General features: G+C 29.9%; 50 protein-coding genes, 1 pseudogene and 1 other annotated feature (1 of these 52 running past the window's edge). Of the genes and pseudogenes, 11 read left to right on the top strand and 40 right to left on the bottom strand.

What is annotated here, in order from left to right:
- Positions 1 to 125: 125 nt before the first annotated feature.
- The 33 genes from B8978_RS06470 to B8978_RS06310 form a co-directional block, all read right to left on the bottom strand.
- The gene (locus B8978_RS06470; RefSeq protein ID WP_084114828.1) at positions 126 to 1400 is read right to left on the bottom strand and encodes a glycosyltransferase family 2 protein; all 1275 of its coding nucleotides are present in this window, start codon (positions 1398 to 1400) and stop codon (positions 126 to 128) included.
- Positions 1401 to 1611: 211 nt separating this feature from the next.
- Positions 1612 to 2667, bottom strand: coding sequence for a type IV pilus twitching motility protein PilT (locus B8978_RS06465; protein ID WP_084114827.1), 1056 nt, complete (start codon positions 2665 to 2667; stop codon positions 1612 to 1614).
- 158 nt (positions 2668 to 2825) lie between these two features.
- A complete protein-coding gene (locus tag B8978_RS06460) occupies positions 2826 to 3503 on the bottom strand; it encodes a DUF3298 and DUF4163 domain-containing protein (protein ID WP_084114826.1) in 678 nt (225 codons plus the stop codon).
- Positions 3504 to 3570: 67 nt separating this feature from the next.
- A complete protein-coding gene (locus B8978_RS06455; protein ID WP_084114825.1) occupies positions 3571 to 4107 on the bottom strand; it encodes a hypothetical protein in 537 nt (178 codons plus the stop codon).
- Between the two features lie 49 nt (positions 4108 to 4156).
- The gene (locus B8978_RS06450; RefSeq protein WP_084114824.1) at positions 4157 to 4639 is read right to left on the bottom strand and encodes a DUF2127 domain-containing protein; all 483 of its coding nucleotides are present in this window, start codon (positions 4637 to 4639) and stop codon (positions 4157 to 4159) included.
- 101 nt (positions 4640 to 4740) lie between these two features.
- Positions 4741 to 5046, bottom strand: a complete 306-nt coding sequence (locus tag B8978_RS06445; protein ID WP_084114823.1) for a hypothetical protein — start codon at positions 5044 to 5046, stop codon at positions 4741 to 4743.
- Between the two features lie 175 nt (positions 5047 to 5221).
- Positions 5222 to 5923, bottom strand: a complete 702-nt coding sequence (gene sigK, locus B8978_RS06440) for an RNA polymerase sporulation sigma factor SigK (protein ID WP_084114822.1) — start codon at positions 5921 to 5923, stop codon at positions 5222 to 5224.
- 71 nt (positions 5924 to 5994) lie between these two features.
- On the bottom strand, positions 5995 to 7605 hold the full coding sequence (locus tag B8978_RS06435; protein WP_084114821.1) for a penicillin-binding transpeptidase domain-containing protein: 1611 nt from the start codon (positions 7603 to 7605) through the stop codon (positions 5995 to 5997).
- A 57-nt stretch (positions 7606 to 7662) separates the two neighbouring features.
- Positions 7663 to 8292: a uridine kinase gene (gene udk, locus B8978_RS06430; RefSeq protein ID WP_084114820.1), complete on the bottom strand. Its 630-nt coding sequence runs from the start codon at positions 8290 to 8292 to the stop codon at positions 7663 to 7665.
- Entirely contained in the window at positions 8292 to 9518 is a 1227-nt protein-coding gene (locus tag B8978_RS06425) for a peptidase U32 family protein (RefSeq protein ID WP_084114819.1), read from the bottom strand. The genes udk and B8978_RS06425 overlap by 1 nt, the downstream gene beginning before the upstream one ends.
- Entirely contained in the window at positions 9511 to 10170 is a 660-nt protein-coding gene (locus tag B8978_RS06420; RefSeq protein ID WP_084114818.1) for an O-methyltransferase, read from the bottom strand. Before B8978_RS06420 ends, B8978_RS06425 begins: the two co-directional genes overlap by 8 nt.
- Positions 10171 to 10185: 15 nt before the next feature.
- Entirely contained in the window at positions 10186 to 11211 is a 1026-nt protein-coding gene (gene mltG, locus B8978_RS06415) for an endolytic transglycosylase MltG (protein ID WP_242950497.1), read from the bottom strand.
- Between the two features lie 30 nt (positions 11212 to 11241).
- Positions 11242 to 13065 (bottom strand): translational GTPase TypA, encoded by a 1824-nt coding sequence (gene typA / locus B8978_RS06410; RefSeq protein ID WP_084114816.1) that lies wholly within the window; start codon positions 13063 to 13065, stop codon positions 11242 to 11244.
- A 154-nt stretch (positions 13066 to 13219) separates the two neighbouring features.
- Entirely contained in the window at positions 13220 to 13570 is a 351-nt protein-coding gene (locus B8978_RS06405; RefSeq protein ID WP_084114815.1) for a YlbF family regulator, read from the bottom strand.
- A 31-nt stretch (positions 13571 to 13601) separates the two neighbouring features.
- Positions 13602 to 15269 (bottom strand): ribonuclease J, encoded by a 1668-nt coding sequence (locus tag B8978_RS06400; protein WP_084114814.1) that lies wholly within the window; start codon positions 15267 to 15269, stop codon positions 13602 to 13604.
- A gap of 158 nt (positions 15270 to 15427) precedes the next feature.
- Positions 15428 to 15880, bottom strand: a complete 453-nt coding sequence (locus B8978_RS06395) for a Fur family transcriptional regulator (RefSeq protein WP_084114813.1) — start codon at positions 15878 to 15880, stop codon at positions 15428 to 15430.
- A gap of 52 nt (positions 15881 to 15932) precedes the next feature.
- Positions 15933 to 16199 carry a DUF1292 domain-containing protein gene (locus tag B8978_RS06390; protein ID WP_084114812.1) on the bottom strand — a complete coding sequence of 89 codons (267 nt, stop codon included), beginning with the start codon at positions 16197 to 16199 and terminating at the stop codon, positions 15933 to 15935.
- A 66-nt stretch (positions 16200 to 16265) separates the two neighbouring features.
- A complete protein-coding gene (gene ruvX / locus B8978_RS06385; RefSeq protein WP_084114811.1) occupies positions 16266 to 16673 on the bottom strand; it encodes a Holliday junction resolvase RuvX in 408 nt (135 codons plus the stop codon).
- A gap of 53 nt (positions 16674 to 16726) precedes the next feature.
- Entirely contained in the window at positions 16727 to 16984 is a 258-nt protein-coding gene (locus B8978_RS06380) for an IreB family regulatory phosphoprotein (RefSeq protein WP_084114810.1), read from the bottom strand.
- 74 nt (positions 16985 to 17058) lie between these two features.
- Positions 17059 to 19701 carry an alanine--tRNA ligase gene (gene alaS / locus B8978_RS06375; RefSeq protein ID WP_084114809.1) on the bottom strand — a complete coding sequence of 881 codons (2643 nt, stop codon included), beginning with the start codon at positions 19699 to 19701 and terminating at the stop codon, positions 17059 to 17061.
- A gap of 50 nt (positions 19702 to 19751) precedes the next feature.
- Positions 19752 to 19921: a binding site (T-box leader), on the bottom strand.
- 76 nt (positions 19922 to 19997) lie between these two features.
- Positions 19998 to 20426, bottom strand: coding sequence for a Fe-S cluster assembly scaffold protein NifU (gene nifU, locus B8978_RS06370; RefSeq protein WP_139796002.1), 429 nt, complete (start codon positions 20424 to 20426; stop codon positions 19998 to 20000).
- A 4-nt stretch (positions 20427 to 20430) separates the two neighbouring features.
- Entirely contained in the window at positions 20431 to 21624 is a 1194-nt protein-coding gene (nifS, locus tag B8978_RS06365) for a cysteine desulfurase NifS (RefSeq protein ID WP_084114807.1), read from the bottom strand.
- 15 nt (positions 21625 to 21639) lie between these two features.
- A complete protein-coding gene (locus tag B8978_RS06360; protein WP_084114806.1) occupies positions 21640 to 22056 on the bottom strand; it encodes an RrF2 family transcriptional regulator in 417 nt (138 codons plus the stop codon).
- 277 nt (positions 22057 to 22333) lie between these two features.
- Entirely contained in the window at positions 22334 to 22948 is a 615-nt protein-coding gene (locus B8978_RS06355; RefSeq protein ID WP_084114805.1) for a class I SAM-dependent methyltransferase, read from the bottom strand.
- 123 nt (positions 22949 to 23071) lie between these two features.
- Positions 23072 to 24508: a glutamate synthase subunit beta gene (locus B8978_RS06350; RefSeq protein ID WP_084114804.1), complete on the bottom strand. Its 1437-nt coding sequence runs from the start codon at positions 24506 to 24508 to the stop codon at positions 23072 to 23074.
- A 12-nt stretch (positions 24509 to 24520) separates the two neighbouring features.
- Positions 24521 to 29041 (bottom strand): glutamate synthase large subunit, encoded by a 4521-nt coding sequence (gene gltB, locus B8978_RS06345; protein WP_084114803.1) that lies wholly within the window; start codon positions 29039 to 29041, stop codon positions 24521 to 24523.
- A 309-nt stretch (positions 29042 to 29350) separates the two neighbouring features.
- Entirely contained in the window at positions 29351 to 31720 is a 2370-nt protein-coding gene (locus B8978_RS06340) for an ATP-dependent DNA helicase (RefSeq protein ID WP_084114802.1), read from the bottom strand.
- 5 nt (positions 31721 to 31725) lie between these two features.
- Positions 31726 to 32994 carry a replication-associated recombination protein A gene (locus B8978_RS06335; protein ID WP_084114801.1) on the bottom strand — a complete coding sequence of 423 codons (1269 nt, stop codon included), beginning with the start codon at positions 32992 to 32994 and terminating at the stop codon, positions 31726 to 31728.
- Between the two features lie 206 nt (positions 32995 to 33200).
- Entirely contained in the window at positions 33201 to 33791 is a 591-nt protein-coding gene (locus tag B8978_RS06330; protein ID WP_084114800.1) for an ECF transporter S component, read from the bottom strand.
- 198 nt (positions 33792 to 33989) lie between these two features.
- Complete coding sequence (locus tag B8978_RS06325) at positions 33990 to 34817, bottom strand: ABC transporter permease (RefSeq protein WP_084114799.1); 828 nt, start codon at positions 34815 to 34817, stop codon at positions 33990 to 33992.
- Positions 34818 to 34828: 11 nt separating this feature from the next.
- On the bottom strand, positions 34829 to 35653 hold the full coding sequence (locus B8978_RS06320) for an ABC transporter permease (RefSeq protein ID WP_084114798.1): 825 nt from the start codon (positions 35651 to 35653) through the stop codon (positions 34829 to 34831).
- A complete protein-coding gene (locus tag B8978_RS06315) occupies positions 35650 to 36456 on the bottom strand; it encodes an ABC transporter ATP-binding protein (RefSeq protein WP_084114797.1) in 807 nt (268 codons plus the stop codon). Before B8978_RS06315 ends, B8978_RS06320 begins: the two co-directional genes overlap by 4 nt.
- 159 nt (positions 36457 to 36615) lie before the next feature.
- Positions 36616 to 36819, bottom strand: coding sequence for a cold-shock protein (locus B8978_RS06310; protein ID WP_084114796.1), 204 nt, complete (start codon positions 36817 to 36819; stop codon positions 36616 to 36618).
- A gap of 306 nt (positions 36820 to 37125) precedes the next feature.
- On the opposite strand from B8978_RS06310, the gene B8978_RS06305 reads away from it, so the two are divergent.
- Positions 37126 to 39555 (top strand): glycogen/starch/alpha-glucan phosphorylase, encoded by a 2430-nt coding sequence (locus B8978_RS06305; protein WP_084114795.1) that lies wholly within the window; start codon positions 37126 to 37128, stop codon positions 39553 to 39555.
- Positions 39556 to 39608: 53 nt separating this feature from the next.
- On the opposite strand, the gene B8978_RS06300 is transcribed toward B8978_RS06305, so the two are convergent.
- Together B8978_RS06300 and B8978_RS06295 are read right to left on the bottom strand one after the other, a co-directional pair.
- A complete protein-coding gene (locus B8978_RS06300) occupies positions 39609 to 40730 on the bottom strand; it encodes a THUMP domain-containing class I SAM-dependent RNA methyltransferase (RefSeq protein ID WP_084114794.1) in 1122 nt (373 codons plus the stop codon).
- Positions 40731 to 40764: 34 nt separating this feature from the next.
- Complete coding sequence (locus B8978_RS06295; RefSeq protein WP_084114793.1) at positions 40765 to 43695, bottom strand: insulinase family protein; 2931 nt, start codon at positions 43693 to 43695, stop codon at positions 40765 to 40767.
- Positions 43696 to 43918: 223 nt separating this feature from the next.
- Between B8978_RS06295 and B8978_RS06290 the strand changes: the two genes are divergently transcribed.
- The 3 genes and pseudogenes from B8978_RS06290 to B8978_RS19480 all read left to right on the top strand — a co-directional run.
- The gene (locus B8978_RS06290) at positions 43919 to 45319 is read left to right on the top strand and encodes an aspartate ammonia-lyase (protein ID WP_084114792.1); all 1401 of its coding nucleotides are present in this window, start codon (positions 43919 to 43921) and stop codon (positions 45317 to 45319) included.
- Positions 45320 to 45340: 21 nt separating this feature from the next.
- The gene (hydF, locus tag B8978_RS06285; RefSeq protein WP_084114791.1) at positions 45341 to 46576 is read left to right on the top strand and encodes a [FeFe] hydrogenase H-cluster maturation GTPase HydF; all 1236 of its coding nucleotides are present in this window, start codon (positions 45341 to 45343) and stop codon (positions 46574 to 46576) included.
- A 319-nt stretch (positions 46577 to 46895) separates the two neighbouring features.
- Positions 46896 to 47000: pseudogene (locus B8978_RS19480) on the top strand (transposase); the annotation flags it as partial.
- A gap of 377 nt (positions 47001 to 47377) precedes the next feature.
- On the opposite strand, the gene B8978_RS06280 reads toward B8978_RS19480, so the two are convergent.
- Positions 47378 to 48994, bottom strand: a complete 1617-nt coding sequence (locus B8978_RS06280) for an ABC-F family ATP-binding cassette domain-containing protein (protein ID WP_084114790.1) — start codon at positions 48992 to 48994, stop codon at positions 47378 to 47380.
- A 203-nt stretch (positions 48995 to 49197) separates the two neighbouring features.
- On the opposite strand from B8978_RS06280, the gene B8978_RS06275 reads away from it, so the two are divergent.
- Positions 49198 to 50037, top strand: a complete 840-nt coding sequence (locus B8978_RS06275; RefSeq protein ID WP_084114789.1) for a CvfB family protein — start codon at positions 49198 to 49200, stop codon at positions 50035 to 50037.
- A gap of 99 nt (positions 50038 to 50136) precedes the next feature.
- Here the strand turns inward: B8978_RS06275 and B8978_RS06270 are convergent, their stop codons facing one another.
- Positions 50137 to 50898, bottom strand: a complete 762-nt coding sequence (locus tag B8978_RS06270) for an exodeoxyribonuclease III (protein WP_084114788.1) — start codon at positions 50896 to 50898, stop codon at positions 50137 to 50139.
- 161 nt (positions 50899 to 51059) lie between these two features.
- Here B8978_RS06270 and B8978_RS06265 point away from each other — a divergent pair, with 161 nt between their 5' ends.
- The gene (locus B8978_RS06265; protein ID WP_084114787.1) at positions 51060 to 51305 is read left to right on the top strand and encodes a hypothetical protein; all 246 of its coding nucleotides are present in this window, start codon (positions 51060 to 51062) and stop codon (positions 51303 to 51305) included.
- Positions 51306 to 51309: 4 nt separating this feature from the next.
- Complete coding sequence (locus B8978_RS06260; protein WP_084114786.1) at positions 51310 to 51771, top strand: metal-dependent transcriptional regulator; 462 nt, start codon at positions 51310 to 51312, stop codon at positions 51769 to 51771.
- 45 nt (positions 51772 to 51816) lie between these two features.
- On the opposite strand, the gene B8978_RS06255 is transcribed toward B8978_RS06260, so the two are convergent.
- Both B8978_RS06255 and B8978_RS06250 read right to left on the bottom strand, forming a co-directional pair.
- Positions 51817 to 52005 carry a DUF1540 domain-containing protein gene (locus tag B8978_RS06255; protein WP_084114785.1) on the bottom strand — a complete coding sequence of 63 codons (189 nt, stop codon included), beginning with the start codon at positions 52003 to 52005 and terminating at the stop codon, positions 51817 to 51819.
- 63 nt (positions 52006 to 52068) lie between these two features.
- Positions 52069 to 52851, bottom strand: a complete 783-nt coding sequence (locus B8978_RS06250) for an HD domain-containing protein (protein WP_084114784.1) — start codon at positions 52849 to 52851, stop codon at positions 52069 to 52071.
- 128 nt (positions 52852 to 52979) lie between these two features.
- On the opposite strand from B8978_RS06250, the gene B8978_RS06245 reads away from it, so the two are divergent.
- The gene (locus B8978_RS06245) at positions 52980 to 53795 is read left to right on the top strand and encodes a hypothetical protein (RefSeq protein ID WP_084114783.1); all 816 of its coding nucleotides are present in this window, start codon (positions 52980 to 52982) and stop codon (positions 53793 to 53795) included.
- 95 nt (positions 53796 to 53890) lie between these two features.
- Here B8978_RS06245 and B8978_RS19765 read toward each other — a convergent pair whose 3' ends face one another.
- The gene (locus B8978_RS19765) at positions 53891 to 54046 is read right to left on the bottom strand and encodes a hypothetical protein (RefSeq protein WP_176212626.1); all 156 of its coding nucleotides are present in this window, start codon (positions 54044 to 54046) and stop codon (positions 53891 to 53893) included.
- 293 nt (positions 54047 to 54339) lie between these two features.
- On the opposite strand from B8978_RS19765, the gene B8978_RS06240 reads away from it, so the two are divergent.
- The 3 genes in view from B8978_RS06240 to glgA are tightly spaced (at most 21 nt apart) and all read left to right on the top strand, a layout consistent with a single transcriptional unit that may run on beyond the window.
- Positions 54340 to 55482, top strand: a complete 1143-nt coding sequence (locus B8978_RS06240) for a glucose-1-phosphate adenylyltransferase (RefSeq protein ID WP_084114782.1) — start codon at positions 54340 to 54342, stop codon at positions 55480 to 55482.
- Between the two features lie 21 nt (positions 55483 to 55503).
- On the top strand, positions 55504 to 56646 hold the full coding sequence (gene glgD / locus B8978_RS06235; protein WP_084114781.1) for a glucose-1-phosphate adenylyltransferase subunit GlgD: 1143 nt from the start codon (positions 55504 to 55506) through the stop codon (positions 56644 to 56646).
- Between the two features lie 14 nt (positions 56647 to 56660).
- A protein-coding gene (gene glgA / locus B8978_RS06230) for a glycogen synthase GlgA (protein ID WP_084114780.1) crosses the window boundary here: on the top strand, positions 56661 to 57671 show its 5' portion. 423 nt of this gene lie beyond the right edge of the window; only the first 1011 of its 1434 coding nucleotides appear in the window; it begins with the start codon at positions 56661 to 56663; the stop codon falls past the right edge of the window.

The raw sequence follows: 57671 nt of genomic DNA, 5'->3' as shown, positions 1-57671 counted from the left end.
ACAGAAATTTGAAATTTCCTCTATTTTAAAAGAAAATATTTTTGTTTTAATTAAAATTTTTCATAAATATATTGTAATATAAATAAAAAAGAGGCGAGTATTTAGCTAACCCCTTTTATTTAAACTTAATTCGCTTTTTCTAACTCATCAATATCTACACTTCTAGTATGCTCAGTATGACTCCATTCTTTATCATCTTTTTTCAATATTCCTTGTATAGATATTGGAAACCATGTCAATTGATATATTGGCATAATTATATAATACAAGAATATTTTAAAATCAAGTTTTTTATCCAGTGCTAACAAGCACGGAGTATACAGATATAGAAATGCAGTAAAGATTGCCGTCAAAATCGTAAATGGATTAGTACTTGAACTACCAGCCATGCTTAATGAACCACTTAAATATCCATAAGCATTAATTCCAACTTGAACAAATCCAACAACAGCTACAATACCCATAATTATAAATAATACTGGCTGTACTGTATATATTGCACAATCAATTGCAGTTAAACTTCTGCTTTTAATTCCTTTTTTTAGAAGCTTAAAGAAATATCTGCTCGATACATCTGCATAACCTTGCATCCATCTTCTTCTTTGCCTCCATGATTGTACTAATGTAAGTGGTTTTTCATCATAAACAACTGCATCATGAGCAAACCCTACTTTTTCACCATTGGAGATTAACTTACATGTAAATTCCAAATCCTCTGTAAGACAGGTAGCTCCCCATCCAAGTTCTCTAAGAATTTCAGTGTCTATACATAAACCCGTTCCACCTAATTGACTTGATATTCCCATATTATTTCTTGCAAGTTGAAACATTCTATTATTTTGCCAAAATGATATAGAATAGCAAGCTGTAATCCATGTATCTTTAGGATTTTTACTATCCAAATAACCTTGAACAACTTTATATCCTTCACATAGTTTTTTATTCATTTCATTTAAGAAATTTTTAGAAGCAAGATTATCCGCATCAAAAATAACTACAGAGTCATATTTCTTATCCATTTTAAATATTTTACTAAACATCCATTCCAGCGCAAAGCCTTTTCCTTTTTTATCTTTATCAAATCTCTCATAAACAATGGCACCTTTATCTCTTGCATTTTTCGCAGTGTTATCCTCACAATTATCTGCAATTACAAATATATCATATAGTTCCTTAGGATATTCAAGCCTTTTTAGGCTGACAATAATGTCTGAAATAACAGCCTCTTCATTGTGTGCTGCTACTAACAATGCGAAACTTTTTTTTGGTGCTACTACCTCTAAGTTTTTCTTTTTGTAAATACCAAACAATGAAATAATTACATTGTATAAAGAGTAAGCAAAAGCAAAACCTGTGAATACACGTGAAATAATTATTAAAATATGTACTAGTTCATTCACTGTGATCCCCCCTGAACAAAGTTATTTTAGCATAAAAGTTAAGTAAATGCTATAATAAATTATAAAATTCATATTCTAGTTCATAATACATCTATCAATAGTTATTATACCCATTTTTATTATTAAATAAAATACATTTATCATATTTAATAATAAAGTTTTTATATTATGCATACAATAACCATTTTTGTACTTTATCGTTATTGAAAACTTATAAGGATATTAATTTAGAAGTAAGCTCCTTATCAATACAATAAGTCATCACAGATTCATTTGATATAATCCCAGTTCTATAGAGTTCAGCTAGTGCCATATCCATAGTTTTCATACCATATTTATTTCCAGTCTGTATATGCGATTGTAATTGATGTGTTTTACCTTCCCTAATTAAATTTTGTATAGCAGGAGTATTCATCATTATTTCCAACGCAGCTACTCGTCCATTTTTATCTTCTGTAGGTATAAGTTGTTGAGATACAATTCCTCTAAGTACTGCTGCCAATTGTATCTTTATTTGTTGTTGCTGAAAAGGTGGAAAAACATCTATAATTCTGTCAATAGTCTTAGCTGCACCAATTGTATGCAAAGTTGAAAATACTAGATGTCCAGTTTCTGCTGCAGTTATAGCTATTGATATAGTTTCAAGATCTCTCATCTCACCAATTAAAATAACATCAGGATCTTCTCTTAATATTGCTCTTAATGCGGAAGCATAGGAACTACTATCTCTACCTATTTCTCTTTGATTTATTATAGACTTATTATGTTTATGCATATATTCTATTGGATCTTCCAATGTTATTATATGCTCTTTTCTAGTAGAATTTATTTCATTAATCATAGCAGCAAGTGATGTACTCTTTCCGCTTCCAGTAGGACCTGTAACCAAAATCAGACCTCTTTGAGCATCAATTAATTGATTTATTACTTTCGGAAAATTTAAATCCTTAAGTGCTGGAACCTTAAGTCCAACATTTCTTATTGCAATTGCATCGCTACCTCTTTGTTTGTATATATTGACTCTAAATCTGCCTATACCTGACGCTGAAAATGATGAATCCATCTCACCTTCTTTTTCATAATCACTAAATCTATCTTGTAATAATTCCTTTGCATAATTTTTTGTATAAGCTGGTAATAATTTTTCCTCATCAATTACTTGAAGTTCTCCATTTACTCTAATTACAGGCGGAACCCCTACCGTAAGATGTAAATCAGATGCTTTGTTTTCTAATGTAAATTTTAATAATTCATTTAAAGTTTTCAAAACGAATCCTCCTAGTCATCACTATCGCTAATTATTTTTATTAATTCTTATTTTATTATGTTAACATTATAATTACCCTTTTTAATTATACATCAAACTTTAGAATTAGTAAAATTTAAGTGTGCATAATGATGACTACAATAAAAAATTTAGCAATTCTATAAAAGTTTATTTATTGGCGATGTTGGACTCAAAAGATTTTTTATTTCATTATAAGGAATTTCTATTTTGAATAAACCATAATAATACGGAGTATATTCGTAAACCTGATAATAAATTATCAGGTTATCTTCTGTAAGATAATATTCTTGATTAGGTCTTACTCCACCATATGGATTTATAAGATGGATATTATTTTCTTTAATATACTGATTTGCAATCCTATTTAAAAATTCTGTATAATACACCTTTGAATTAAATAATTCATCAAATTTATATACTTCACCAGTTTTTGTGTTAATTGTTATTGAAGAATACTGTGTAATTCCATGTGCTGCTCTATTAACATAAGTATACAAACTAAACAAAACACTCAAAATATTATTTTTATTTACTCCAATTTCATATGTGCCAAATATTTCATTAAAATCCACTTGTTCCGGAATTAGAACCTGACTTTTAAAAAGATCACTTACTTCATTTACAATTGATTCGTTTATTTTTGATTTTATTATATCATTGTCTAAATTTGATATATATGGATACTTTATATTAAACTTTTGTGGACTTAATTTTTGTTCTTTTAAAATTATACTTTCATTTACATAATATTTGTTTGAATTTCTGTATTCAATGTCATCCATTTTCCTTGAAAAATATGGGCAAATATAAACCATACTATTACCTTCCTAAAAATACTTATTCATTACATAATATTTTAATGTAAAAAATACGTGATTGTATTTACTTAGGTTCTATATTAATAATGTTATTTAAAATATTTAACCACTCATTAAGAGAATTAATTGTTATATCTAAATCTGCAACCTCCATATCTACCGCACTATTTAAAAACATGATATCTAAATATGGAGAAGATGAATCATTTAAAATCACTCTAATGCCTAAATTTTTAAGAAAAGTTTCCCCTTTTATACTGTCGATACATTGAGTTGTACTTTTTAAATCTTCTATTTTTTTATTTTTAATCAACTCACATTTTAAGATATCTTTATAATTGAAGGTTCTATTATATAAATTTGATGAATTAGATTTTTCCCAGAATAAATAATTTATACATTTTTTATTATCATCTATAAAAAAGTATCCTCTATTATTATACCCAGGAATATTTATGGCTTTTGTTACTGTAAAATTATTCTTTTCTATAAAATTTTCAATTAGCTTGTCAACATATCTAATAGCTCTATTTTTAGCCTTTGCTAAACTGTAAGGTGCTACTGCTAAAGCTAAGATAATAATTAAAATTAAATATATCATGCTTTACTCCTCTACCTTTAATAAATATATATAATCAGCTGGTTAAACACTATTTATTGTTATCTTTTATACTCTTATACTCAATTAACGTTAATATTATCATTACAATATCGAAAATAGTCAACAATACAAGCCCTGTAGAATACATAATCGTGCAACGATATATTTGATACAAAATAAACAATATTAAGGACACTACAGTAAGAGGATAAGCCCAAATTTTTCTTTTCCAAAGCATTACAACAAGGATTAATTTTATAATGCCATGAGACATTAAATAAAAGATACCAAAATACTGACCACTCAATGAAAAGTGAGAGCTCAATTTAATAATAAAATTTGCAACTACATCCTTTGGATCTTCTGATAATTCATGCTGTGTTAATAGTGTAACTAGTTTATTTAATCTATTAGGATTCAAAAATATTAATAGTATGCCTCCTATCATCTCCAATACACTATCAATACCTTTTACTAATATTCCAATTTTAAAACTTTTATGAAATATACTATTTTTCTTATTAAATATCATTTTTTCTCCTTAGTGTTTCTATACATGTATTTTATATTAATGTTTATATTTTACCAGACATTTATTAAAGTAACATTAATTATTGGCAAAATAAAAATGTATTACAAATTCTTAATAAACAAAAAATTGCTTTCCCAATTATATAATTTTGTCATTTCAATATATTTTTCTAAATCTACCTTATCATTTGTTTCTAAATTTATAGGTTCTAGCCATACCTGAACGTAATTTTCTTGATAATCTATAATTACATTTATCACTTCATATTCATCAGGATCATCGAAGGCTCCATCAGATATATAATCACCCTTATGTGGTATAATATTGGAATTAAATTTCTTTTGTATTTGTCTAAATCCATTATCAATATCTTTTAAATTAATTTGTTGTATTAAAATAATATCCATACTATAAAAATCGCCTCCCTACAATATTATTATATAAAAAAATAGCACTTAGAATGAACTAAATGCTAAAAAATATATTTAAAAGGGGTAATCTTTAATTGCTATAATTATATATTAGACTACATTTATTTCAGTTATATGTCTGATTTAAATATTAATTGTAAACAATCAATATTTAATTTTTTGCTGCATTTAACTGATTATATAATTTTTTTAAAGCTCTTTTTTCTATTCTTGATACATAAGACCTAGATATACCAAGCATTAATGCAATTTCTCTCTGTGTTCTAGGATTTCCATCATTAAGCCCATATCTCATTAAAATTATAAGCTTTTCCCTTCCTTTTAAACAATTGTCTATTTCTTCATATAATTTTTTCACTTGAATTTTATTTTCAACAATTTCCATTACTGAGTCCCCGTCTAAACTTAAAACATCCATTAGAGATATTTCATTACCTTCTTTATCCACTCCTATTGGATCATTTAGATAAACTTCTCCTTTGGATTTTTTATTGTTTCTTATAAGCATTAGTATTTCGTTTTCAATGCATCTTGCTGCATATGTGGCAAGTCTAGTACCTTTTTTAAAATTATAAGAATCTATAGCTTTTATCAATCCTACAGTTCCTATAGATATAAGATCATCCGAATCTTTACCAGAATATGAATATTTTTTAACTATATGTGCTACTAATCTTAAATTTCTCTCTACTAATACACTCTTCGCAAGTTTATCTCCTGAGCTTAATTTTTCTAAGTAAGTTCTTTCTTCACTTTCTGTTAAAGGTTTCGGAAATGAAGCACCATTTCCAATATAAGCAGTTAAAAAGGTAATATTTCCAAATATGTTTAACAAATAATATATTATAAACACTTAGATGCTCCCTCCCTTAGTGCTTACTAATATATTATGTTTTATTTAATTAAATGTGCATGTACACTAAACTATTTATTAAGTTCTTCTACAATTTTTTTAAATATTGGCACCGCTGTATTCCCTGCCTCTTGATTGTTTTCTATATCCGGAACAAGTATTATGGTTGAATAATATTTATCTTTTATTTTAAAGAATCCTGCAAACCATGCATCTACATGTTTTTCATTCTTATTTTCTATTCTAGTTGATGTTCCAGTTTTCCCACCTACATCATTATTAGGAACATAACCTAATTTACCAGTACCATTTTCACTTGTAAGGACTTGCTCCATTTCCGTTTTTATGAACTTTGAATTATCTTTATCTAATATTTGATTTGTCTCAATTTGTGGTTTGTAAATAATTTTATCATTTTCATCAACATAATCTTCTATTATATTGGGTTTTACATAAATTCCATTGTTAATAACTGTATTTGGTATGCTTAAAGCTTCTAATGGAGTAATCCTAAATTTTTGTCCTATAGATAAGAGACTTAAGTCCCCAGTAGAAAGTGGATCCATATTCAAAATTCCATATTGTTCATAATTTAAGCCTAATACTTTTGAAAAAATTCCTTGGGCTTGTGCATATTTGTATATATTATTAAATCCAGTTTTATTACCTATTTTCATGAACACCTCATTGGCAGATACAACAAAGGCGTCTGTAAGATTGTATGTTGCCTTTTTCCCACTCTCACTATATTTACCATCATCTTGAAAAACATCAGAAGTCTTTATTGACTTACTCTGTAATGCAGCTTCTTCAACTATAGTTTTAAAAATAGATCCTGGAAATAAATATCCATCCTGTATTCCTGCATTTATATTTCCCTTATAATAATCTTTTTGCGACATGGCACGTATTTTTCCTGTATCACTTTCCATAACAATTGCACCTATTTGCTTATAATTATTAAATTGAGGATCTTTTAATATGTTGTCAATCTTGTCATTCATATCTTTATCTATGGTTAATTTAACATTTACAATATTTTCTTGCTTTTTATTCTCAATCTTTGTGAGATTTCCGTTTAAATCACTTTGAAATAATTTTTCTGGATATTGATTATTTTTTATTTTATCATATATTTGCATTTCTAAAGAATCGCTAGCTTTATTTTTACCATTGTTATCTTTAAAATTTGTTAAAATATTGCACAAATCTGCTGCTTTATCTGTATTAACCTTGTAATATGTATATGTGTATATACCGTTTACGCCTTTAATCTTATTAATTTTGTCATAGGTCTGTTCATCTACTTTCCAATACAACTTCACATTTTCATTTTTTATATCATCATTAAATAAATCATACTTGCTATTATAACTTTTTAATGTGTAGGTTAATGCTCTTAAGTTGTACATATTAGTGTCACTATTATTTTTAAGGAAGGTAAATGGATTTATAACTACGTAGTACTCTAAGTCATATTTTAAAAGCTGTTTTCCATTGTAATCCAATATATTGAAATTTATACTAGAAGTCTTTTCTGTAGATGTATTCTGAGCTTGAAATACACTTACGATTTGACTATTATTTTTAATTGATATCAAATATATTTTAAAAATCAATAAAGCGAATATAAGTATAGATAAAACTAATACCATAATACATCTCTTTTTAAAACTATTCATAAAAACACCTCACATAGTCTTAATTCTCGACCAATGTGAGGTGTTTTATTCATATATCTACTTATCTTCTCTAGATAATATTTGTCTAATATTGGCGGTAAGTATATCTATTGCTACAATATCTCTTCCACCTTCTGGAATAATAATATCTGCATATCTTTTAGTTGGTTCAATAAATTGCATATGCATAGGTCTTACAACATTTAGATATTGATCTATTACAGAGTCCACTGTTCTTCCTCTTTCATTTAAGTCTCTTATAAGTCTCCTTATAATTCTCACATCTGCATCAGTATCTACATAAACTTTTATATCTAAAAGATCTCTAATTTCTTTAGAATCTAAAATCATTATACCTTCAACAATTATGATTTCACGAGGTTCTAAAGTAACTGTTTCTTTTTTTCTATTATGAATGGAAAAATCATAGATTGGCTTTTCAACCGATTTTCCACTTATTAGCTGTTTTAAATGATTTACTAGAAGTTCCGTATCAAAGGCATCAGGATGATCATAATTTGTTTTAGTCCTCTCATCGTAAGAAAGATTACTTTGATCTTTATAATAAGAGTCTTGTTCTATCATCGTAATACAACTTTTATCAAACTTTCTAAATATCTCATTTGCTATAGTTGTTTTTCCAGAACCCGTCCCACCTGTAATTCCAATCAAAATAGGATGTTTCATCACTTTGCCTCCTTACTTTTTATAAGCATGTCACCTTTTTCCAAAACATCATTTACTGATATGGAATATATCATTTGCGCAACAGGAGTTGATTCTATTTTTTCATTTTTATTATTTCTTATATCTGTTAATTTCGCTACTATATTATCTCCTTTAGGTTTTAAAATTTCTATTTTATCCCCTTCAAAAGCTTTATTTCTCTGTTTTATTTTTGCTCTTTTTTCTTCTTCATTATATTCTTCAACAATTCCTATAATGTCATAATTTCTTATATATGCTGATGATTCAGTATATTGCTTATTATCTTCACCAAAATAAAAACCTGTAAAATACCTTCTGTGACTTGGTTTAACAAGATAATCCATCCATTTATCATTAAATGTATATTTTTCAGGATCTTTAAAATATTCATCCACGGCTTCTCTATATGCCTTAACTACTGATGCTACATAATATGCACTTTTCATTCTTCCTTCTATTTTAAAAGAATTTATACCTGACGCTACAAGTTCAGGAATATGTTCAATCATACATAAATCTTTTGAATTCATTATATACGTGCCCTTATCATCTTCATTTATAGGATAATATTCACCTGGCCTTTTTTCTTCAACAAGGTAATATTTATATCTACAAGGTTGAGCACATTGTCCTCTATTAGAATCTCTACCAGTCATATAATTTGAAAGCAGACATCTGCCTGAATAAGACATGCACATTGACCCATGAACAAATGCTTCTATTTCGCAATCTTCTGGAAGTTTTTCTCTTATTGTTTTTATCTCATCTAAAGATAATTCTCTAGCTAAAACAATTCTTTTTACTCCTTGTTTATGCCAAAAAATAGCTGATTTCCAATTTACATTATTAGCCTGAGTGCTTAAATGTAATTCTAATTCTGGCACTACCTCTCTAGCAGTCATAATTATGCCTGGATCAGATACAATTACTGCATCAACTCCTAGTTCGTGTAGTTCAATTAGATATTCTTCCAATCCAACTACGTCTTCATTATGAGGAATTACATTTAATGTTACATAAAGCCTTTTTCCTCTTTCATGAGCATATTTAATACCATTTTTCAAATCTTCTGTTGAAAAGTTATCAGCAAATGCTCTTAAGTTTAATTTACTACCACCAAGATAAACAGCATCTGCCCCAAAGTCTATTGCAGCTTTAAGCTTTTCAAGATTTCCTGCGGGTGCAAGTATCTCTGGTTTATTCATTATCTATATTCCTCCTTGTTGTTACTGCGATTCCATCACCCATTGGTATAATAGATGTAATCAATTTATCGTCATTTGAAACTAAGTCCAAATATTTTCTCATTCTTTTAACTATTGTAATTTTTCTTCTTTGCACTAATTCATTATTAGCTACCATTCCTCTAAATAGCACATTATCTGCAACAATTATACCGTCCTTATTTAGAAGTCTTAAACATTCTGGTAAAAAATGATTATAATGTCCTTTACCAGCGTCCATAAATATCATGTCAAATTCATCGTCTAATGACTTTAAAACCTCAAGACAATCACCCTGAAGCACTTCTATTTTATCTTTATATCCATATTTAAATATATTATCACTGGCAATCTTAACCATTTTATCGTCGCGTTCAATTGTTGTAATTTTAGTATTTTTACCTGAATTCATACACATTAATATTGCAGAATATCCTATAGCAGTACCAAGTTCAAGAATTTTAAGAGGTTTTTTAACAGCGACCATAAATTCTAAAAATTTTCCAGTTTCTTTTTGGACTATCGGAACGGAATTTTCATTTGCAAAACTCTCTAGTTCTTTTAGAATCTCTGAATCCTCATTTATAAGACTTTTAATATATTGTTCCATATAATCATAGGTAATTCCGCTCATTAAAATTCCTCCAAACTAATCTCCCTGTAACTTTTTCTTTTCTGCTAAAAACGCATTATAATCAGCAGTAAAATAACTTACACCATTTTCATATGACAAGAAATATAAATAATTTGTATTACTTGGCTCTACTGCAGCCTTTATTGATTTTATTCCTGGACTTGAAATTGGTCCTTCTGGTAAGCCATTAACAACATATGTATTATATGGTGAATTCACCGAAATATCTTTATTATATAACTTTTCTTTATGCTGTCCAAGTGCGTATTCTACTGTTACATTAGATTGTAATTTCATGTTTTTGCTTAATCTATTGTAAAAAACTGAAGCAATTACACTTCTATCTTCATCTTTATAAGCCTCAAGTTCAATTATCGAAGCCATATTAATTATTTTATCATAATCATTTTTATCTATAGTTATTTTATCTTTTTTTTGTAAAAGTGACATTTGATTTTCAAAATGACTTAGCATTAGTTTTATAATATCATTTCCTTGCATACCTTTTTTTAATTCATAAGTATCTGGGAAAAGAAATCCTTCAAGTTTGTATTTCCTCTTGCTGTCTTCTTTAATATATGATGGTGTTTTGTAATCTTCACAAGCCTTTATAAATGCATCCTTACTAATTATTCCACGTTCTTGTAACCTATCAGCAATTTGAGCTAAATTAAATCCTTCTGGAATAGTAACCTTAAGATAATTTTTATCATAAGCTCCCACACTTAAGTCTTGTATAAACTTGTTTAAGCTTATATCCTTAGATAGCATATAAAGTCCCGGCTTTATTACGCCGGGAACTTTATTGTATTTAATATATGCTTTTGAAATAAGTGGGTTATCCATTAAACCTTGTGAATTTAACCTTGCAATTATGCTATAAAATGTATCTCCTTTTTTTACCTCAAACTCCTTATTGTTAGTAACTTTAAATGGATGCTCTAGTGAGTGTTTAACATAAAGTGAAAAACTTAAGGCAATCACAACAAGTACTACAATAATAATCGATAAAATTTTTAATTTATTTTTAGTTTTATACATTTTAAACCCATCCATAACTTAAATTATTATTTACTTATTTCTACTTGATTTTTTTCTTAAATTTGAATCTAATATCTTCTTTCTCATTCTAATGCTCTTTGGTGTTACTTCAACCAATTCATCTGAAGCTATAAACTCTAAACATTGTTCCAAAGTCATATCGTTAATTGGAACTAATTTAAGAGAATCATCTGCACCAGAAGATCTTGTATTAGTTAAATGTTTTTTCTTACATACATTAACATCAATATCTTCTGCTCTTGCACATTCTCCTGCAATCATTCCTTCATAAACTTCTGTAGCAGGTCCGATAAATAACTTACCTCTTTCTTGTGCATTATACAAACCATAAGTTATAGCTGTACCAGCTTCAAATACTACAAGAGATCCTCTGCTTCTTTCAGGAATTTCTCCTCTAAATGGTTCATAATCATCAAGAACATGGTTCATTATACCATTACCCTTAGTATCAGTCATAAACTCATTTCTGAAACCTATAAGGCCCCTTGAAGGAACTTTAAATTCTAATCTAGTATAACCATTTACAGCTGAAGTCATATTTTTAAGTTCAGCTTTTCTTGGTCCTAACTTTTCCATTACAACTCCCATAAATTCTTCTGGAACATCTATTGTAAGGTATTCAATTGGCTCTAATTTCTTTCCATTTTCTTCTTTGTAAATAACCATTGGTTTAGAAACTTGGAATTCATAACCTTCTCTTCTCATTGTTTCAATTAAGATTGAAAGGTGAAGTTCTCCTCTTCCACTTACTTTAAACGCATCAGCTGATTCTGTCTCTTCAACTCTTAAACTAACATTTGTTTCAAGTTCTTTTAAAAGTCTATCTCTTAAATGTCTTGATGTAACGAATTCTCCTTCTCTTCCTGCAAAAGGAGAATTATTAACGATGAATGTCATGCTTAAAGTAGGTTCATCGATATCAACAAATGGAAGTGCTTCTGGGTTAGCTCCATCAGCTATTGTTTCTCCTATGTTTACATCTGAAATACCAGCAACTACTGCTATGTCACCAAGCATAACTTCTTCAGTATCAACTCTTTTTAAACCTTCATAAACATAAAGTGCTGATATTTTAACATTTTGCTTAGTTCCATCTCTTCTTATTAGTGCAACTTGTTGATTTTTCTTTAATGATCCTCTTTCTACTTTACCAATACCAATTCTTCCAACATATTCATTAGCATCTATTGTTGAAACTAACATTTGGAATGGTGCATCTAAATATCCAGAAGGTGCTTTAACATGTTTTATTATTGTATCAAATAATGGTTCCATGTTATCACTTTCATCTTCGACTTCATATTTTGCTATTCCGTCTCTTGCAGATGCATATATTATTGGGAACTCAAGTTGTTCATCATTAGCTCCAAGTTCAACAAATAAGTCAAATACTTCGTTTATTACTTCTGTAGGTCTTGCATTAGGCTTATCAATTTTATTTATAACAACAATTGGTCTAAGCTTAAGTTCTAATGCTTTTTTTAGAACGAATTTTGTCTGTGGCATTGGTCCTTCATATGCATCAACTAATAAAAGAACACTATCAACCATCTTAAGAACACGTTCTACCTCGCCTCCGAAATCGGCGTGTCCAGGAGTATCAACTATATTTATCTTAACACCCTTATGCACTACGGATGTATTTTTTGATAATATGGTTATTCCTCTTTCCTTTTCCAAGTCATTTGAATCCATGACTCTTTCCTCAAGTTTCTCATTACTTCTGAATATATGGCTTTGTCTCAAAAGTGAATCCACTAGTGTAGTCTTACCATGGTCAACGTGTGCTATTATAGCTATATTTCTAATGTCATTTCTTGTAAATAATTCCATGTTTTATCCTCCAACCTAATTTATAAATAATGTATTAATTATTCCGTCGATAGTAACTAACATACTACAAACAAAAATTGGATACTAAATTGTACCCAATTTTTTTTATCACTCTTATTCTAATATTATGTTTGACAAAAGTCAACTTTTTGCATCATTTCATTCCAAAATTAAGATCCAATCCTATAGAATCAGTTAAAATCTTTATAATATCTTGCCAAATTATACTAAATTTTTGCTCTGCAGTTAAAAACTGTGCTACATCCTGGTTCATAGATATTATATTAGAAATATTTTCAAATTTCTTTTTTGTATCTTCACTTAATTGTTTTTTCTCCATCTGCTCATTATATGCTTCGAACTGGATTTTTCTAAAATCTTCGATAATTTTTTGAGCATCAGCATTGTTTTTAATTTTTTCACTTGCTTCTCTGTACTCAGAAACTTCTGGGTAACTTTTTAAGACCTTTGCAAGTTCATGTGCCTTATCATATACATTGTCCATGCACTAACCCTCCTTTTGAAAGCATTAATAACTATACTTCCATTATTATAGGCAATATCATTGGTTTTCTCTTTGTTTTCTCATATAAAAACATTCTTAAGACATCTTTAATATTAGATTTTATTGCAGCCCATTCAGTTATATGTTTTTCTTCACATTCTTTAAGAGCTTTTTTTACTATCTCTCTTGCTTCTTCTATTAAATCTTCTGATTCTCTAACATATACAAATCCTCTAGATATAATATCTGGTCCTGCCATTACATTACCACTTTGCTTTTCAATAGTTACTACCACAGTTAATATTCCATCTTGAGATAGATGTTTTCTGTCTCTTAACACTATGTTTCCAACATCTCCAACACCTAATCCATCTACGAATATCTGACCTGATACTACCGTTCCATTTTTTCTTATGGAATTTCGTGTTAATTCAATAACTTCACCATTATCTGCAATCAATATATTGCTTTTTGGCATTCCAAGTTTAGCTGCAAGTTCACTATGCTGTTTTAAATGTCTGTATTCTCCATGCACTGGTATAAAGAATTTAGGCTTTACCAAAGTGTGCATAAGCTTTAATTCTTCTTGGCAAGCATGACCGGATACATGTACATCTGCTAATGCTTCATAAATTACTTCTGCACCTTTTTTAAACAATTGATTTATAACTTTAGAAACAAGTTTTTCATTTCCTGGTATAGGTGATGCTGAAATTACAACCATATCACCCTCAACTATATTAACCTTTTTGTGTTCAGAAGCTGCCATTCTTGTAAGCGCAGACATAGGTTCCCCTTGGCTACCTGTTGTTATAATAGTAAGTTTTTCATTTGGATACCTGTTAACAGCATCTATGCTAATCATTGTACCTTCATCAAATTTTAAATATCCATATTCCATTGCCACAGCAATGATATTTTCCATGCTTCTTCCTGATACGGCAACTTTTCTTCCATTTTCCTCTGCCGCTTGAATTATTTGTTGTATTCTGTGGACATTTGATGCAAAGGTTGCAACAATTATTCTTCCTTGTGCTTTTCTAAAAATCTCTTTAAAAGTCACACCTACAGTGCTTTCTGACATTGTATAACCAGATCTCTCTACATTTGTACTGTCAGCAAGCATAGCTAAAACACCTCTTTTTCCGAGTTCAGCAAATCTTGCAAAATCCGCCAATTGTCCATCAATAGGCGTATAATCGATTTTAAAATCGCCTGTGTGTAAGATAACACCCATTGAAGTATGAACAGCTATAGCTGTTGAATCAGCTATACTATGACTTGTTCTTATAAACTCTACTGACATAATATCTAATTTTATTATGTCTTTCGGTTTAACACAATTAAGCGTTACTTTACTTAACAATCCATGTTCCTTTAATTTAGATTCAAGTATACCTAATGTTAATTTTGTTCCATATACTGGTACATTCAGTTCCTTTAATACATATGGAAGTGCACCAATATGGTCTTCATGACCATGAGTTAAAAATATTCCTTTAACTTTTTCAATGTTTTTAACTAGATAACTCACATCGGGAATTACTACATCTATTCCAAACATTTCTTCATCAGGAAATTTTAACCCACAATCAATTATTATTATTTCGTTTTTAAATTCTATGGCTGTTATATTTTTTCCAATTTCATTTAGCCCGCCTAAAGCTATTATTTTTATCTTATCTTTTTCTTTACGCATAACTCTACCCTCCTTTTTTTGAATATTTATATTTTAAGTATAAATATTTTCAGCAAACAATTATAAAAGTTCATACCGTTAAATTATCTTACAGGTTATGAATTTTTATAATTTATATTTTAAATTATACAGAGATTAATTTCTCCGCATTCATCTAATTATTTATTTTTACAATCACTGCATAAACCATAAAATTTAAGGCTGTGATTTTTAACTTCAAAATTACATTTTTCTTCTACTATTTTCTCTAGATTTTCAAGTAAATCACCTTCAACTTCTAGCACTTTTCCACAATTTGTGCATATAAGATGATGATGTTGATGGTTTTCATTTTGATGTATAAGTTCGTATCTATTAGAACCATCATTTAAATCCAATTTGCATATTGCTCCCAATTCTTCAAGTAAAAGTACAGTTCTATAAACTGTTGCTAACCCAATTTCAGGACAATCTGCCTTTACAAGTTCATAAATTTCCTCGGCAGTAAGATGTTGCCCTTCACTTTTTATAATTGTATCCAATATAGCTCTTCTTTGTGGTGTTAGCTTGTAACCTTTTTCTTTTAAATTATTTTTTAAATGTTCTATTTCTCCATTTGATAATTTAGGCATATAAATCCCCCACTTCAAAAGCTATACAAAGCAAAATTAAATAATTTTGTATCTAATTTAATTCTCCCTCTGAGAATAAAGCTTCGTATGCTTCACTTATCATATTAAATTCATCATCATCTTCTATAGTATATAAAATGTCATTTCCATCTTCATCAGAATCAATTTTTAATATTATTGCTTCTGTTTCTGTACCTGCATCTTTCGGTGCAACAATGACATATTCTTTATCTTCTAAATCAAGTTTTGTAATAACTTCAAATTCCTGCTCTTTTCCGTCCTCATCTAATAAAGTTATATTTGTTGTATCATTTTCCATGTTTTATTTTTCCTCCATTTTAATACTATTTTAAATATTACAATAAGTTTTGTCAAATTATTAGTTCTATAGACTGTCTAAATAACCTTGCAATATGTAAGTTGCCGCAACTTTATCTACTAATTTTTTTCTTTTTGCTCTAGATAAATCTGCTTCAAGCATAGCCTTATGTGCAGCTACTGTTGTAAGCCTTTCATCCCACATTTTTATAGGTATATCTATTTTTTCTTTTAAAATATCACAAAATGCTAAAACCTTTTCACTTTGTGGTCCTACCGTTCCATTCATATTTTTAGGAAATCCTGCAACGATTGTTTCTACAGAATATTCTTTACATATCTTTATTAATTCATCCATATCAATAGTGATGTTTTTTCTTCTAATTGTGGTTATTCCCTGTGCCGTAAATCCAAGTGGATCGCTAATTGCAATTCCAATTGTTCTGTCTCCTATATCTAAACCTAAAATTCTCATTTTATCTCCTTATTGTATGTAAAATTAAAATAAAAATGCCCCTTAGGGCACTTTTATTTTACATCAAGATATGATTTTAAAACTTCTTCTAATATCTCATCTCTTTCTAGTTTTCTAACTAGAGCACGTGCACCGTTGTAATTTGTTATATATGTAGGGTCTCCAGAAATTATATACCCTACTAACTGATTTATGGGATTATAACCCTTTTCTTTCAAAGCATTATATACCTCAGATAATATTGACTTTGTAAGGTCTTCTTTATTTTTTAGTACATCAAATTGAATGGTATTATCGTTATTGTTCCCCATTTAGTTTTCACCCCTTTATTAAAATGGTATCAACTAGTTATATACATTATAGCTTATTAATTAATAAAAGTATACTATTTTACTAATTTTTCCATGATATTTTGTAAATTTGATATTGCCTCAGATAACTTCTCTGGATTTTTTCCACCTGCTTCGGCCATGTCTGGACGTCCGCCGCCGCCGCCGCCACAAATTTTAGCTACTTCTCTAACTATTGCACCACAATGTACACCTAATTTAATTGCTTCTTTTGTGGCCATAGATATTATCTGTACTTTTCCATTATTGCTGCTTCCAAGTACTACAACAACATTTCCACCAACTTTAGACTTTATTTTATCTGCCAAATCCCTAAGTGAATTTCCATCTAAATCTTTTAGTGATGCTGCTGCAACTTTAATTCCCTTAACTTCATAAACTGATTTTATTATATCATCTTCAAAGTTAGCTGCCAATTTAGACTTAAGTTCTGAAATTTCTTTTTCTTTTTCTTTTAATTCAGCTAATACTAAATCAATTTTACTTAAAACATCCTTTTCAGAACATTTTAAATCTCTTTGAATGTTTTTTAACACTTCATCTTTTTTATCAACTACCCCTAGTGCTTTAAGGCCTGTTACAGCTTCTATTCTCCTTATTCCAGCAGCTACACCTGTTTCTGAAATAATTTTAAATAATCCTATTTCTCCAGTATTTTTTATGTGTGTACCTCCACACAATTCCTTACTGAAATCACCAACAGAAACAACTCTTACAGCATCTCCATATTTATCATCAAATAATGCCATGGCACCTGATTTTTTAGCTTCATCTATGCTCATAACTTCAGTTTCCACTGCTATTGCTTCCATTACTTTTTTATTTACAATAACCTCAACTTTTTTAAGTTCTTCTTCTGTAATAGCTGTAAAATGAGTAAAATCAAATCTAAGTTTTCCATCATCAACAAAGGAACCTGATTGGTGAACATGTTCTCCTAAAATTTCTCTTAATGCTTCATGTAGCATATGTGTTGCTGTATGATTTTTAGATATACTTTGTCTTCTATCATTATTTACAACTAATTTAATTTTATTATTATTTTTTAAAGTCCCTGTTTTAACTTCAACAAAATGCATAATTTTTCCCGAAATGTTCTTCTTACAATTTGTAACTATTCCTTCACAGTTTTCACTTACAAATATTCCAGTATCACCTATTTGTCCACCCATCTCACTATAAAAAGGTGTTTTTTCTGTTATTAAAATTCCTGATTTTCCGTCACCTAAAGCTTCGACAAAATTTTCATCTGCTGCAATTAAACTTACTTTTGTTTCAACTTCTAAGGAATCATATCCAACAAATTCAGTGTTTAAATCTGCTGGTATTTTATCTAAAATACTTATATCTGTACCCATATAAGTGTATTCAGTTCTTGCAGCTCTTGCACGTTCTCTTTGAATCTTCATTTCAGAATTAAATGCGTCAAGGTCTACTTTTGCACCCTTATCTTCTAATATTTCTTGAGTTAACTCTAACGGGAAGCCATAAGTGTCATATAGTCTAAATGCCTTTTCTCCTGTAAGAATTTTCGAATTATTTTTATTCATCTCTTCGATATATTCATTTAAGATCTCTATGCCGCTATCGATAGTTTCACTAAATCTCTCTTCTTCTAACTTAATTACTTTTTTAATATAATCCTTTTTTTCTTTTAATTCAGAATAAGCTCCAAATGAATTTTCTATTACCACATCACATAGTTCATATAAAAATGTTCCATTTATTCCTAGTAATTTTCCATGTCTTGCTGCTCTTCTAAGTAGTCTTCTTAAAACATAACCTCTTCCTTCATTTGAAGGTAATATATCATCACTAATCATAAATGTAGTACTTCTTATATGATCCGTTACTATCCTAATTGAAATATCTGTTTGCTTATTGCTACCATAGCTAACATTAGCCTTTTTACATACTTCATCAAGTATTTTTCTTATAGTATCAACTTCAAATATACTTGTTGTATCTTGCATTACACCCGCAATTCTCTCAAGTCCCATACCTGTATCAATATTTGGTTTAGAAAGTTTATTATAATTACCATCTTCATCTTTATCAAATTGAGTAAATACTAAATTCCATAATTCCACTGCTCTATCTGATTCTGAAGCTTCTATAAACTCTTCTTTGTTTTTAATAATACCTTGACCTCTGTCATAATGAATTTCAGAGCAAGGTCCGCAAGGCCCTTGACCATGTTCCCAAAAATTATCTTCTTTACCTAACCTAAATATGCGACTTGGATCTAAACCTACTTTTTCTGTCCAGATTTTAAAAGCCTCATCATCATCTAAATAAATTGTTACATATAGTTTTTCTTTAGGAAGTTTTAAATTCGCGGTTAAAAACTCCCAAGCCCAAGGTATTACTTCTTCTTTAAAATAATCTCCAAAAGAAAAGTTTCCAAGCATTTCGAAAAATGTACCATGTCTAGATGTTTTTCCTACATTTTCTATATCTCCAGTTCTAACGCATTTTTGACAAGTAGTCACCCTTTTGCTTGGAGGCACTTGAAGTCCTGTAAAATAAGGCTTCATAGGAGCCATTCCTGCATTTATTATTAATAATCCTTTATCATTTTTAGGGACTAAAGAGAAACTAGGCAATCTTAAATGACCTTTGCTTTCAAAAAAGCTAAGATAAGCCTCTCTTACTTCATTCAAACCCATTGTTTTCATAACTATTTCCTCCTAATTTAAAATAAAAAGCTTCCATCTCTTGCTATTTTGCAAGGGACGAAAGCTAACTTCCGCGGTACCACCCTAATTACACATATACTTGTGTCACTTAAAAATCACAGTTCAAGGACTGCTTCAATAAATTGATTAAGAAGTTTTCACCATCCACTTCCTCTCTTTATATATCAAGATATTTACTACTTCCCATCATCACCTTAAAATATTAACTACATGAAGATTATATTTAAAATTTTATGTTCTGTCAACAAAATATGAAAAGAAAGCAACTAGTGTATTTAGTTTCCGTGTACGTGTTCATGTATTGTTTCAGAATGTGTTTTCATTTTCCATACTTCAAGTCCATGGTTCTCTCTATAACTATTTATAGCCTTATGTATAGCTTCTTCTGCAAGTACTGAGCAGTGCATTTTTACAGGTGGAAGTCCATCAAGCGCTTCTGCAACTGCTTTATTTGTTAAATCCCATGCTTCTTCTAAAGTTTTCCCTTTGATTAATTCTGTAGCCATACTTGACGATGCAATTGCAGATCCACATCCAAAAGTTTTAAATTTAACATCTTCTATTACATTGTTTTTTACTTCTATATAAATTTTCATTATATCTCCACACTGTGGATTACCAACTTCCCCAATTCCACTTGCATTTTCAATTTCTCCAACATTTCTTGGATTTCTAAAGTGATCCATTACCTTTTCGCTGTACATCATATTAAACTCTCTCCTTTTCCTTTATGAAATCCTCCCAAAGTGGTGACATTTCTCTTCTTCTTTTAACTATTGCAGGTAGTTTTGAAAGAACATAATCTATATCATCTTCTGTGGTTCCTGCTCCCATTGTAAGTCTTAAAGAGCCGTGTGCCACTTCATGCTTAAGTCCAATAGCTAGAAGCACATGTGATGGATCTAATGAACCAGATGCACAGGCACTGCCTGTTGATGCATAAATTCCGTCAAAATCTAAATCCAAAAGTAAAGCTTCTCCTTCTATACCAATAAAGCTGAAATCTGAATTTCCTGGTAATCTTTTATCTCCTACAGGTCCATTTATCTTTGTGTATGGTATTTTTTCCATAATACCTTCTACTAACTTTTCTCTCAGACTGCTTAATCTTTTAGCTTCAGTATCCATCTCTTCTACTGCGATTTCTATTGCCTTACCCATTCCAACAATACTAGCAATATTCTCTGTACTTGCTCTTTTATTTCTTTCCTGTCCACCACCATGTATCAAACTTTCAAGTTTGACACCTCTTCTTATATATAGTGCTCCAATACCTTTAGGACCATAAAATTTATGTGCTGCCATAGATAACAAGTCAATGTTTAAATCCTCTACATCTATTTTTACATGTCCTACTGCTTGCACTGCATCTGTATGGAAAATTATTTTCTTTTCTCTACATAAATCTCCTATTTCCTTTATTGGCTCTAATGTTCCTATCTCATTATTTGCAAACATAATTGATATTAAGATTGTTTTATCTGTAATAGCCTCTTTTAAATCTTTTAAACTTATAAAACCTTCTTCATCTACAGGTAAATAAGTAACTTCAAATCCATTTTTTTCCAAATACTTGCATGTATTTATTACTGCATGATGTTCAATTTGAGTTGTTATAATATGATTACCTTTATTTTTATGAGCCTCAGCAATTCCCTTTATAGCCCAGTTATCTGCTTCAGATCCTCCGCCAGTAAAATAAATTTCACTTTTATCTGCATTTATAGCCGAAGCAACTTTTTCTCTTGATCTTATTATTGCTCTTTTTGTATCATCAGAAAAAGAATATAACGACGATGGATTACCAAATTTTTCAGTGAAATATGGAAGCATTTCCTGTAAAACTTCTGGTTTTACAAAAGTAGTTGCAGCATAATCCATATATACGCTTTTATTGTTCATTAATTCCACTCCTCATTAGTGCTTAACATTATTATAATCATCAATAATGTCTTGCAACGTCATTGTTTTTGTAACATTGTCTATGCTCTCTTTAAGTTTTGCCCAAAGAAGTCTAGAAGCACAACAGCTACTATTGCTACATACATCTCCATCTAGACAATCCGATATTTCAATAGGACCTTCAAGTATGTCAAATATATCTGAAACCGTTATTTGTTCTGGTTCCTTATTTAAAATATAGCCACCTTGTGCACCTCTTACACTCTTTATTAATTTTGCTTTTCTAAGAGATGAAAACAGCTGTTCCAAATAATATTCAGATATATTTTGTCTCATTGAAATATTTTTTATTGATACAGGTGATTTACCATAGTTTATAGCTAAATCAACCATGGCTTTTACACCATACTTTCCTTTAGTTGAAAGTTTCATTAGCCCACTTCCTTTATAGAATGCTTTAGTAAATTTATATCCGAGTGTTTTACTAAACATTATAAAAAAATAATATCAAAGCCGAGTAAATTTGTCAACAATAAAAACAGGAATAGTTTTAGTTCAAACTATTTAGAAATTGGAAAACACGGGTGAAGGGTTTTCACCTATGCTTCGCGGTGAAAAGACGAAGGGTCGCTAAATCGAGGTGATGGGTTTGACAGGTGCTTTGCTGGTCAAAGGTGATGGGTTTTCCGTGGTAAAAAGCTATGGATGATTATTTTCCTGACTTATTCTTTATTGCAATAACCTCATATATATGCCAGTGCTTATCAATTACATTTCCTTTTTCGCCTACACATTGTCCATCGTATTCCTTTTCCTCGAATTTCTTTATGTTATATGTTTTAAGCAGTTCCTCTATTTCATACTTTCTATGAAAAGTTATATTCTTTGAAATGTTATGCCAATCATCATTAACACCAAAAAAAATTCCTGCAAAAATCCCACCTTCCCTCACTGATTTTTCAATATTAATCCAAAATTTATTGAAATTATTTGGATTACAGAAGGGCAAACTAAAACTTGCATATACAGCATCACAAACTGGGAACTCCATGTTGGTGAAATCTCCATTAATTATACTTAATTTATCCTTGATGTCATGCCTCAATTCCAATTTTCTATGCTCTATGCCATTAGTTACTTTATCAATAGCATTTACAAAACATCCTTGTTCAATAAAATACATGCTATCTGTCCCAGCCCCGCATCCTATATCAATGATTGACATTTCCTTATATAAAAAATTTTTAAGACATATTGCTAAATGTCTTGGCTTATTATCTTTAGTTATTTTTTGGTATCGTCCCCATTCATTATGGCTCTCCATCAATTTTCCTCCCTATATAAAAATTCTATGACTTGCTTTACATTAAAATTAGCCTACCCATTTGTCAATTCATAATTTCAAAAAATAAGTAAAGGGCTATAAATTATAACCCTTTACTATTTTTTATCCTCTTAATGAAGTTTCCCCCATTAAATACTTATCTACAGCTTTAGCAACACTTCTTCCTTCATGCATTGCCCAAACTACAAGTGATTGACCTTTTCTCATATCACCAGCTGAAAAAACTCCATTAACACTTGTCATATAAGCTTCATCTGCTGCAACATTGCCTCTATTATCTAATTTTAGATTTAAATCCTCAACAATACCCTTATGCTCTGGATGTACAAATCCCATAGCAATCAATACTATATCAATTTTTTGTGTTGTTTGTGACTTTTCTACATCAACCTTTGTCATTCTACCATTCTCATCTTTTTTCCACTGTACTTTTACAGCTTCTATTCCGGTAACCTTGCCATCTTCACCAAGGAATTTTTTAGTTTCGATACACCACTCACGTATTGCTCCTTCTTCATGAGAAGTAGTTGTTTTTAATGTTCTTGGAAATAATGGCCATGGCATAGTTTCATCTCTTTCAGTTGGTGGTTTAGGCATAATTTCGTATTGATATACATTTGCAGCACCTTCTCTTATTGAAGTTCCAATACAATCAGAGCCAGTATCTCCACCTCCAATAACAAGAACATTTTTACCCTTCACATCAATAGCTTCCTTAGAAACATCAATACCAGCTACTTTTCTATTAATGTAGCTTAAAAAGTCCACAGCAAAATATATTCCCTTTAATGCCCTTCCTTCAATCGGTAAATCTCTAGGAACTGTTGAACCTCCACATAATACTACGGCGTCAAAATTTTTTAGAAGTTCTTTTGATTCATAATCAAATCCAACATTAGTGTTAACTTTAAATTCAATTCCCTCTTTTTCCATAACATTTATTCTTCTATCTATTATAGATTTATCAAGTTTAAAGTCAGGTATTCCATATCTTAATAGTCCACCTATTTTATCATGTCTTTCAAAAACAGTTACATTGTGACCAACAGAATTTAGTTCTGCTGCCGCTGCAAGTCCAGAAGGTCCAGATCCAACAACCGCAATGTTTTTACCCGTTCTAACCTTGGGTAGCTCAGGCTTTATCCAATTTTCATTAAAGGCCCTTTCTATAATTCCAAGTTCAACTTCTTTTATGGAAACCGCATCTGAATTTGCTCCAAGCGTACATGAACCTTCACAAAGAGCTGGACAAACCCGTCCTGTAAATTCAGGAAAATTACTTGTTAAAGTTAATCGCTTATATGCCTTCTCAAAATCTCCTTTATATGCCATATCGTTAAAATCTGGCATTAAATTTCCAAGAGGACAACCCCATGAACAGAACGGAGTACCACAATCCATACATCTTGCACCTTGTATTTTAATCTTTTCCTCTTCCATAGGAATATGGATTTCTTTATAATCCTTTATTCTTTCCTTTATAGGTCTATTTTTAGCTACTTCTCTTTTATATTCTTTAAAACCCGTTACTTTTCCCATTTTTTCTACCCCCTATGCTCTTAATTCAGAAGCTACATCTTTATTTTCTTCTAAAATCAATTTATAAGCAGTTGGGATTATTTTTTTGAAGAGTTTTAATGAATTATCCCAGTTTTTAAGTAATTTCTCTGCTTTTTTACTTCCAGTGTATTTATAATGATTGCTTATCATGTTATACACTATCTCTGAATCTTCTTCATTTAGTTCATCTATATCTATATCACTGTTTTTGATTGTATTGTAAATATTATCTTCCTCATCAATTATATAAGCAGTTCCCCCACTCATACCAGCCGCTAAATTTCTTCCATACTTACCTATAACAACCACAGTTCCGCCTGTCATATATTCACAGCAATGATCTCCAACACCTTCTACTACAGCTGAAGCTCCACTGTTTCTAACTGCAAACCTTTCTCCAACTTTTCCATTGATGTAAAGACTTCCTTCTGTTGCACCATATAATATAGTATTTCCAGCAATTACATTTTCATCTTGCTTAAAAGATGCTTCCTTAGGTGTTTTAATTATTATTTTTGCTCCAGATAGTCCTTTTCCTACGTAGTCATTTGCTTCACCTTCTAATGAAAGTGTTAATCCACGAGCTCCAAAGGCACCAAAACTTTGTCCAGCTGAACCTTTAAAATTAAAACAAATAGTATCCTCTTTTAAACCAGCATTACCATAAATTTTTGCTATTTTTCCACTTAACATTGCTCCTACAGCCCTGTCAACATTTTTGATTTCAAAATCAGCCTGAACATTTTTTCCATCATACAATGCATTTTGTGATATTTTAATCAACTTATAATCCATAGAAGTTTTTATACCATGTTCTTGCTTTTTAGTGCAATATGGTTTAATTCTACTTGGCATATCTGGTTTATACAATATTTTTGAAAGGTCTATTCCTTTTGCTTTCCAATGATTATTTCCATCTTTAACCTTTATTTTATCTACTCTTCCAATCATTTCATTGATTGTTCTAAACCCTAATTTTGCCATATACTCTCTAACTTCCATTGCTAAGAAAGTCAAGAAATTTACAACATAATCTGGTTTTCCTTTGAAATTTTTTCTAAGTTCTGGGTCTTGAGTTGCAATACCCATTTCACATGTATTAGAATGACAATTTCTAAGCATTGTACATCCAAGTACTACTAAAAGTGTTGTAGCAAATACATACTCTTCTGCTCCTAGAAGTGCTGCTATAACTATATCTCTTCCAGTCTTTAACTGACCGTCTGTTTGAAGAACAACTCTACTTCTTAAATCATTTAATAAAAGTACTTGTTGAGCTTCTGCTAAACCAATCTCCCATGGAAGTCCTGCATGCTTTATTGATGAAACAGGTGAAGCTCCTGTACCTCCATCATGTCCGCTAATTAAAATTGCATCTGCATGAGCCTTTGAAACTCCTGCTGCAACTGTCCCTACACCTACCTCTGATACTAACTTAACATTAATTCTAGCATCAGGGTTAGTACACTTTAAGTCATATATTAATTGTGCTAAATCCTCGATAGAATATATATCGTGATGAGGTGGTGGTGATATTAAATCTATTCCAGGTGTTGAATGTCTAACCTTAGCTATAGCTGGGTCTACTTTTTTACCTGGAAGTTGTCCGCCTTCTCCTGGCTTTGCACCTTGAGCCATTTTTATTTGTATTTCATCTGCATTTATAAGATATTCAGCATTTACTCCAAAACGAGCAGACGCAACTTGTTTTATGGCACTTCTTTTCCAATCACCATTTGCTGATTTCTTGTATCTTTTTGGATCCTCTCCACCTTCTCCACTATTACTCTTTCCACCAATTCTATTCATAGCAATGGCAATAGTTTCATGTGCTTCTTTACTAATTGAACCAAAAGACATTGCTCCAGCACAAAATCTTTTAAGTATTTCACTTACAGGTTCTACTTCGCTTATTGGAATTTCATTTTCTGTTTTAAGCTCAAACATACTTCTTATTGTGCAAAGATGTTTATCTTGATTATTAATAAGTCCAGAATACTCCTTAAACATTCCATAGTTATTCATTCTTGCGGAAACTTGAAGTTTATATATAGTATCGGGATTAAATAGATGGAATTCACCATCTTTTCTCCAAGCATAATTTCCACCAACATCAAGCTCAGAAACTGGTTTTCTTATTTTATTAAAGGCATTTTTATGTCTTATAAGAACTTCTTCAGCAATTGTTTCAATTCCTATGCCCTCAATTCTTGATGGAGTTCCTGTAAAATGCTTATTAATAAATTCAGTCTTTAAGCCAACGGCTTCAAATATCTGCGCTCCGTGATAACTTCTAAGAGTTGATATTCCCATTTTAGAAAGTATCTTTAATAACCCATGATTAATTGCATCTATATAATTATATATAGCTTCATCATAAGATAGTTTTTTGATTTCGCCTTCATTTACAAGTTGTTTTATAGATTTATATGCAATATATGGATTTACAGCTGTAGCACCATAGCCAAGAAGTAATGCCATATGCATAGTTTCCCTTGCTTCACCAGTTTCAATTATAAGAGAAACTTTTGTACGTGTCTTTTCTCTGATTAAATGGTGGTGAACAGCTGCTACGGCTAAAAGGCTTGGAATAGCTGCTTCATAAGAATCGCCAAATCTATCACTTAATACAATTATATTGTAGCCTTCATTAACTCTTTTTGAAGCTCTTTCACATATTTTTTCAAGTGCCTCCTCAAACCCTTCAACTCCTGTATCATATTTAAAAGTTATTGGAATAGTTGTAGTTTTAAAATCCTTATTACTTAATCTTTTTATTTTTGACATGTCTAAGTCACTTAAAATAGGTGAAGATATTTCAATAAATGGATTTTCTAAAACTTCTTTATTTAATATATTTCCTTGAGCCCCGATATAATTAATTAATGAAGTTACCATTTCTTCTCTAATTGGATCAATTGGTGGATTTGTAACTTGTGCAAAAAGTTGCTTAAAATATGCAAATAAATTTTGTGGTCTATTTGATAAAACTGCTAGTGGAGCATCATTTCCCATGGAACCTAATGGTTCCTTTCCTGTACTAGCCATAGCTTTTAATATTATTTTCAAATCCTCAAGAGTATAACCAAATGCTTGTTGCCTTTCCTTCAATATTTCAGGTATTATTGTTGTATCTTCTTCTGTTCCCTTAAAATCACTCAACACAAATTTACTATCATCTAATGCTAATTTGTAGTTATAACTATTACATATTTCTTTTTTAACTTCATCATCACTAATGATTCTACCCACTTTTGTATCAATAAGGAATATCTTTCCTGGTTCTAATCTTCCTTTTTTCTCAATCTCTTCTGGTGCAAAATCTAATACACCTGCTTCTGAAGAAAGTACAACCATTCCTTTTTTTGTTATTACATATCTTGCTGGTCTTAAACCATTTCTATCTAACACTGCACCAACTTGAGTTCCGTCTGTAAAAGTAACTGCTGCTGGACCATCCCATGGTTCTATTAATGATCCATGATATTCATAAAATGCTCTTTTTCCCGCTTCCATTTCTTCATTTAATTCCCAAGCTTCTGGAATAAGCATCATCATTGCATGGGCTGGACTTCTTCCATCCATAACTAAAAGTTCAAACATATTGTCTAAAGATGCAGAATCACTTCCATCTGGATTTACAACTGGGAAAACTTTCTCAATTTCATCTCCAAATACTTTTGATTCAAGACTTCCTTCTCTAGCATTCATCCAATTTCTATTTCCTCTAATAGTGTTTATCTCTCCGTTATGTGCTAAATATCTAAATGGCTGAGCTAAATCCCAAGTAGGAAATGTATTCGTACTATATCTTTGATGAACAACAGCAATTGCACTTTTAAAGTTAATATCATTTAAATCCATGTAATAACTTTTTATTTGGTCCGGCAATAATAATCCCTTATAAACTATTTTTTTACTAGAGAGACTGCAAATATAAAATCCTTCTGCATCTTTATCTAATAATTTTTTAACTTCACTTTCTGTCCTTTTTCTTATGATGTATAGTCTTTTTTCAAACTCTTCCTCAGTATCACAATTGCTTCCTATAAAAATTTGTTTTATTACAGGTTCTGTGCCCTTAGCCGTTTCACCAATTAGTCTGCTATCTCTTGGAACGTCTCTCCAACCTAATAATTTTTGATTTTCTTCACTAACAACCCTCTCAACTATTCCTTCACATTGACTAGTTATAGTAGTTTCTCTTGGCAAAAATATCATGCCAACACCGTATTTACCACTCTTAGGTAGATCTATCCCCAAATTATCGCACGTTATACTAAAAAATTCATGTGGTATTTGCAGCATAATTCCTGCACCATCACCAGTTTTAGTATCTGAACCAACTCCACCTCTATGTGTTAAGTTAATTAATATTTCTATTCCCTTCTTAACTATATCGTGTGACTTCTCTCCCTTAATGTTTGCTATAACACCAATACCACAGTTGTCTTTTTCCGTTTGCGGATCATATAGACCTTGGCATTTTGGATAACCGTTACTCATACTCATTTTTTACCCCCCTAATATTTAAATTATCTGTAGATCACATGAAAACGTACTTATATAACGTTTTATAATCTGTAGTTAATTCATAAATATAAATTTTAATGTATATAAATTGATATTTATATTTCAATGTATTTTAACAAAATATTATTATTATATATTATAAGTGTATTTTTGACGCTTTTCAACTTAAAACTTGCAATTTTCAATATTAATATTTATTTATGTAAATTATTATTATTATTTATTTTACAGTGCCTAAATATAAAAATCTATTAACAAACTCATTGTAATTAATGCAATGTATAGTTTTTAATTATTCACATCATGGTGATTATGCCAAAAATCGGAAATTATACATTCATCATTTTTATTTGGAATATTTATTCTTTTAATATCACTCCATCCCACAGGCATAATATTTTTATATTGCCTTTCCCTGTATCTTTTGTCCATAAGTACTACAAATCCCCTATCACTTTCCGTTCTAATTACTCTTCCGGCTGCTTGAAGAACTTTGTTCATACCTGGGTATACATATGCATATAAAAATCCTTCTTTATTATTTCCACTAAAATGTTCTTTGATTATATTATTTTCTAAACTAATTTTAGGTAATCCTACCCCAATAATAAATACACCTATTAATTTCTCACCAGCCAAATCAAGACCTTCACTAAATGCTCCTCCTAAAACAGCAAATCCTAGAAGAGTTTCTTTATTTTTCTCAGAAAATGCCTTTATAAACTGCCCTTTATCTACTTCATCCATGTTACTTTTTTGGTTAATAATTTTTATATGTTCAGCTTTATGTTTAAATATTTCTAATACATTATTCATGTATTCATAAGACGGAAAAAACACAATATAATTTCCTGTTTTTTTGCTAATGCATCTATGTATCGTTTCTGCTATTTTTTTATAGGAATTCTTTCTCTCTAAATATTTTGTAGATATATTGTCATCTAATAATAAACATAGATTGTTATTATCGAAAGGGGACTCAAAGTTTGCTTTGTATGATTCGTCATTTCCACCTAATAATTTCATAAAATAGTCCATGGGTGTTAGTGTTGCTGAAAAAAATACTGCTGATTTTACTTTTTTTAAAAATTCACTAAGCCTTACAGAGGGATCAATACAAAATATTTTTAACTTTAAATCATCAAAATTATTCTCTGTATAAGTTACATACTTTTCATCAAAATACTCATAAGTTCTAACAAAAGCTGTAGCTTTAAAGTAAAAGTCAAGTATATTTTCATCTATCTCTGATTCTTCATCAACTTGAAAATGTTTTTCTGCTTCTTTTAGAAAATTATTTAAAGGTTTAATTATTTCTTTAGGTGGAGTTTTTTCAGTAATAAAATCCACCTTTTGGTCCGTACACGCATTTCTCATTTTTATCATAGTAGAATTTATTTTATTTAACGCTTTACTTAATGCTTTAAAATTTTCTTTTGTCATATTTTTAAGATTTAAAATTTCCTTTTTATAGAGTTCAGCTGAATACATTTCACGTGATCTGTCAATTAAATTATGCGCTTCATCTATAAGTAAAGCATAATCACCTCCATCCTCCATAAAAAACCTTCTTAAATATACCCTTGGGTCAAAAATATAATTATAGTCGCATACAACAACATCACACCAATTAGTTAGGTCTAATGAAAATTCGAATGGACAAACCTTGTGCTGCTTAGCGTATTTTTGAATTATCTCCTTTGTAAGCAAATCTTCATCCAAAATACTTACTACAGCTTCATTTATTCTATTAAAATGACCTTTTGCATACTGACAAACCTCTGGATCACAGTTTGTTTCCTCTTTAAAGCATACCTTGTCTTTAGCAGTTACAAACACAGCTTTTAACTTAAGTCCATTATGCTTTAAAACATCTAACGCTTTTTTTGCTTCATTAGCAGTTGTTGTTTTTGCTGTTGTATAAAAAATTTTTGATATTAGCCCTTCCTTCAATGCCTTAATAGAAGGAAAAATAACACCCATGGTTTTTCCTATTCCTGTTGGTGCCTTTACAAATAATTTTCTGTTTTCCATAATTGTTCTATAAACAGCTACTGAGAATTCCCTTTGTCCTTTTCTGTAGTTATTGTATGGAAACTTCAACTTTTCTATAGATAAATTCCTTTCTATATGTAATTTGTTTTTAAATTTTGCTAAGTAGATAAATTTATCTATAATATCATCAAAAAAGTTTTTAAGTTCTAGTATTGTGTTCTGTTTTGAGAAATACTTTATATCTCCACTATCCATTTGATAATAGGATAATCTAGTGAAAATACTATGTCTTTCAAAATTTAAACAATAAAAGTAAGCGTAACAATTCACCTGTGCCCAGTGAAGCAGATTATATTCTTCGTCTATATTTTCCAAATCGTTAGTTGTTGTTTTTATTTCATCTATTATTACATCAGAATCCTTTGTTATTACGCCATCGATTCTACCATTTATTTCTATTTCAATATTATCTTTTATTACAGTATGAGATATGCTTACTTCACTTGTATAATTTTCTTTTGAATTCTTTTGAATCTTCTGATGAGCTTTAATGGCCTCAACATTTCTATTAGTACCCGAAAAACTTGAAACTAAATCTCCATATCTTAAAACCAGTTCAATTAAATCCCTAACGGATATTTTTATTTTATTTGAAATTCCCATAATTTTTAATCCTGATCTTCTTCATAGTATTTTTTGTTTTTAATCTCACTGGGAAAATACTGCTGCTCAACATAGTGCCCAGGATAATTATGTGGATATTTATAGCTAACTCCATTTTCTAGATTTTTTGCGCCCTTGTAGTGAGCATCTCTTAAATGAATGGGAACTCTATATTGCTGATTTTTAGCATCTTCAAAGGCAGCATCAACAGCGCATATAACAGCATTGCTCTTTTTTGCTTTGCTAATGTATATTATTGCTTCTGCTATAGGAATTCTTGCCTCAGGCATTCCTATAGTCTGTAACGCATTCCATGCTGCATGAGCTATAAGCATAGCCCTCGGATCTGCCATTCCTACATCTTCTGACGCATGAACAATAATCCTTCTTACAATAAATTTTGGATCTTCTCCGCCTAAAATCATTCTTGCAAACCAATATAATGCAGCATCCGGATCTGATCCCCTCATGCTCTTAATAAATGCCGATGCCATATCATAATGATTATCACCAGTTTTATCATAATTTATTACTCTTTTTTGCATACATTCCTGTGCTATTTCCTCATTTATAATAATTTTTCCTTCATTATTTTTATTAGTAGACAACACTGCAAGTTCCAAAGCGTTTATGGCACTTCTTGCATCTCCATTAGAGAGATCTGCTATATATTTAAATGCATTGGGTTCTATATCTATTTTTAAAAATCCATACCCTCTTTCTGAATCATTAATTATGTTTTTTAAAATATTAATGATTTCATCTTCAGATAGGTGTTCTAGTTGAAATATTTTAGATCTACTTAAAAGTGCTCCGTTTATTTCAAAATATGGATTTTCCGTAGTTGCACCAATTAATATAACTGTTCCCTTTTCTACTGCATTTAGAAGTACATCTTGCTGTGCACCTCTTTTTAAAGCATGGATTTCGTCAATAAAAAAAATCGTCCTCTTTCCGTACAATTTTATTAATTCGTCTGCTTTATTTATGCATTCTTTTATATCTTTTACTCCAATAGTAGTAGCATTTATTTTTACGAATTCACATTTTGTTTCTTTAGATATTATAGTAGCTAAAGTTGTTTTTCCTACTCCTGGAGGTCCATATAATATTATTGACGTAAGATTATCAGTTTCAATTAATCTTCTAAGTAATCTTTCTTTTCCTATTATTTTTTCTTGACCATAAAATTCATCTAAATTCCTTGGTCTCATTCTCTCTGCAAGAGGTTTATTGGCTGGATTTTTATCCATAGCCATAGTAAATAAATCCAAATTGGGTTACCTCCTTGTATTAGCTTTCATATATAAGACTCATTTAATTTATACTATAACATATATTATACAATATTAGATTGCTGAATTAAACGTTGTTCTTACCAGTAAAATTCTTTAGTCTTTGCTTTGCAATTTCCTTACATTGTTGACTTAAATAAAAAGATGTCCCAAAATTATTTTAACAATTTTAAGACATCTTAATTTTAATTTCTTCTTACTTTTTTAACAGCAATAACTATTGGTACTGTTATAATTACCGCAGCAAATGCCTCTGGAAGTCCATTAGTAAGTGCTACAGCCAAAATTCCCTTTCCAGCTGCAGAAGAACTAATCTTCATACGCGTTGCATATTGCTGCAAGTACAAGATATATATCATCCCAAGTACACCAACTGTGTTAGTAATTGAACCCATTGCAGCTCCAACAGCAGTTTTTACAGTCTCATTTTTTATAGGTATTAATTTGTACGCAAAATATGAAATGATACCAATTAATATTCTAGGAAATACCGACACTAATGGATTTATAAGTGCAAATGATAAAAGTGTTGGTGTCGTCATATTTTGTATTATACTTGATACTCCAAAAATTAGTCCTATGCACATTCCAACTATTGGCCCTTCAATTATTGCACCAATAATTACAGGTACATGCATTATTGTGGCTTGAAGTATTGGAAGCTTAATGTAACCCCAACCAGTTATTCCAAGCATAATGGATATACCTGAAAGCATTCCTATAACCGTAAGCTGCCTAACACCAATTTTTTTACGTGATAAATTTTCATTTTTCAATTTTTCTTCCTCCATTCTCATTCCGTTGGCATTTGAAAAATAGACTTAACATACTGCCATGCTATTTTTTAATATGCCTAAGGATACAAGTCGAATAATATTATTATAATTTCCTAGGCTATTTTACCACGGGTATAATAAAATTGAAATAGTTTTGGCAAAGATAACATACCTTTGTACAAAATAATATATCCATCATTAATGTCCACTTACATTTCCTGTTTCTCTGCATTTTCTTTCAACCTTAGCAAATACCATACTTCCAATAACACAAAATACTACCATTAAAATCAATGTAAATAGTAATTCATATTCTAATGGCATTATAGAAGCTTGATTTATTAAAATATTTCTTGCTGAATCATTAATGTAGGTTAACGGAAAAATACATGCTAACATAACTAAGGCCCTTGGCATTACTTTAAGAGGAAAATACCCTCCTGATACTGCGCTCAAAAATGCACTAGTTATATCAATTATTCCATTTGCCTGCTTAGCTAAAAGAACTAAAGAAGCTATCATCAGCCCAAATCCAAGCATAGCAGCAATACCTGGTAATAAAAATATCATAACTTTAAATAAATTAGGAGTTATATTAAATCCAAAAGCGAAATGTGACACAACACCTGTAATGATGTTTTCTACAGTTACAGATACAAAGGAGAATATAGACCTGCTGAGTAAAAGATTTATTCTATTCACTGGTGCGCTCCAGTTTGACTCAAGCACTCCCTGCATCATTTCATCTTTAAGTGAAAATCCAATGTTCCAAAAAGTTACATTAACATATGCTGATACCATATAACCAATTACTAAAAAACCAATATAATCAGAATTTCCCATGTAACTAGCGAATCCACTTATTTTGCCATTTAAAGAAAAAGCTTTTCCCATAAAATAAAAAGGTGTTAACCATATTATAGGGTCTACAATTACTTGCAAAATGTTTAATGGATATCTAAAATACATCTTTAAGCTTAACATAAATCTAGCTCTTGCAGCTATTAAGTTTCTTTCTATATTCATTATTTTCCCCCCTAAAAATTATCTAATGAACCTGTCATTCTAACTTTTCTATTTATAAGCATAAAACAGATTCGTCCAATTATAAGATATATAATTCCTTCAAAAAGACATAAGCTTATATCTGGTAAAGCTTTTAGTAGTGTTCCCCCGTTTAGCATTATAGTTCTACTAGCAGATATTCCAAAAGTAAAAGGTAAAAATTTAGCTGCTGACTGCATCCAAGTTGGCATAACACTTATTGGAAAACTAATTCCACAAAGTATCATTATTAATCCTCTAACCAATTGAACCATAGAATTTGTTTCTTTAACCCAGAGAACAAGACTTGCAAATATGGAACTTAACCCATAAACACCTGGCATAAGCACTATAAAAACTACACACCAAACAAGTACATTACCTGTAAAATGTACTCCAAAAATAAATCGATACTCTAGCATAGATACGATTATTGATATTATTCCTTGGACTATACTTACTACTGAACCGCCTATTAATATATCGAATTTATGAATTGGACAAAGCCAATTTGATTCTAAGGTTCCCCTATTTTGTTCATCCCTTAAATAAGTTCCAAAGGACCACATAGTCATATTTGCCCACATGTATATCATTGTTCCAATAACTATAAACCCAATAAAATCATTTGTTCCTGTGGCACTTTTATATGCTGATAAACCTTGATTACTAGTTCCAGCCATACCATAAGCACTTAAAATATACATTAATGGAAACATTGCTGGCCAAATTAATAATTGAAGTAACCAAGAAGGATATCTTAAATACTGTGAAAGGTCTTTTTTAGCTATAGTACTTATTGTTCTAATTCTATTCATGCACTCACCTCATCTTTGAGTTTTTTACCTGTGAGCCTTATGAATACATCCTCTAACGAAGGTGCAGGATTTTCTACACTTCTAATACTATCTTTTAAATTTTCAGGTGTATCTAAAGCTATGATTTTTCCTGTATCTACTATTGCAATTCTATCACACAAAAAATCAGCTTCTTCCATATAATGAGTTGTAAGTAGAACCGCTCTTCCTTCAGTTTTTATATCAAGTATTATTTCTCTTAAATCACGTGCAGAATTTGGATCAAGCCCAAGTGTTGGTTCATCTAAAAGAACTACTGGTGCTTCTGGAATCAATGCCTTACCAAGAGCTACTTTTTGCTTCATTCCTGTAGAATACTTCTCTACTAATTCATCAGCTTTTCCCGAGAGTCCAAGCCTTCTAATAAGTTTTTCTGCTCTACGCTTTGCCTCTTTTCTGTTACAACCATATAAGGCTGCAAAATATTCAAGATTTTCTCTACCTGTAAGCTTCCAATATATACTTCTATCTCCAGCTAAAACAGTGCCTATGTTTTTTAATGCTTCCATAGGATTTTTATCAACATCTAATCCATTAACTTTCACATAACCGCTTGTAGGCCTTAAAAGTCCCGTTATCATCTTTATTGTAGTAGTTTTTCCTGCCCCATTAGGTCCTAAAAGACCAAAAACCTCTCCTTTTTTAATCTCAAAGCTTACCCCATCTACTGCTTTAAATTCACTTTTTTCAACTACTCTAAACATCTTTCTTTTTTTAGATATAAAATATTTTTTTAGCTCCTTAACTTCAATAGCCATGTCCATATGGTTAACCCCCTCAAATTATAATTTTTGTTATAAACATAGCGTAACATAACATTGTTACGTTGTAAATATATTTTACATATTTTCTCTATCTATAGATCAAAGTCAGTAAAAGAAATGTGCCATACTACACATTTGCATTATGGCACACTTCTTTTACTACATTTTCTGAACATTTGATGCTTGTGGTCCCTTAGGTCCATCAACCACATCAAATTTTACTTCTTGACCTTGACTTAAATCTTTTCTCTTCCCATCCTCCTTTATTGCTGAGTAATGGACAAAAACATCATCTTCTCCTTCAACTGAAATGAATCCAAACCCTTTTTCATCATTAAACCACTTTACTGTTCCTAATTTCATTTTGTTTGCATCATCGTACAGTTCCTTCTGATTAAAATTTACATTTAGAAATCACCACACTATGACTGCCTCCCTTCTCAAATTTGTTTTTACATTTATATTATTTTCAAAATGCTATAAAACATTCACATTATAATTCTTTACAATAATCCAATCAATTTTTCATATTTTTATAATTTATTGACTAAATAATACATAAGTTGTAAAATTTATTTAGGAATAGTTTGATAATTAAAACTATTTTTAATTTATGCAAAATAGTTATTATAAAAGCCAATACTATGTGATATAACAGGAGGTAACACTATGAATTTAACAAAGGAAAGACTTAAATCAGATTTTAAGAAAAAACTCATGAACCTCTACGCTGAAAGTATTCCGGACTCTTCGAAATTACATCAATATCTCGCTTTAGGAGCCCTAGTAAAAGAATATGCCTCTGAAAAGTGGATGGATACAAATATCCAATACAATAAGCGACATGTTAAACAAGTATACTATTTTTCTATGGAATTTCTTATTGGAAGACTTCTTGGAAGTAATTTATTGAACCTAGGTATAACGAGCTTATGCAAAGATGCACTAAAAGATTTAGGTATTGATTTGCATGAAATTGAAGAAGTGGAGAATGATGCTGGCCTTGGTAATGGTGGTCTTGGAAGGCTTGCTGCATGTTTTTTAGATTCCATGGCTTCAATTGGCATTCCTGGACATGGTTGTGGTATTAGATACGATTATGGACTGTTTGAGCAAAGAATAGTTGATGGATATCAAGTTGAAATCCCCGATAATTGGCTAAAAAACGGTAATGTTTGGGAAGTAAAAAAAGAGGACAAAGCCATAGTAGTGAAATTTGGCGGAAAGGTTATTCCAACTTTTGAAAATAACAGACTCTCTTTTAATTACCAAGATTACGAAGCTGTCTTAGCTATTCCATACGATACTCCTATTATTGGATATAAAAATAATACAGTAAATACATTAAGACTTTGGAGCGCTGAAACCATAGATAAAGACTTCGACCTGGAGTCTTTTAGCAGAGGTGATTATACTAAAGCTGTAGAACACAAATATTCAGTTCAGTCAATTTCTCAAGTTTTATATCCTGATGATACTAGAGTCGATGGTAAAATTTTAAGATTAAAGCAACAGTATTTTTTTGTAAGTGCCGGAATACAAAGCATAATAAGAAGATATAAAAAAGGTAATCTGCCCATGTCAAGATTTGATGAATTTATTGCGATTCATATAAATGACACACACCCATCAATAGCCGTTGCAGAACTCATGAGATTACTTCTTGATGAAGAAGGTATGAGCTGGGATGAAGCTTGGAAAATCACTACAAATACAATTGCTTATACCAATCATACTATAATGAATGAAGCTCTAGAAAAATGGCCTATAGAAATGTTTAAAAAACTTCTTCCAAGAACCTTTATGATTATTGAAGAGATAGATAAAAGATTTTGTAACGAAGTTAATGAAAAATATAATGATTTACAAAAAGTACATGACATGGCTATTATTTCGAATGGAAATATTAAAATGGCCTATCTTGCAATTGTAGGAAGTCACTCTGTTAACGGAGTCGCTAGGCTTCATACAGAAATACTTAAAAATAGAGAGCTCTCTAACTTTTATGATTTTTATCCAGATAAGTTTAATAATAAAACAAACGGTATAACCCATAGAAGGTGGCTTATTAAGTCAAATCCTAAGTTGTCAAACCTAATCACCGAAACAATAGGCAATGATTGGATTCATAATCCAAATAAATTAATAGATATTCTTCCATATTCAAAAAACCCTGTTTTTCAAAAGAAAATTTATGATATAAAGCAAAACAATAAGATGGATTTTGCAAAACACGTAAAAGATCATTATGGAATAGTTATTGATCCTAATTCAATATTTGACGTACAAGTTAAAAGACTGCATGCCTATAAACGTCAAGTTTTAAACATTTTTGGAATTTTAGATTTATACTATAGGCTTAAAGATAATCCTAATTTAGAAATAACTCCAAGAACATATTTTTTTGGAGCAAAAGCAGCACCTGGATATTATCTAGCTAAGCAAACAATCAAATTAATAAACACCGTAGCAGCTAAAATCAACAATGATTCGTCCATAAATAATAAAATTAAAATTTTGTTTCTTGAAAATTATTCCGTGTCTCTTGCAGAAAAAATTATTCCTTGTGCAGATGTAAGTGAGCAAATATCCACTACAACAAAAGAAGCTTCTGGAACTGGGAATATGAAATTTATGATGAATGGTGCCATTACTATAGCTACTCTTGATGGTGCAAATGTTGAAATGAAAGATGCTGTTGGCAATGATAATATTGTTATATTTGGAATGGAGAAGGATGAAGTTATGTCACTTGAGAAAAATAAGACTTATCATTCTTCTGACTATTACAATTCTGATAGCAGGCTAAAAAGAATAATTGATAATTTAGTGAATGGTTCTTTAAATGTTCCTCCATCAGAATTTGCTGATATTCACAAATATTTAATAGCAAATAATGATGAATACTTCGTATTAAAAGATTTTGATTCTTACGTGCAAGCTCAAAACAGAATTGATAAATTGTATAAGGATAGAGCAACCTGGATGCAAATGTCAATTTCAAATATTGCTCATTCCGGTATTTTTTCTAGTGATAATACTATTGAACAATATTCAAAAGACATATGGAAAACTAAAAAAGTAGATATAAATATATAGATAAAAAAATAGAAATAGTTCTCGAATCAGAACTATTTCTATTTTTTTATCTACTATTTACCTGAAGGAAAATATTGATAATAATAACATTGTATTCTTCCATTGTATAATTTTCTATTCTTGTCTGATTTTTTACCAAACAATCGTTGAAAATCCTTATGTGGTGTTATTACAAAAACCGACCAATTATCTAAATGTGAATACAAATTTCCAAAGTCTTTACAAATCTGATCAACTTCTCTTGCTTCTCCAAGTCTTTCTCCATAAGGTGGATTTGAAATAATGTATCCAAATTTCTTTTTTGAGGAAAACTCCTTAAGCGGCATTCTTTGAAAAGAAACAAATTGGGATACACCAGCTTTTGCTGCATTATCATTTGCTGTTCTAAGTACCCAGCTATCAATATCAGAAGCCAATATTCTGAATTCTTCTTTATTTATTGCCTTTCTAGCTCCTTCTCTAACTTGTTCCCACATTTTTTTATCTGCACCCGGCCATGTTTCACATACAAAACTTCTATTAAGCCCTGGTGCCATATTTTTTCCTATCATTGCAGCTTCAATTGCAATAGTTCCTGATCCACAGCAAACATCTGCAAGTTGATGAGATGGATTCCATTTACTTATGAGTACAAGTGCTGCTGCTAATGTTTCCTTCATTGGTGCTCCACCTGAATTTTCTCTATAACCCCTTTTATGAAGGCCTGCACCTGATGTATCAATTGTAAGAGTTACCACATCTTTTAATATAGCAACTTCAATTTTATATTCAGGTCCATCTTCTGGAAATAAATCTCGCTTGTACTTTTTTTTCATTGATTCAATAACAGCTTTTTTAACTATAGATTGGCAATCTGGTACACTAAACAGTTTTGATTTTACAGATTTCCCCACCACATGCATAAAACCATTTACTGGTATTATATCTCCAAAGGGAACTGCTAAAGTTCCCTGGAAAAGTTCTTCAAAACTTTCTGCTTTAAAACTAGTTAATTTTATAAGTATTCTCTCGGCTGTTCTAAGCCATGTATTTGCAATTGCAATATCCATCTCATCCCCAGAAAATGTAACCTTACCGTCCTCAACCTTTAAATCTTCATAACCAAGACTTTTTAGTTCTTTTCCAGTAATGGCCTCAATTCCGAAAGTAGTGGTTGCAATTAAAGTGTAATCCATATATATTTTCTCCTATCATTTAAAATCAATAAATCTATTCAAATATATTTATAATATTTTCAAAAACGTCCTTATTTTCTTCTATTTTTTCTTTTCCACCTAATACACATATATAGTTTTCTTCCATACATTTATCTATTATTGTCTTCATTTCTTGAATATCTTCTATTTTTGTATCTAAGACCTCTTCTCTCTCTTTTTGAAGAAGCTTTTTGTCTAAGTTGCTAATATAAATTGCTACTTCTCTTTCACATATCATAGAATTTGAAAGAGGTGTATCTAATGAATTTATGGTACCTAAAATGTATTTAGTCATTTCCCTTTTATCACAAGTAAACTTTTCTAGATGTTTTGCAAATTCATCATAAACCTTTATAGTCTCTATTATATTAGGATCTCTATAAGAACATATTGACATATTACCATTTCTTCTAAATGATATAAATACTCCATAAGCTCCGCCCTTGACTCTTATATTATTCCACAAATAATCATAATTTGCTATAGTTCTAAGCACTAAAAATTTTCCTGTATAACTAAATCCAAATTTAGAATAATTGTTTCCTTTTGCAACGTATTGAACATTTGATGATGTAACCAAAGCTTCATTCTTTTTAGATGGTGTAAATTTGTATTCTTGTTTCTCATAAGTTTCTGATCTAAAATCTTTTAACACCATATCTTTAACTTTTGGTATTAGTATTTCATAATCTTCTTTAGCTGAACCTATGCTTATTATTAAGTTTTTCCTATTAAATATAAGCTTTGAAATTTCTCCTAATTTAGTAAAAATCTCATTAACTTTATTATCAAAGTCCTTATGAATTTCTAGTAAAAATTCATAAAAAGATAATCCATTTACAAGTTCATTATATTGTGAGACATTCGAATAATATGAATTAAGCCTAGTTCCTACTATTCTTACACTTCCACTTACGATAATCATTTCCATTCTAGATTTTAATTCATAAAATGCCTCTCTAAATCGATCTTTATTTTCAAATTTAGTGTTGTTAATTATTTCTTTGAATAGTTCAATTAACTTTTCTGACTTTTCATGAATACATTTTCCTCTTACTATAAACTTAGGATAATATTTATCTATATCATTTGCATCTGAATATAAATCCAAATCAAAATCAATTCCGCCAGTATTAATGTTTATAACATTAGAAAGACTTTCGTAAGAATAATTTTTTGTATCCATTTTACTTAGCAAATATGAAAGAAGGGTAATGTATGGAATATCTTCTTGTTTCACATTACCTGCGTCAAAATACATATCTACATAATTAATTCCGTTAGTGTCTAATTCATTATATAATACTTTATAATCATCTTCATCATATATTTTAGTATTATATGTTTCAGCTTCTCTATTAACATCACTTATAGTTAGTAATGGTATTTTTAAAAGATCCTCTTTTTTATCAGGTAAAGATTGCCTTTTAACTAATTCATCAGCTTCAGCTATAATTTGTGATAATTGTTCTTTATTAAGACTAGCTTTATATTTTTCAAGTTTTGTTTTTTCCTCATTAGCTATTTCTTTCGACAATCCATTTTTAGGTACAACTGAAAACATTAGACTGTACGGATTGTTAAGTAAATATTTTTCTATTAAACTTTCAAAATATCTATTCTCTGAATTTTTTTTGATCTTTTCTAAATCATTCTCAAATTCTAGGTTTTGAAAAGTCAAACCGTTATGTAGCACACTATTCATTACTTTTTCACAGTATACAAGACCTCTTGGATATGTGCTATAGTCTCCTTCTCTTAAATCAAATTCTTTTGAATTTATAACTGCATCAATTAAATCTTTGTCTATCCCATTTTTTACTATGTCCCTAAGCGTATCAAATACAACTTTTTTGAATTTATCCTTTTCAGCTTCATTAGAATTTTTTATTACAATACTCATATATGTTTGAAGAATACTGTTATTGTACATTCCAAAGGCATCTTTACAAATATTAGCTTTAACTATAGCATTTTTTAATGGTGACGCTGCTGTTTCAAGTAGAATATCCTCTAATAAATCAAATGCTAAATATAATTCCTTATTTGTTGCATCACTAATAACAAAATTAAGACTTAAATATGTTTTATCATTTGCATCTTCTGACTCTGAAATAGGATAAAAGACAGATTTTTCTTTCATTTCCTTAAAAGCTTCTTGTTTTTTTATTTCAATTTTTTCATCAATTTTTTCAAAATTACACAAATAATTTTCATCTATAAATTTTAATTGATCTAAAATATCTAATTTTCCATATAAATAAATATAACTATTTGATGGATGATAATATTTTTTATGATAACTTAAAAATTGTTCTCCTGTAAGCTCTGGTATGTTCATAGGATTTCCACCAGAATCATGACTATATGAAGTATCTGGAAAAAGATTTGAACTTATTCCTCTAAATAAAAGTGATTCAGGTGAAGAATATACACCTTGCATTTCATTATAAACTACACCTTTATAACTTAATTGATCATTGTCTTTGTTATATTCATAATGCCAACCTTCTTGTTTCATAATCTCAGGATATTTATATATATTTGGATAAAATACGGCGTCTAAATACACATCCATGAGGTTTCTGAAATCCTTATCATTTTTACTTGCTATTGGATACATGGTTTTATCAGAATATGTTGCTGCATTAAGGTAGGTATTGAGTGACCCTTTAGCAAGCTCTACAAAAGGCTCCTTTGATGGGAATTTTCTAGATCCACATAATACCGAATGTTCTAATATATGAAAAACTCCTGTACTATTATCTGGTAGTGTTTTAAAACTAATTGCAAAGACTTTATTATCATCTGAATTTTCTATGTTTATCAGTTTTGCTCCACTTTTTTCATGTAGAAAGACACGTCCAGTAGAACTTATATCTTTAATTTGCATTTCTTCAATTAATCTAAATCCATTATAAATCTTATTAATTTCATAATTCATAGATTTTTGGCCCCTCTCTATATAGTAAGTTAAACCATATAACAATATAACTAGATAAATGTATTATAATTCTTTAACTTACTTAATTCAATATACTGAATTATATTATATATTTATTCTTCTTAATAAATATTAATTTATACAAAAAATATTTCTTGCCTGTTTGAATTTAAATATAAACTTTGCTAAAATGTGATTTAGGGATACACACGGAGGTTAAAACATGGATAATTTTAGAGTTGAAAAGGATATGCTTGGTGAAAAAAAGATATCTAATGACATATATTATGGAATCAATACATTACGTGCTATAGAAAATTTTAATATAAGTAAGAAATCGGTTAACTTTGAACTTATAGAAGCATTGGTTCTTGTAAAAAAAGCCTGTGCACTTGCTAACAAAAAGCTGAATCAACTTGATGAAAAAAAAGCTGATGCAATTATAGAAGCTTGCAATAGAATACTTAGTGGTGATTTTTTAGATCAATTTATTACTAACTCACTTCAAGGTGGTGCTGGAACCTCTACGAATATGAATGTAAATGAAGTTATAAGTAACATTGCCATAGAAATTCTAGGTGGTAAAAAGGGTGAATATAACATTGTCCATCCAATAGAAGATGTGAATATGTCACAGTCAACAAATGATGTATATCCAACTGCACTTAGAATTGCGTCCATAGGACTTTTAAGAAAAACTTCTGAGGCCTTTAGTCGTCTTCAAGATAGTCTTCAAGATAAAGAAAATGAGTTTTCACATATTTTAAAGCTCGGTAGGACTGAATTAATGGATGCACTTCCTATAATGGTAGGTCAAGAATTTGGTGCTTTTGCTCGTGCTATATCTAGAGATAGGTGGAGACTTTATAAAGTTGAAGAAAGACTTAGAGAGGTTAATATTGGCGGCACTGCTATTGGTACTGGAATGAATGCCTCTCAAAAATACATCTTTTTAGTTACAGATATACTTCAAAACTTAACTGGTCTTGGCCTCTCAAGAAGTGATTTTCCAATTGATACAACTCAAAATATGGATGTATTTGTAGAGGTGTCCGGCCTTTTAAAATCTGCCGCTGTGAATTTAATTAAGATGTCGAATGACCTACGACTTTTAGGTAGCGGTCCTAAAGGCAGTATTGGTGAACTCATTATTCCTCCGGTACAAACTGGATCTTCAATTATGGCTGGAAAGGTAAATCCTGTGATTCTAGAAATGATAGCTCAGGTTTCTATGAAAGTTATTGCAAATGATACTGCTATAACTTTAGCTGCTTCCAGTGGACAACTAGAACTTAATGCATTTGCACCACTTATTGCAGATAGCCTTTTAGATTCTCTTAATCTTTTAGAAAATGGGGTTAACATATTAAATGACAAATGTATTATAGATATTAAAGTTGATTTAGAGCAATGTAGAAGTAATCTAGAAAATTCAACTGCTCTTGCAACTGCTCTCGTTCACTACATTGGATATGATAGGGCTTCTGAAATTTCAAGGAGAGCTATTTTAGAAAATAGAACAATTAAGGATATAATAGAAAGTGAAAACTTAATTGATACCGCTTTGCTTAAAAAGATATTAAACCCTTTCACTTTAACAAGTCCTGGTATTCCAGGCAAATAAAACATTATGGATGGTGTATATATGAGTAGTTTAAATGAAACTCCTATGTCAAATAGGATACATATAGCCTTGTTTGGCAAAACCAATGTTGGTAAATCAAGTATAATAAATGCCCTTACAAATCAAGATATATCACTTGTATCAAAGGTTAAAGGTACAACAACTGACCCAGTATACAAAGCTATGGAGCTTTTACCCTTAGGTGCAGTTGTATTTATCGATACTGCTGGTCTTGATGATGAGACAGAGCTTGGAGATTTAAGAAAGAAAAAGACCCTTGATGTTTTAAACAAAACCGATGTAGCTTTAATAATTATAGATTCTAATGAAGGTTTAACTGACTTTGATTTAGAGATAGCTACTAGAATCAAAGAAAAAAAAATCCCCATAATAGGAGTTCTAAATAAAATTGATTTAGTAAATTTAGAAGAAGATGAAATTTTAGATTTTGAAAAAAAACTTGGTTTTAAACTTATCAGGGTATCTGTAAAAAATAATATTGGTATTAAAGAAATAAAAGAAAACTTAATAAAGTCATGTCCTAATGAAGAGGACAAATTTAAAATTGTAGGTGATTTAATATCTCCTGGTGATTTTGTTATACTTGTAACACCAATTGATAAAGCTGCTCCTAAAGGAAGACTTATTTTACCACAACAACAGGTTATACGTGATGTTCTCGAAAGCGATGCTATTTCCATTGTAACTAAAGAATATGAACTTAGAGAAACTCTCCAAAACTTAAATAAAAAACCAAACCTTGTTATAACTGATTCACAGGCTTTTTTAAAGGTAGCTGCTGATACGCCAAAGGATATACCTCTAACTTCATTTTCCATACTTTTAGCAAGGTATAAAGGTGATTTAAGTGAACTCGTACGTGGTGCTTTTGCTATTAAAAAACTAAAGGATGGAGATAAAGTTCTTATTGCCGAGGCATGTACGCATCATAGGCAATCAGATGATATTGGAAAAGTAAAAATACCAAGATGGTTAAGGCAAATGACAGGTAAAGATTTACAGTTTGAGTTTTCTAGTGGATTTTCTTTTCCTGAAAATTTAAAGGATTATGCTCTTATTGTTCATTGTGCTGGTTGTATGCTTAATAGGCGTGCTATGCTTCACAGAATATCAGAAGCAATAGATGCTGAGATTCCAATAGTAAACTATGGAGTATTAATTGCTTATGTTCAAGGTATTTTAGAAAGAACACTTGCGCCCTTCCCTGCTGCAAGACTTGAATTAGAAGAAGAGTAAATGATACGTCATAATATAAAGAAATTACAGAGTAATAGTGAAGGTTTTTAACGCTTGCTTCTCACGTTAAAAGGTGAAGTGTTTATGGATAAATTCATAAAGGCTAAGAAAATTTTTCCTCCTACGTCAAAAAAATAATGAATTTAAATTTATATGTCTTAATATTTAAAGACAACTCTACTATGTATTTTAACCGTAGGTTTTGCTTTTGGGCGTAGCCCTTGGTTTTTATATAACAGTTAATTGGGAACGTGCATAGATTTGTGTAAATTCAAATCTATGTATGTTTTTTATATATAACTAACTGTAAAATGTGGAGGATATATCTCCATCAATAATATCTAAAATTACCAATAATGTAATGGATACCGCCATTGCTTGGCAAAACAGAACACTAAATGAGGTATATCCTTATAAGTATATGTTGAAGCTTTAAAGCCTTAGACTCAGCCTGGGGAGGCAAATACCTAATAATATAAAGCCGCTATACCTTCTCAGTATTTAGTAATAACCTAAAAACAAAAATTACTATAGGAATATTTTCCCATAGTAATTTTCGGTTAAATCTCTTCTCTTTTATTCTAATTTACACAGAACCATATACGTTCTCAAGTATATTGACATTCATTTTTAACCTGTTACGTAAGTAACTTCTCTCACCTTTGACGATTTTAGCCTCGTCAACTCTTCCATCTAGCCGAAGGCTTTCTTTAATCTTTTTATCTAGCTTTAGCTATGATAAAATTCTTTAATCTTTGCTTTGCAATTTCTAACTATTAAGAATTATTTTAATTCAGAGTATTAAGAATTCATTTCTTTCGAAAGCTTTTGTATTTCTTCACTTTCGTTGTACTCTTCAAAAGTCATCTTTCTATCTATTATTCCCTTTGGTGTTATTTCAATTATTCTATTAGCTATTGTGTCAATAAATTGATGGTCATGAGATACAAATAATACATTTCCTTTAAAGTCAATTAATCCATTATTTAAAGCTGTAATTGATTCTAGGTCAAGATGGTTTGTTGGTTCATCTAAGATAAGTAAATTAGCACCGCTTAACATCATTTTTGAAAGCATACATCTTACTTTTTCTCCACCAGAAAGCACATCTGCAGTTTTTAATGCCTCTTCTCCAGAGAAAAGCATTCTTCCAAGGAATCCTCTCACAAAACTTTCTGTCTTATCTTCTGAGAACTGTCTTAACCAGTCAACTAGACTCAAATTAACTCCATTAAAAAATTCTGAATTATCCTTTGGGAAATATGAATTTGTTATTGTAATTCCAAACTTAAATGAACCACTATCAGGCTCAAGTTCTCCCATTAATACTTTAAACAATGTGGTTTTTGCTATTTCACTTTCACCTACAATTGCTATTTTATCATCTTTGTTTACAATAAAACTTACGTCATTGAGCACTTTAATTCCATCTACAGTAGCGCTTATATTCTCAACATTTAAAATATCATTTCCAGCTTCTCTTTCTGCTTTAAATCCAACAAAAGGATATCTTCTAGTAGACGGTTTTATATCATCTAAATTTATTTTATCTAAAAGTTTCTTTCTTGAAGTTGCCTGTTTTGCTTTAGATGCATTTGAGCTAAATCTAGCTATAAATGTCTGTAATTCATTGATTTTTTCTTCTTTTTTCTTATTTTGATCTTTTGCCATCTTAAGTGCTAATTGACTGGATTCATACCAGAAATCATAGTTTCCAACATAGAGTTGTATCTTTCCAAAATCAACATCTGCCATGTGAGTACAAACACTATTTAAAAAATGTCTATCATGAGATACAACTATAACTGTACCCTCAAAATTTATTAAAAACTCCTCTAACCATTCTATTGAATCCATATCTAAATGGTTTGTAGGCTCATCAAGAAGAAGTACATCTGGATGACCAAATAATGCCTGAGCAAGAAGTACTCTTACCTTCTCTGGTCCACTTAGTTCACTCATTGTTTTATAATGTTCTGATACAGGTATTCCAAGTCCCATTAAAAGTGTTGCTGCTTCTGATTCAGCCTCCCAACCATTAAGTTCTGCAAATTCGCCTTCAAGTTCTGAAGCTCTTATACCATCTTCATCAGAAAAGTCTTCTTTTGCATAGATTTCATCTTTTTCAGTCATTATTTCATAAAGTCTTTGATGCCCCATTATTACAGTTTTTAATACTTCATATTCATCAAATTGAAAGTGATCCTGCTTTAAAACCGTAAGTCTTGCTCCAGTAAGAAGGCTTACATCTCCAGTGTTAGGTTCTATTTCTCCAGATAATATCTTTAAAAAAGTAGATTTTCCAGCTCCATTTGCACCAATTACACCATAACAGTTACCTGGTGTAAACTTTATACTTACATCCTCAAATAATTTTCTACCACCATAACTTAGACTTACATTTGTTGTACTTAACATTAAAATACCATCCTTTTATATTTTTAATTGTTTACAATTATTTTTCACGTTCAAACTACAAATCATTATAACATAAGCTACAATATATATGGAAGATTAAAATTAAGTTCTATAGCAATACCTTTAACTACCTATAGTTATGTGTTACAATGTATAGACGTAATAAAATACATATAGTATTTTAAAGGAGGAAAACAAATTTTATGGTTGAAATAGGTAAGTTCAACAAACTGACAATTTGTAGAAAAGCAGATTTTGGATATTTTTTAGATGCAGGAACAGGTAAGACAAGTGATGATATTTTACTTCCTACTAAAAGTGCTTTAGGTGCTGATATTAATGTTGACGATGAAATAGATGCATTTATATATAGAGATTCAAAGGATAGGCTTATTGCCACAATGAAAAAACCTTATGCTGAAGCTTATCAGCTAGCATATTTAAAAGTGGTATCTGTAACAACAATAGGTGCTTTCGTTGATTTTGGTTTAGAAAGAGATTTATTTGTACCTATAAAAGAACAAAATTATTTATTGGTTGAAGGAAATAGCTATTTATTTTACGTATATGTAGATAAAACTGGTCGACTTGCTGCTTCCACTTTTATAGAAGATTACATTGAAAACACCGAGGAATACATTGTTGGAAAAGACGTTGAAGGAGTTGTCTATGGTTTTCAAACCAATGGAAGCGTAATGGTAGCTGTAGATAATAAGTTTAAAGGTGTCATTTTAAAAAATGAGTATTACGACAGAATCGTTCCTGGTGAAAAATTAAAACTAAGAGTAAAAAAGCATTTTGAGGATGGGAAAATGTCACTTACAACAAGAAAAGCTCCTAAGGATGAGAGACTTGAACTTGAAGATGTCATACTTAAATATCTGAATGATAATAATGGTTTTATGCCATACAATGACAAGAGCTCTCCTGAGGATATAAAACATGTTTTTCATCAGAGTAAAAACTATTTTAAAAATGCGCTTGGCGGATTAATGAAACAAGGACTAATTGTTCAAGATAAAGATGGTACAAAACTTAAATAGATAGTATTTCTAAAAACAAAAACTTGTTAAGTTGAAAATCTAAAGTAAGAAGAACATTCTTTACTCTAAATTTTCAACTTTTTTTCATAAATTAGTTTTTTAATTCAAACCTATCTTTATTGGACAATGGTCTGAGCCCATCACTTCGTTTAGTATTTCTGCTGAATTTATTTTATCTATTAAATTTTCTGTTATAAAAAAGTAATCTATTCTCCAACCTACATTTTTTTCTCTAGCTTTAAATCTGTAACTCCACCATGAATACTTCACTTCTTCTGGATGAAGTTTTCTAAAAGTATCCACATATCCTTCTAAAATAAACTTATCCATCCACGCTCTCTCTATAGGCAAAAATCCAGAATATTTTTCATTTGCTTTGGCATTTTTGATGTCTATTTCATTATGTGCTGTATTGTAATCTCCACAAATAATAAGTTTTTTCCCATCTGATTTTAAAACATTCAAATAATCTAGTAAAATATCATAAAATTCCATCTTGTAATTTAATCTTTCCTCATCTTTTTGTCCATTTGGAAAATATATATTGAACAAAATAAACTCATGAAATTCAGTAATTAATACTCTACCTTCTGAATCAAACTTTTCTACCCCTATGCCATGTTTAACTGACAATGGTTTTTCCTTTGAGTACGTTGCTACACCACTATATCCCTTTTTTTCTGCAAAAGAAAAATTAGAATAATATCCTTCTATATTTTTAAGTTCATCTGTTAATTTATCTTCTTGAAGTTTTGTCTCCTGTATACATAAAATATCTGGAGATTTATCACTTATAAATTCAAAGAATCCCTTTCCACTGATAGCTCTAAGACCATTCACATTCCAAGAATATATATCCATTACCCTTACACCTCTCTAATTAATTTAACTGTATCAATACAAAATTTATACAACTAAAATTTTTATTATCATATAATATATTAGTTATTATAACATTACAGAAACATATTTGTAGTCATGTTTTTTGTAAATCTTTTTATTCCTACAAAGAGGTGAAAATAGTGAACTTATTTGATTCAATATCACCAGATGAACTTACATTACTATCAAGCATTATAGCAATAGCAATATCCAAAGGCAAAAGTCCTGATGATATTAATGTTCTAGGAAACTTCATAACAAATTTAGGTGCATCATTACTTACAATAGCTGCTCAAGAGCAGTACTTAAATTCAAAAGAAGAAAAACGAAAACAGATAATAGACCTTGAAAATCAAATTGACAATTTAAAAAAAGAATTAGGGTGATAAGATGCTTAAAGATAATTTTTATACCTTTGGTGAATATATGAAGAAAGATAATCATACTCTTACTGCTTCTATGGAAGATTATTTAGAAATGATTTATAGACTCTCTTTAAAAAGCCATTTTACTAGAGTACACGATCTTGCAAAGGCTTTAAATGTCCAGCCACCCTCTGCTACAAAAATGATTCAAAAATTATCTGAGTATGATTTAATTCATTACGAAAAATATGGAATAATCACTTTAACGGATAAAGGTATAAATGTTGGTGCATTTCTTTTGGACAGACACAATACAATTGAAAACTTTTTAAAATTACTTGGTCTATCTTCTACACTTTTAGAACAAACTGAAAAAATAGAACACACTTTAAACAAGGACACATTGGATTCCATAAAAAATTTAATTAACTTTTTAAATAGTGATGCTTCCCTTATAACAAACTACAGAAATTTTTGCAAAAAATAATTAAGAGCTGATAAGATAAACTTTCAACTCTTAATTAATATATTTTTATCCTAGCTTCATGAAGCTTCCACAATCGGTACATTGAGCAGTTTTAGCTTCTGCTTCATGTTTTACCACTTGAATCTTATCTAAAGTGCAGTATCTATCACCTTTTGCATTATATTTACATTCAGTTACTGTACAGGCAATACTACCATTATAATTTCCTGTTGATTCTTTACCTTGAAAATCCATTTTTATCACCTCGCCTTTCATAACAAACATTATTATTAGCAATAGATGATTTTTTATACTTTGTTAATTTATTTTTTCGTTAATATATTTAAATAAAATCTCTTTCATTTTGTCCATTTCCTCTGTTCTTGGAAGTACCTCAAAAGTCTTCTCTATGTATTTTTTATTTATAATTTGCTTAAGGGATATATTATAGTTAATGTCAAAAATCCAAGTAAGTTTTATTAATCTCATATCATTTCTATTTTTTATATATTTATTGCTTGAATTTTTGCCATTCATTATATCAACCATAAATTCACTTGAATATCCTTTAGTATTAGGCAAATCATGCTCTATTGCAGTATTTTTTTTATCCTCGGGTTCTTTATAATAGTCTGTAACCACCTTGTAAATATCAAGCTTGTCAGCATCTCTAATAATTTTTGAAAACAAGCTGCTTTTTTCATCTAAATCTTTCTCTAGTTTAAATAGATTATGATTTTCTATAGCTTTAAAAATACATTTTTGATCCTCTTCTTTCAAATTTGAAAGCACTTTCTCTTGCTTTAACACTTTAATACCTAACAAAGCATGATTTTCTGAGATTTTGTCATTGAAGGTTTTATATTTCTTAAATTGTTCAAATCTTCCTATATCGTGAAAAAGTGCTGCTATTTCAGCAATATTCTTATCGTGCTCATTAATTTTTATGTCTCTTGAAATCATGTTTGCATTATCACAGACTCTTTTTGTATGCTCCTCTTTTAATTTTATGTTCTCATTTATAAAAGTATCTTTGTCAAGAAATGTTTTTACATATTTATCAAACCAATCATAAAAATATATCAAATCAATTTTTTCCAAATTATTACCTCCACTAGAAATGTTTATTATTAGAATACTACTAAATATTATAACACAAAATGTTAATATTCTATTTAAATTCTATGTGATATAATATTTCATGTTAACTTTTAAGTGGAGGAATAAATATGACAGTCTTATTTTTTAATATTGTAAAGATCAGTACTATAGAAATATTTTATTTAACTGGAATAATAATTATTATAGGATTTTTATTGGGTATACTAGAAAAAACAACCAACAAAAACATGCAAAAATCTTTTGGTTATAAGGGAATTTTAACAACAGCTATTATTGGAACACCTGTTCATGAAATTGGTCATGCTATTATGTGTGTTATTTTTCTTCATAGAATAAACAAAATTAAACTACTGCAGTTTTATAGTAATGATGGAACCTTAGGTTATGTTGAGCACTCATACAACAAAAAAAATATATACCAAAGAATTGGCAATTTTTTTATAGGTGTTGGTCCTATACTTAGTGGTACATTTGTTCTACTGTTATCATTGTATTTTTTATTACCCTCTTCATTTACAGCTTTTAATAATAGCTTAAAGCAAAACCTTAATTATACTACCATTGATTTTGGACTTATAAAGTACATTTTTTTCAACTCACTTTATTTAATTAAGTACATCTTTTCAATAACAAATCTTATTAGTATAAATTTTTGGATTTTTGTAATAATAGCATTTTCAGTTTCATCACACATTGCTTTAAGTAAACCTGACATTAAAGGTGCTTTAGACGGTTTTTTTATGCTTTATATAATAATTATATTTTTAAATGCATTAGCACAAAATTTTAGTGTTAATACTTTTGATTATATTCTAGGAATAACCAAATATAACGCCTATTTTTCATCACTTTTATTTTTAGCACTACTTTTTTCAGTAATTTCATTTTTTATTAGTGAAGTAATATATTTTATAAAAAAATAACAAAATATATTACTTGTATAATTGTTGAATTTTAAACAACTAACTAGAGTATGAGCTTTGTTAAAAAGTCATACTCTAGTTTTTTATTTGTTACATCACTGTTTATCAACGTTTTTATTTTTTCCAAATTCATAAGCTGATTCATTTAATGCACTCGTTTCAATTGATTGCTGTATCTTATTTTCAGGATTTCTATCATCATAAATCTTAATTTTTTCTGGTGAAGTTTTTGCCATTGATCGTTTTGACATAATAAACACCTCCAAAATTATTATTTGTACAAAAAAATTTTTTATACAAATAATAATTTTCTGTAATCATGTTGTATATTCTACATATTTTTTAATTTTTTTATAATTTTTGAATACTATTAATTACAATATTCGAATTGTTCACAATTGATAAAATTTTTATTATATTCCCAAAATAATATTGTTTTCCTAGTGCCTTTTTTCACAAAATAAGGTAATATATATATATGGTATGGTATATGTTTTATTTATAAACTTTTACTTTTAAGCTTAAACTAGGGGAGGTTATTGATATGCAAAAAAAAGAAATGATTGCTATGATTTTAGCTGGTGGCCAAGGTAGTAGACTTGGAATTCTCACTAAAAACATTGCAAAGCCCGCAGTCCCTTTTGGAGGAAAGTACAGGATTATTGACTTTACTCTAAGTAATTGTTCCAATTCTGGAATTGACACTGTTGGAGTTCTAACTCAATACAAGCCATTTGTTCTTAATAGGCATATTGGAATTGGAAGTCCATGGGATTTAGACAGAACTAATGGTGGTGTTTATGTACTTCCACCATACATGGAAGAAAATGGAGGAGATTGGTATAAAGGTACCGCTAATGCAATATATCAAAACAGTCACTTCATAGACTCCTATGATCCAGAATATGTTCTTGTATTGTCAGGTGACCATATATATAAAATGGACTACTGTAAAATGCTAGAAGAACACAAAAGATCAGGTGCTGATGCCAGCATTGCTGTAATAGAAGTTTCAATGGAAGAAGCTAGTCGTTTTGGAATAATGAACACTAAAGAAAACAATGAGATTTATGAGTTCGAAGAAAAACCAAAAATTCCCAAAAATAATATGGCTTCTATGGGAATATATATTTTTAATTGGAAAATTCTTAAAAAAATGTTAATCGAAGATGAAAATGATGAACATTCAAACAATGACTTTGGTAAAAACATAATTCCAAAAATGCTTAATGAAGGTAAAAAACTATTTGCATATCCTTTCAAAGGATATTGGAAAGACGTTGGAACAATTGATAGTCTTTGGCAAGCAAATATGGATATGCTAAATGACAACAATTTACTTGATATTCACAATCCTGATTGGAGAATTTTTTCAGTTAACCCTGTAAGTCCACCACAATATATAGCTCCTGACTCAATAGTAAAAAGTTCTTTAGTGGCTGAAGGTTGTGTGATTTTGGGTGAAACTTATAATTCAGTTTTATTTCCAGGAGTTCATATAGGTAAAAATTCAAAAATATATGATTCTGTGGTTATGTCTAATGTGTACATTGGAGATAATGTAACAATTAGAAAATCAATTATTGACAGCAATGCAATTATATCTAATAACTGTGTTGTAGGAAATAGCGATGAAATAACTGTAATCGCTGAAGGTGATCAAATAAAGGAAAGTGCAGCAGTTTAATTAGAAAGCGAGGTAATATATATGTTATCCGAATATATGGGTATATTAAGTTTAAATGAAAATACAGACAATATAAAAAGTTTAACAAAAAATAGATTAATTGCTTCTATCCCAATTGCTGGTAGGTATAGAATAATAGATTTTACCCTCTCCAACCTAGCGAACTCAGGAATAAAAAATGTTGGAATATTCACCCAAAGTAAAGCCAGATCACTTATTGATCATGTATCCTCCGGCAAACCTTGGGATTTAAATAGAAAAATTGATGGACTTTTTGTATTTAATTTTGGTGAAAGTAATACTAATTTAAAAGATATTGAAATGATAAGAAATAACATGGAATATTTATATAGAAGTAAAAAGAAGATGGTTATCATCTCAACTTCCTCTATGGTATGTAACATAGACTATGAAGCAGCTGCAAAGTTTCATGAGCAATCAGGTAAAGATGTCACAATTATTTATAAAAAAATAGTTGCAAACAATCCTTGTTTTAAAGATTGTAACGTTTTAAATCTATCAAAAGACAATACGGTAATAGGTGTAGGTAAAAACATTACATTTTCAAAACAAAATGCCAATAACGATTTAACTTGTGAAGGCAGCGTAAACCTATCAATGGACATGTTTATGTTAAGTAAAGAATTGTTGATAAATTTGCTTAACAACTGTATAAAAACTGGATGTTGGATTGATATTAAAAATTGTATATACGATAACATCATGAACCTAAGCACAAATGCATATGAGTTTAAGGGGTATTTAGCATATATAAATTCAGTTCAATCCTACTACAAGGCAAATATGGACATGTTAAACCTTGATATAAACAAAGACTTATTTTTTTCTAGCGGACTTATATATACTAAAGTTATGGATGAACCACCTACTAAACATTTTAGTAGTTCAAATGTATGTAACTCCCTAATTTCTAATGGTTGCTTAATTAAAGGTACTGTTAATAATAGTGTGCTTTCTAGAAGAGTCTCTATCGAGGAAGGAGCTGAAGTTAGTAACTGTGTGATAATGCAAGGTTGCACAATAAAGTCTAATGCAAAGCTAAACAATGTAATTGTTGATAAAAATAATGTAATTGAAGAAAATACTGATCTAAAAGGAGACACTGATTTTCCATTGGTTATAGAAAAAAGATCATTATATTAAAAGGAGTAGATCATATGAATATTTTATTTACAGCTTCTGAATGCTTTCCTTTTATTAAAACCGGTGGATTAGCTGACGTTGCTTTCGCACTTCCTAAAGCACTTAGGAAAATAGGAATTGATGCACGAGTTATACTTCCTAAATATAGTGCTATATCTGATTATTTTAAAGGCAGAATGCAGCATATTGCCAATTTTGAAGTTCCTGTTGGTTGGAGACAAAAATTTTGTGGTTTAGAATATTTAGAGCACGATTCAATTCCATTTTATTTTATAGATAATGAATACTATTTCTACAGGAATGATGCTTATGGTTATTATGACGATGCAGAGAGATTTGGATACTTCTCTAGAGCTGTACTTGAATCAATAAACTATATGGGGTATTTTACCCCTAATGTTATACACTGTAATGACTGGCAAACTGGAATGATACCTGTACTTTTAAAAGATGTCTTTAGATTTAGTCCTCGCCTTAACAATATTAAAACAGTATTTACAATACACAATTTAAAATATCAAGGTGTTTTTGATAAAAACATTTTAAGTGAACTTCTTTGTTTAGACAACGGATATTTTAATGAAGATGCTCTTAAATTCTATGATGGTGTGTCATATATGAAAGGTGGCATAAAATTTTCAGACAAAGTATCTACAGTTAGCACTAGTTATTCAAATGAAATCCAATCACCTTTTTATGGCGAAGGTTTAGATGGATTAATAAGAAGTAGAAATTGGGACTTATGGGGAATAGTTAACGGCATTGACTATGATATATATAATCCAAATACTGATAAAGACATATCTACCCATTATGATGCTGATAAATTTTATAATAAAATTCAAAACAAACTTGATTTGCAAAAACTTCTAAATCTTCCAGTAAGACAAGATGTTCCTGTTATTGGAATAGTATCAAGACTTGTTGATCAAAAAGGTTTTGACTTAATTTCTTTTATTCTTGAAGATTTGCTTCAAGATGAAGTTCAAATAGTTGTACTTGGCACTGGTGATCCTAAATATGAA

It is taken from the genome of Clostridium acidisoli DSM 12555, assembly GCF_900176305.1.
In the GTDB taxonomy this organism is placed as follows: domain Bacteria; phylum Bacillota; class Clostridia; order Clostridiales; family Clostridiaceae; genus Clostridium_I; species Clostridium_I acidisoli.
Note: the sequence above shows the minus strand (reverse complement) of the source record. Positions and strands in the feature narration are given on the sequence as shown.

What these genes read in the sequence shown, in the direction of transcription:
- B8978_RS06460 (WP_084114826.1), bottom strand. Translation starts at nt 3,503, where the DNA reads ATGGTTTATATTTGCCCATATTTTTCAAGGAAAATGGATGACATTGAA.
- B8978_RS06455 (WP_084114825.1), bottom strand. Translation starts at nt 4,107, where the DNA reads ATGATATATTTAATTTTAATTATTATCTTAGCTTTAGCAGTAGCACCT.
- B8978_RS06450 (WP_084114824.1), bottom strand. Translation starts at nt 4,639, where the DNA reads ATGATATTTAATAAGAAAAATAGTATATTTCATAAAAGTTTTAAAATT.
- B8978_RS06445 (WP_084114823.1), bottom strand. Translation starts at nt 5,046, where the DNA reads ATGGATATTATTTTAATACAACAAATTAATTTAAAAGATATTGATAAT.
- B8978_RS06435 (WP_084114821.1), bottom strand. Translation starts at nt 7,605, where the DNA reads ATGAATAGTTTTAAAAAGAGATGTATTATGGTATTAGTTTTATCTATA.
- udk (WP_084114820.1), bottom strand. Translation starts at nt 8,292, where the DNA reads ATGAAACATCCTATTTTGATTGGAATTACAGGTGGGACGGGTTCTGGA.
- B8978_RS06425 (WP_084114819.1), bottom strand. Translation starts at nt 9,518, where the DNA reads ATGAATAAACCAGAGATACTTGCACCCGCAGGAAATCTTGAAAAGCTT.
- B8978_RS06420 (WP_084114818.1), bottom strand. Translation starts at nt 10,170, where the DNA reads ATGAGCGGAATTACCTATGATTATATGGAACAATATATTAAAAGTCTT.
- mltG (WP_242950497.1), bottom strand. Translation starts at nt 11,211, where the DNA reads ATGTATAAAACTAAAAATAAATTAAAAATTTTATCGATTATTATTGTA.
- typA (WP_084114816.1), bottom strand. Translation starts at nt 13,065, where the DNA reads ATGGAATTATTTACAAGAAATGACATTAGAAATATAGCTATAATAGCA.
- B8978_RS06405 (WP_084114815.1), bottom strand. Translation starts at nt 13,570, where the DNA reads ATGGACAATGTATATGATAAGGCACATGAACTTGCAAAGGTCTTAAAA.
- B8978_RS06400 (WP_084114814.1), bottom strand. Translation starts at nt 15,269, where the DNA reads ATGCGTAAAGAAAAAGATAAGATAAAAATAATAGCTTTAGGCGGGCTA.
- B8978_RS06395 (WP_084114813.1), bottom strand. Translation starts at nt 15,880, where the DNA reads ATGCCTAAATTATCAAATGGAGAAATAGAACATTTAAAAAATAATTTA.
- B8978_RS06390 (WP_084114812.1), bottom strand. Translation starts at nt 16,199, where the DNA reads ATGGAAAATGATACAACAAATATAACTTTATTAGATGAGGACGGAAAA.
- ruvX (WP_084114811.1), bottom strand. Translation starts at nt 16,673, where the DNA reads ATGAGAATTTTAGGTTTAGATATAGGAGACAGAACAATTGGAATTGCA.
- B8978_RS06380 (WP_084114810.1), bottom strand. Translation starts at nt 16,984, where the DNA reads ATGGGGAACAATAACGATAATACCATTCAATTTGATGTACTAAAAAAT.
- alaS (WP_084114809.1), bottom strand. Translation starts at nt 19,701, where the DNA reads ATGAAAACAATGGGTTTGAATGAAGTAAGAGAGGCTTATCTTAGCTTT.
- nifU (WP_139796002.1), bottom strand. Translation starts at nt 20,426, where the DNA reads ATGTACAGCGAAAAGGTAATGGATCACTTTAGAAATCCAAGAAATGTT.
- nifS (WP_084114807.1), bottom strand. Translation starts at nt 21,624, where the DNA reads ATGAACAATAAAAGCGTATATATGGATTATGCTGCAACTACTTTTGTA.
- B8978_RS06360 (WP_084114806.1), bottom strand. Translation starts at nt 22,056, where the DNA reads ATGAAACTTTCAACTAAAGGAAAGTATGGTGTAAAAGCCATGGTTGAT.
- B8978_RS06355 (WP_084114805.1), bottom strand. Translation starts at nt 22,948, where the DNA reads ATGGAGAGCCATAATGAATGGGGACGATACCAAAAAATAACTAAAGAT.
- B8978_RS06350 (WP_084114804.1), bottom strand. Translation starts at nt 24,508, where the DNA reads ATGGGAAAAGTAACGGGTTTTAAAGAATATAAAAGAGAAGTAGCTAAA.
- gltB (WP_084114803.1), bottom strand. Translation starts at nt 29,041, where the DNA reads ATGAGTATGAGTAACGGTTATCCAAAATGCCAAGGTCTATATGATCCG.
- B8978_RS06340 (WP_084114802.1), bottom strand. Translation starts at nt 31,720, where the DNA reads ATGGGAATTTCAAATAAAATAAAAATATCCGTTAGGGATTTAATTGAA.
- B8978_RS06325 (WP_084114799.1), bottom strand. Translation starts at nt 34,817, where the DNA reads ATGAATATAGAAAGAAACTTAATAGCTGCAAGAGCTAGATTTATGTTA.
- B8978_RS06320 (WP_084114798.1), bottom strand. Translation starts at nt 35,653, where the DNA reads ATGAATAGAATTAGAACAATAAGTACTATAGCTAAAAAAGACCTTTCA.
- B8978_RS06315 (WP_084114797.1), bottom strand. Translation starts at nt 36,456, where the DNA reads ATGGACATGGCTATTGAAGTTAAGGAGCTAAAAAAATATTTTATATCT.
- B8978_RS06310 (WP_084114796.1), bottom strand. Translation starts at nt 36,819, where the DNA reads ATGAAATTAGGAACAGTAAAGTGGTTTAATGATGAAAAAGGGTTTGGA.
- B8978_RS06305 (WP_084114795.1), top strand. Translation starts at nt 37,126, where the DNA reads ATGAATTTAACAAAGGAAAGACTTAAATCAGATTTTAAGAAAAAACTC.
- B8978_RS06300 (WP_084114794.1), bottom strand. Translation starts at nt 40,730, where the DNA reads ATGGATTACACTTTAATTGCAACCACTACTTTCGGAATTGAGGCCATT.
- B8978_RS06295 (WP_084114793.1), bottom strand. Translation starts at nt 43,695, where the DNA reads ATGAATTATGAAATTAATAAGATTTATAATGGATTTAGATTAATTGAA.
- B8978_RS06290 (WP_084114792.1), top strand. Translation starts at nt 43,919, where the DNA reads ATGGATAATTTTAGAGTTGAAAAGGATATGCTTGGTGAAAAAAAGATA.
- hydF (WP_084114791.1), top strand. Translation starts at nt 45,341, where the DNA reads ATGAGTAGTTTAAATGAAACTCCTATGTCAAATAGGATACATATAGCC.
- B8978_RS06280 (WP_084114790.1), bottom strand. Translation starts at nt 48,994, where the DNA reads ATGTTAAGTACAACAAATGTAAGTCTAAGTTATGGTGGTAGAAAATTA.
- B8978_RS06275 (WP_084114789.1), top strand. Translation starts at nt 49,198, where the DNA reads ATGGTTGAAATAGGTAAGTTCAACAAACTGACAATTTGTAGAAAAGCA.
- B8978_RS06270 (WP_084114788.1), bottom strand. Translation starts at nt 50,898, where the DNA reads ATGGATATATATTCTTGGAATGTGAATGGTCTTAGAGCTATCAGTGGA.
- B8978_RS06260 (WP_084114786.1), top strand. Translation starts at nt 51,310, where the DNA reads ATGCTTAAAGATAATTTTTATACCTTTGGTGAATATATGAAGAAAGAT.
- B8978_RS06255 (WP_084114785.1), bottom strand. Translation starts at nt 52,005, where the DNA reads ATGGATTTTCAAGGTAAAGAATCAACAGGAAATTATAATGGTAGTATT.
- B8978_RS06245 (WP_084114783.1), top strand. Translation starts at nt 52,980, where the DNA reads ATGACAGTCTTATTTTTTAATATTGTAAAGATCAGTACTATAGAAATA.
- B8978_RS19765 (WP_176212626.1), bottom strand. Translation starts at nt 54,046, where the DNA reads ATGTCAAAACGATCAATGGCAAAAACTTCACCAGAAAAAATTAAGATT.
- B8978_RS06240 (WP_084114782.1), top strand. Translation starts at nt 54,340, where the DNA reads ATGCAAAAAAAAGAAATGATTGCTATGATTTTAGCTGGTGGCCAAGGT.
- glgD (WP_084114781.1), top strand. Translation starts at nt 55,504, where the DNA reads ATGTTATCCGAATATATGGGTATATTAAGTTTAAATGAAAATACAGAC.